The sequence below is a fragment of the Pseudomonas imrae genome (assembly GCF_046352735.2).
GTDB lineage: Bacteria > Pseudomonadota > Gammaproteobacteria > Pseudomonadales > Pseudomonadaceae > Aquipseudomonas > Aquipseudomonas imrae.
In genome coordinates this window covers 3,727,849-3,783,899 of sequence record NZ_CP110853.2, presented here as the reverse complement: position 1 = coordinate 3,783,899, position 56,051 = coordinate 3,727,849, and the positions used below count along the sequence as shown (strand labels likewise).

The following is a 56,051-nucleotide window of genomic DNA, read 5'->3' as shown; positions in this document are numbered from 1 at the left end:
AGCCACGCACTGCAACGGATTGACGAAACCCGCGAGGCCTTGATCGGCGCGCTGGCTGAGCGCAACTGGGACGCTATCGGCGAATTGGACCTGGGTTGTCGCGAGGTGATCGACCAGGTGCTGAACGAAGCGCCGGTTGACGAGGGCGCATTGCGCGAGAAGCTGGAAAGCCTGCTGGTGGTCTACCAGCAGCTGCTTGAAGTGACGACCGGCGAGCGCCAGGCGATATTCGAAGAGATGTCGCAGATCAACCAAGCTAAAAATGCGTCAAAGGTTTACCATCTGTTCGGTTGATCTGGCTCAGTTAATCCGAACAAAGCGCGTCATAAATTTGACTGTGCAGTCTTTTTTGACTTAACTAGTGCTATTTTCAGACATCAGAAAGCGTAGTGCAGAAAATGCCTACCGCTATCTAGATAGCCTCGACTCGAGGGCATTTGAGTTTTACTAGGGAAGTTGCTATTGCATGTGGCGTGAAACCAAAATTCTGCTGATCGATGACGATAGCGTTCGCCGCCGCGACCTGGCGGTAATTTTGAATTTTCTTGGCGAAGAAAATTTGCCCTGCGGCAGCCACGATTGGCAGCAGGCTGTCAGCTCGTTGTCGTCGAGCCGTGAAGTCATTTGTGTGCTGATCGGGACGGTAAACGCTCTCGGCGCAGTTCCTGGCCTGCTTAAGACACTCTCGACCTGGGATGAGTTCCTTCCCGTGTTGCTGATGGGCGATATTTCTTCCGGGGACCTTCCCGAAGACCAGCGCCGCCGAGTGCTTTCCACCCTGGAAATGCCCCCCAGCTACAGCAAATTGCTCGACTCCCTGCACCGTGCCCAGGTCTATCGCGAGATGTACGACCAGGCCCGCGAGCGTGGCCGTCACCGCGAACCCAACCTGTTCCGCAGCCTGGTCGGCACCAGTCGTGCCATCCAGCACGTGCGCCAGATGATGCAGCAAGTGGCCGATACCGACGCCAGCGTGCTGATCCTCGGCGAGTCCGGTACCGGCAAGGAAGTGGTCGCGCGCAACCTGCATTACCATTCCAAGCGTCGCGACGGGCCATTTGTGCCGGTCAACTGTGGGGCAATTCCTGCCGAGCTGCTGGAAAGCGAACTGTTCGGTCACGAGAAGGGTGCCTTCACCGGGGCGATCACCAGCCGTGCCGGGCGCTTTGAACTGGCCAACGGCGGCACCCTGTTTCTTGACGAAATCGGTGACATGCCGCTGCCGATGCAGGTAAAGCTGCTGCGCGTGTTGCAAGAGCGCACCTTCGAGCGCGTGGGCAGCAACAAGACCCAGAGCGTCGACGTGCGCATCATTGCTGCGACCCACAAGAACCTCGAAAGCATGATCGAGGTCGGCAGCTTTCGCGAAGATTTGTACTATCGCCTCAACGTGTTCCCGATCGAGATGGCGCCCCTGCGTGAGCGTGTGGAAGACATTCCGCTTTTGATGAACGAGTTGATCTCGCGCATGGAGCACGAAAAACGCGGCTCGATTCGTTTCAACTCGGCGGCGATCATGTCCCTGTGCCGCCATGGCTGGCCGGGCAACGTCCGCGAACTGGCCAACCTGGTGGAGCGCATGGCGATCATGCACCCGTACGGGGTGATTGGCGTGGTCGAGCTGCCGAAGAAATTCCGCTATGTCGATGACGAAGACGAGCAACTGGTAGACAGCCTGCGCTGCGACCTGGAAGAGCGGGTGGCCATCAACGGTCACACCCCGAACTTCGCTGCCGGCGCCTTGTTGCCGCCCGAAGGGCTGGACTTGAAGGATTATCTTGGCAGCCTGGAGCAAGGCTTGATCCAGCAGGCCCTCGACGACGCCAACGGCATCGTCGCCCGTGCCGCCGAGCGCCTGCGTATCCGTCGTACCACGCTGGTCGAGAAGATGCGCAAGTACGGCATGAGCCGTCGTGATGGTGATGAACAGGCGGATGATTGACGCCTGTTTTTCAACTACTTGAAAAGTAATGATATTTTTTTAGGCACGGGTATTGCTATAGCACTCGCAACGTTCCGTTTAACTGACGGTCAGCCAAGCGAGAGAGCACAATGCCCCACGCCGCCCAACTATCTTCGGTCCCTGACACTCAGGGACTCGTCCCGTCCGTAGAGCAGATGAGCCGGCAAGGGCTTGAGCAGGCGTTTTCGCTGTTCAACCAGATGTCCAGCCAATTGACTGATTCCTACAGCCTGCTGGAAGCCCGGGTCTCGGAGCTCAAGGGTGAGTTAGAGGTCGTCAGTGCCCAGCGCATGCAGGAGTTGGCCGAGAAAGAACGCCTGGCCAACCGTCTGCAAAACCTCCTCGACCTGTTGCCCGGTGGCGTCATTGTTATCGACGATCAGGGCCGGGTACGCGAAGCCAACCCTGCTGCCTGTGATCTGCTGGGCTTGCCGCTCGAGGGCGAGCTGTGGCGCCATGTCATCACCCGCTGCTTCGCGCCCCGTGAAGACGATGGTCATGAAATATCCCTCAAGGACGGTCGCCGCCTGTCCATCTCCACCCGTTCGCTGGATGCGGAGCCCGGCCAGTTGGTGCTGCTCAACGACCTGACCGAAACCCGTCATTTGCAGGACCAGTTGGCGCGCCATGAGCGCTTGTCGTCCCTGGGGCGGATGGTCGCTTCTTTGGCGCATCAGATTCGTACGCCGCTGTCTGCCGCGCTGATTTACGCCAGTCATTTGACTGACGAGCAGCTGCCGACCGCAACTCACCAGCGTTTTGCCGGCAGGCTCAAGGAACGCCTGCATGAGCTGGAGCACCAGGTGCGTGACATGTTGGTGTTCGCCCGGGGCGAACTGCCGCTGACTGATCGGGTCACGCCCGCGGCGCTGATGCAGTCCTTGCAAGCGGCTGCCGCGACCCATATTCAAGAAGCGTCAGTCCGTTGGCAGTGCGATAGCCATGCCGGAGAGTTGTTGTGCAACCGCGACACGTTGGTGGGCGCGCTGCTCAATCTGCTCGAAAACGCCACCCAGGCCAGCGGCCCGGGTGCGCGGCTCAAGGTTCATCTGTATACCCGCGCCGACACCCTACGCCTGTGCATCAGCGACAGCGGCAGCGGGATTGATCCGGTGGTGCTGCAGCGCCTGGGCGAACCCTTCTTTACCACCAAGACCAACGGCACCGGCCTCGGGCTGACCGTGGTCAAGGCAGTGGCCCGTGCGCATCAGGGACAATTGCAGTTGCATTCCCGATTGGGGCGCGGCACCTGCGCATTGATGACGCTGCCGTTGTTTTCTGGCGCGGCAAGCGCGGAGTAACGATATATGGCTATCAAGGTTTTATTGGTTGAAGACGATCGCGCCTTGCGTGAGGCACTGGCTGACACGCTGCTGCTGGCGGGGCATGACTATCGAGCAGTCGGCTCGGCCGAGGAGGCTTTGCTGGCGGTGGAGCAGGAGTCTTTCAGCCTGGTGGTCAGTGACGTGAATATGCCCGGCATGGACGGTCACCAGTTGCTCGGCTTGTTGCGCGCACGCCAGCCGCAACTGCCGGTGTTGCTGATGACGGCGCATGGCGCCGTGGAGCGTGCGGTCGACGCCATGCGCCAGGGGGCGGCAGATTATCTGGTCAAGCCGTTTGAGCCCAAGGCCTTGATCGAGCTGGTTGCGCGGCACGCCCTCGGTGCCGTGGACGCGGTAGAGGGCGAGGGGCCGATTGCCGTGGAACCTGCCAGTTTGCAATTGCTGGAGCTGGCGGCACGGGTGGCGCGCAGCGATTCCACGGTGCTGATCTCTGGTGAGTCAGGGACCGGCAAGGAAGTGTTGGCACGTTATATCCACCAGCAATCCCACCGTGCCAACCAGCCATTTATCGCGATCAACTGCGCGGCGATCCCCGACAACATGCTTGAGGCCACTCTGTTCGGTCACGAAAAAGGTTCGTTCACCGGTGCCATCGCAGCCCAGGCCGGCAAGTTTGAGCAGGCCGACGGCGGTACCATCCTGCTTGATGAAATTTCCGAAATGCCCTTGGGCCTGCAGGCCAAATTGCTGCGCGTGCTGCAAGAGCGCGAAGTGGAGCGGGTGGGGGCGCGCAAGCCGATCCAGCTGGACATCCGTGTGGTCGCCACCACCAACCGCGACCTGGCGGGTGATGTAGCGGCGGGGCGCTTTCGTGAGGATCTGTTCTACCGTCTTTCGGTGTTCCCACTGGCCTGGCGCCCGCTGCGCGAACGTGCGGCCGACATCGTGCCGCTGGCCGAGCGCTTGTTGAACAAGCACGTCAAAAAAATGAAGCATGCGCAGGCGCGGTTGTCGGCCGAGGCCCGGGCATGCCTGATCAGCTACCCCTGGCCCGGTAATGTGCGCGAGCTGGACAACGCGATTCAACGCGCGTTGATCCTGCAGCAGGGCGGCTTGATCCAGCCTCAGGACTTCTGTCTGGCAATGGGCTCCGGCGGTGTGCCGATGCCGAGCCTGGCCACGGCGCAGGCAGTTGCCGAAAGCGCACCGGCAGAGGCGGTCGGTGGCCTGGGAGACGATCTGCGTCGCCGCGAATTCCAGATGATCATCGACACCTTGCGCGCCGAGCGTGGCCGTCGCAAAGAAGCGGCCGAGCGCCTGGGCATCAGCCCGCGGACCTTGCGCTACAAGCTGGCGCAAATGCGGGATGCCGGGATGGATGTTGAGGCCTACCTTTTCGCCAGTTGAAATACACGATTGCTGACAAGCTTTGTCGTCTTTTCTTACTAGTTGCCGTGGAGCTGGCACCCTTGTTGCTAACTTCCCTACCAACCGCTGCGTAGTGTCAAAAAATTGCGGGTCGTCGGAGAGAGAAGGTTATGAGCCAAGGTGTTGAGTTCAATCGGTTGATGTTGGATATGCGATCCATGCAAATGGAAGCGATGGCTCAGCCAAAATCCGTCGCCCAGGCCCCGCAACTGGGTCAAAGCAGCTTCTCCGACATGCTCGGTCAGGCCATCAACAAAGTCAGCGATACCCAGCAGGCCTCCAGCCAACTGTCCACCGCCTTCGAAATCGGCAAGAGCGGCGTTGATCTCACCGACGTGATGATTGCCTCGCAGAAGGCCAGTGTTTCCTTCCAGGCCTTGACCCAAGTGCGTAACAAGCTGGTTCAGGCCTATCAAGACATCATGCAGATGCCGGTTTAAGGACGAGATTTGAGTCATGGCAGAAGCAGTCGTGGATAACGTACCCGCCAAGACAGACGGCAAGCCGCCGCCGTTTGGCCTGTCGTTCCTGGAAAACCTTTCGCAGATGACCATGTTGCGCCAGGTAGGCCTGATGGTCGGCCTGGCTGCCAGCGTGGCGATTGGTTTTGCCGTGGTGTTGTGGTCCCAGCAGCCCGATTACCGGCCGCTCTATGGCAGCCTGGCCGGCATGGATGCCAAGCAGGTTGTGGAAACCCTGGCCGCTTCCGATATCGCCTACACCATCGAACCCAACTCCGGAGCCTTGCTGGTCAAGGCTGAAGACGTTGCCCGCGCTCGCCTGAAGCTGGCCGGGGCGGGGGTAGCGCCGACTGACGGCAACATCGGTTTTGAAATCCTCGACAAGGATCAGGGCCTGGGCACCAGCCAGTTCATGGAAGCCACGCGCTACCGGCGCGGCCTGGAAGGTGAACTGGCGCGGACCATCGCCAGCCTGAACAACGTCAAGGGTGCGCGCGTACACCTGGCAATTCCGAAAAGCTCGGTATTTGTGCGCGACGAGCGCAAACCCAGCGCTTCGGTACTGGTTGAGCTGTTTGCCGGGCGTTCCCTGGAGCCCGGCCAGGTGCTGGCTATCGTCAACCTGGTTGCCACCAGCGTTCCCGAGTTGAGCAAGTCGCAAATCACCGTGGTCGACCAGAAGGGCAACCTGCTCTCCGACCAGGCAGAAAACTCTGCACTGACCATGGCCGGCAAGCAGTTCGACTACAGCAGGCGCATGGAAAGCATGCTGACCCAGCGGGTGCATAACATTCTGCAGCCGGTGTTGGGCAACGACCGCTACAAGGCCGAAGTATCCGCTGACGTAGACTTCAGCGCCGTCGAGTCGACCTCCGAGCAGTTCAACCCGGACCAACCGGCGCTGCGCAGCGAGCAATCGACCAGCGAGCAACGTACCGCCGCCAATGGTCCGCAGGGCGTGCCCGGAGCCCTGAGCAACCAGCCGCCGACACCGGCCACCGCGCCGCAAGTCGCCGGTGGCGCGGCAGCCGTCGCCGGCGCGATCCAGCCCGGCCAACCGCTGCTGGACGCCAACGGCCAACAAATCATGGACCCGGCCACCGGCCAGCCGATGCTCGCGCCGTATCCTGCGGACAAGCGCCAGCAGTCCACCAAGAATTTCGAGTTGGACCGCTCCATCAGCCACACGAGGCAGCAACAAGGGCGCTTGAATCGCTTGTCGGTGTCGGTGGTGGTGGATGACCAGGTCAAGATCAACGCCGCCAATGGTGAAACCACCCGCGCACCCTGGAGCGCCGATGAATTGGCGCGCTTCACCCGTCTGGTGCAGGACGCCGTGGGCTTCGACGCCAGCCGTGGCGACAGCGTCAGCGTGATCAACATGCCGTTCTCCCTGGAGCGCGCAGAGGTGATCGCCGAAATTCCGTTCTATTCTCAGCCGTGGTTCTGGGACGTCGTCAAGCAAGTGCTGGGTGTACTGTTCATCCTGGTGCTGGTGTTTGGCGTACTGCGTCCGGTGCTCAACAACATTACCGGCCACGGCAAGAAGCAACTGGCACCGTACGGTGGCAGCGACGTCGAGTTGGGCGGTATGGGCGGCCTGGATGGCGAACTGGCCAACGACCGGGTCAGCCTCGGCGGGCCGCAAAGCATCCTGCTGCCAAGCCCGAGCGAAGGGTATGACGCACAGTTGAACGCAATCAAAAGTCTGGTGGCAGAAGATCCGGGTCGTGTGGCCCAGGTCGTGAAAGAGTGGATCAACGCCGATGAGTGATAACCGAGCTTCTGTGGCCAAGCTGACCCGGGTCGACAAAGCTGCCGTTCTGCTGCTGTCCCTGGGCGAGACCGACGCGGCCCAGGTGCTGCGGCACATGGGGCCCAAGGAAGTGCAGCGGGTCGGCGTAGCCATGGCGCAAATGCGCAATGTCCACCGTGAACAAGTCGAGCAGGTGATGAGTGAGTTCGTCGAGATCGTCGGCGACCAGACCAGCCTGGGCGTCGGCTCCGACAGCTATATCCGCAAAATGCTCACCTCGGCGCTGGGCGAAGACAAGGCCAACGGCCTGATCGATCGCATCCTGCTGGGTGGCAATACCAGCGGTCTCGACAGCCTGAAGTGGATGGAGCCGCGTGCGGTGGCGGATGTGATCCGTTATGAACACCCGCAGATCCAGGCGATTGTCGTGGCCTACCTGGACCCGGACCAGGCCGGCGAAGTGCTTGGCCATTTTGACCACAAGGTGCGCCTGGATATCATCCTGCGCGTCTCGTCGCTGAACACCGTGCAGCCAGCGGCCCTGAAAGAATTGAACACCATTTTGGAGAAACAGTTCTCCGGCAACTCCAACGCGGCGCGCACCACCCTGGGCGGCATCAAGCGCGCGGCGGATATCATGAACTTCCTCGACAGCTCGGTAGAAGGCCAGTTGATGGACTCGATCCGCGAAATCGACGACACCCTGTCGGTACAGATCGAAGACCTGATGTTCGTCTTCAACAACCTGTCCGATGTCGACGACCGTGGTATCCAGGCATTGCTGCGCGAAGTGTCCTCCGATGTGCTGGTGCTGGCCCTCAAGGGTTCGGACGAAGGCGTCAAGGAAAAGATCTTCAAGAACATGTCCAAGCGCGCCTCGGAACTGTTGCGCGACGACCTGGAAGCCAAAGGCCCGGTGCGCGTCAGCGATGTGGAAACCGCACAGAAGGAAATCCTCACCATTGCCCGCCGTATGGCCGAAGCCGGAGAAATCGTTCTCGGCGGCAAGGGCGGCGAAGAAATGATCTAAGGGCCTGCGCATGTCGAACAATGATGAGGCGCCCAGCGACCTGATTCGCGCCCGGGACGTCGGCGGGTTCGATGTCTGGTCGCTGCCCAGCTTCGACCCGTACCAGCCTGAGCCTGCGCCCGCGCCTGTCGAAGAGCCTCCAGTGGAAATGGAAGAAGTGCCGCTGGATGAAGTCCAGCCACTGACGTTGGAAGAGCTGGAGAGCATCCGCCAGGAGGCCTACAACGAAGGCTTTGCCGTCGGTGAAAAGGAAGGTTTCCACAGCACCGCCCTCAAGGTCCGCCAGGAAGCTGACGCAGCCCTCAGTGTGAAGGTGGCGAGCCTGGAACGACTGATGGGCAATCTGTTTGCGCCGATTGCCGAGCAGGATGCGCAGCTTGAGAAAGCCATGGTCGGCCTGGTGGAGCACATCACCCGCCAGGTGATCCAGCGCGAGTTGGTGCTGGACTCGAGCCACATCGAAAGCGTCATGCGCGAGGCCCTCAAACTGCTGCCCCTGGGTGTCGGCAATGTGCGGCTGTACATCAATCCGCAGGATTTCGAGCAGGTCAAAGCCCTGCGCGAACGCCACGAGGAAACCTGGCGCATCGTCGAAGACGCGGCGCTGCAGCCCGGTGGTTGCCGGGTCGAGACCGAGCACAGTCGTATCGATGCTACGGTCGAGACGCGTATCACGCAGATCATGGCCAAGCTTTTCGACCAGTTGCACGAGCAGGTGCTGCACCCGGCACCGGCCGATCTCAGTGTTGACCTGGACGCGCCTGATGCGCCTTGATCGCACCAGTTTCGCCAAGCGCCTGGGCGGTTATATCGACGCCACCGAGTTGCCCGGGCAGCCGATCCTCGAAGGGCGGCTGCTGCGCATGGTGGGCCTGACACTGGAAGCCGAGGGCCTGCGCGCCGCCATGGGCAGCCGCTGCCTGGTGATCAACGACGACAGTTATCACCCGATGCAGGTCGAAGCCGAAGTCATGGGGTTCTCCGGCAGCAAGATCTTCCTGATGCCCGTCGGCAGCCTCGCCGGCATTGCTCCCGGTGCGCGCGTCGTACCCCTGGCCGACACCGGCCGCCTGCCCATGGGCATGAGCATGCTTGGGCGTGTGCTCGATGGCGCGGGTCGTGCGCTGGACGGCAAGGGCGGGATGAAGGCCGAAGACTGGGTGCCGATGGATGGCCCGACCATCAACCCACTCAAGCGCAACCCGATCAGCCAGCCGCTGGACGTAGGCATTCGTTGCATCAACGGTTTATTGACGGTCGGTCGTGGCCAGCGCCTGGGCCTGTTCGCCGGTACCGGCGTGGGCAAGAGTGTGCTGCTGGGTATGATGACGCGCTTTACCGAGGCCGACATCATCGTGGTCGGGTTGATTGGCGAGCGGGGTCGAGAGGTCAAGGAGTTCATCGAACACATCCTTGGCGAGGAAGGCCTCAAGCGCTCCGTGGTAGTGGCTTCGCCAGCGGACGATGCGCCACTGATGCGCTTGCGTGCAGCGATGTATTGCACGCGGATCGCCGAGTATTTTCGCGACAAGGGCAAGAATGTCCTGTTGTTGATGGACTCCCTCACGCGTTTCGCCCAGGCCCAGCGGGAAATCGCCCTGGCCATCGGCGAGCCGCCGGCGACCAAGGGTTATCCTCCATCGGTATTTGCCAAGTTGCCGAAGCTGGTGGAGCGCGCCGGCAATGCCGAAGCCGGTGGCGGCTCGATCACTGCGTTCTACACCGTATTGTCCGAGGGCGACGACCAGCAGGACCCGATTGCCGACTCGGCCCGTGGCGTGCTCGACGGCCACATTGTGCTGTCCCGACGCCTGGCGGAAGAGGGGCATTACCCGGCCATCGATATCGAGGCCTCCATCAGCCGGGTCATGCCGTCGGTGGTCAGCCCCGAACACATGGCCCGTGCCCAGCAGTTCAAGCAGTTGTGGTCGCGTTACCAGCAGAGTCGCGACCTGATCAGCGTTGGAGCCTATGTGGCCGGCGGCGATCGAGAGACCGACCTGGCCATTGCCCTGCAACCGCAGTTGGTGACATACCTGCGCCAGGGCCTGAACGACAACATCAGCCTGGCCGAAAGCGAAGGGCACCTGGCGTCGGTGTTTGCGCCCGCGCCCGGCGGTTGACGCAGCATGGCAAGCAGTCGCGCCGCACGCCTGGCGCCCGTGGTGGAAATGGCCGAAAGCGCCGAACGTACTGCCGCCCAGCGCCTGGGGTATTTCCAGGGCCAGGTGCGTCTGGCTGAAAGTAAACTGGGAGACCTGGAACGCTTTCGCAGCGACTACCAGCAGCAGTGGATTGCACGCGGCAGCCAGGGGGTTTCCGGGCAGTGGCTGATGAACTACCAGCACTTTCTCAATCAGTTGGAAACCGCCGTCGGCCAGCAACGCCAAAGCCTGGCCTGGCACCAGAACAACCTCGACAAGGCCCGCGAGGGTTGGCAGCAGGCTTACGCGCGGGTCGAAGGCCTGCGCAAGCTGGTACAGCGCTACCTCGAGGAAGCGCGGGCGCTGGAGGACAAGCGTGAGCAAAAGCTGCTGGACGAGTTGTCCCAGCGGTTGCCGCGCCAGGATGCGTACTGATCGGGTCTGCCGCGCGCGCAAGATTCTCCCCATCGGCAATTTCGACAAGTTTTTTGATCATCAGTTGGGCGTCATGGGGGGCGCAGCGTCCACGTGGAGTTTTGCTGGGCGATTCAGGCATAATCCGCTGATTCTTGATCAAGGAGAGAGCAAGTGACTGAGATTCATCTGGACCTCGATGTATTGTCAGGTTTGCAGGACGTCATGGAGGACGAGTACCCCACGTTGCTCGACACCTTCCTCGATGATTCGCAAGGGCGTATCGAAGCCTTGCGTCAGGCACGCGATGATGCCAAGACGCTGGGGTGCATTGCCCATAGTTTCAAGGGCAGCAGCGGCAACCTAGGTGCGGTGCGCCTTGCACAGTTGTGTCAACGGCTGGAGACAGCATCGGCCGAGCCTGCGGTGACCGGCCTGGGAGAACTGGTGGATGAGATCGATCATGAGTTCGCCCTGGTGAAGCCGCTGTACGAGTCGGAGCGGCAACGTTTCCCGATTTGATCGGGCCTGCTGGAAAAGCTGGCCCGACTCTTGCTCTATCTCTCCCATTGCGCCCTTGACCCTGCGCAGCGGAGATCCCATTTATGCCTCTCGCCTCAAACCCGCTCCTTCAGGCTGCCCCCGCGACCAAGCCTCAAGCTTCGTCTGCCACTGCCCCGGCAATGGCCGCGAACACACGGGCCAAAGCGCCAGGCTTCGCTCAGCTGTTCGCCCGGCAGGCGCATGGTGGACCTGGCGAGATGGTATTGAAGCCTGGTCGCGACAGGTCGGCCGATGTCGGTGTCAGGAAGGATATGGGCAACGACAAGCCTGCCGCCGGCGTTCAAGCCGTTGCCGATAGCGGCAAGACCTTGCCTGCCAAACCCGCAGGCAAGGCGGGTGGGGTTTCCAGCAAAAATGACGAGAGAGCCGGCGAATCGACAGCAGTCGAGCAATCGGTGGCCGATCCGCTGGCTGATCCAGCCCAGGTGGCTGCGGTGGCGCCCGTGCCGGTTGCGGATGAAGCGGCCCAGCCGGTTGCGGTCGCTGCGCCAGCGATTGCCTCTGAGCAAGCCCAGGCTTTCGATCCCGAAGCCGATCCGCTGGATGCATTGCCGGCTGTTCGCTTGGCGATGGAGCAGGGCGGTCATGTTTCCGCCAGTAGCCAGGCTGCGCAAAAAGGCGCCCCGCTGCCGACTCAGGCTGAACCGACGGCCGCCCAGAGTTTCGCCAGCGGCCTTGCGGCCATGGTTGACCAGCAGGCGTCCAAGGACAGTACTGACCAAGGTGCGGACAACGCCTTCAGCGGCCTGATCGCCGACGGTCTCAAGGATCTTAAAAATGCCGGCAGCGATACCCGTGTCGACGACTTTGCCAATCGGCTGGCGGCGCTGACTCAGGCAGCGACCCCCAAGACCGCCAATGCCCTGCCTCTGACCAATCAGCCGCTGGCCATGCACCAGGGCGGCTGGACCGAGGAGGTGGTAAACCGGGTCATGTACCTGTCCAGCGCCAACCTCAAGTCAGCCGAGATCCAACTGCAGCCGGCCGAGCTGGGGCGCCTGGACATCCGCGTGAGCATGACCGCAGACCAGCAGGCCCAAGTGAGTTTCATGAGTGGCCACGCGCTGGTGCGTGAAGCGCTGGAAAGCCAGTCGGGCCGCCTGCGGGAAATGTTCGCCCAGCAGGGCATGGGGCAAGTGGACGTCAACGTCTCCGATCAATCCCGGGGCTCTCAGGGGCAGGAACATCAGCAGCACCAGGCGCGTGGCGTGGGCTCCAGCGGCGGACGCGGCGATAGCATGGAGGCGGGCATTGCGGGTGACGTATCCGAGGCGCCAGCGCCGATTGCCAGCAGCGTGATCGGGTCCAGTGTGGTGGATTACTACGCCTGATCTTGAGGTGCTGCTATCCCCCAGCCCTCGCCCCTTTGGGGAGAGGGCTGGGGTGAGGGGGCGCTCTCAAATCATCCCGGCCTCCCAGACAACTCTGGCATAACACTTGCTCTTGCCTTCCCGTGGATCTATGAAACCCGAATAGTGACGGATTATTGGCATGGCGAAGACTGACGACGCAGCAACAGCACCCGCACCCGCCGGCAACGGCAAGCTCAAGCTTATCCTGCTGATTGTCCTGGCCTTGTTTCTGGCCATCGGCTTGTCGGTGGGTGCTACCTGGTACTTCATGCACAGCGCCCAAAGCAAGCCCGAGGCTGCGACGCAGGCGGCCACTGACGCCAAGCCCCCGGCGATCTTCGAGCAATTGCTTCCGGCCTTTGTCGCCAACTTCAATCAGAACGGTCGCCAGCGCTATTTGCAGGTGGGGATCACCCTGATGGCGCGTAACCAGGCAGATCTGGATGCCCTCAAGGTGCATATGCCGGTTATCCGCAACAACCTGGTGATGCTGTTTGCGTCCCAGAGCTTCGATAACTTGGCCACACCGGTGGGCCAGGAAATGCTGCGCCAGAAAGCCACTGCCAGTGTGCAGGAAGTGGCCCAGAAGGAAGTCGGCAAAGTCGTGATCGAGCAGTTGCTCTTCACTAATTTTGTATTGCAGTAGGATCACGACATGGCCGTGCAGGACCTGCTGTCCCAGGATGAGATCGATGCGCTGTTGCATGGTGTCGACGACGGTCTGGTACAGACCGAAATGGCTGCCGAGCCTGGCAGCGTCAAAAGTTACGACCTGACCAGTCAGGATCGCATCGTCCGCGGACGTATGCCGACCCTGGAGATGATCAACGAGCGTTTTGCCCGTTACACCCGCATCAGTATGTTCAACATGTTGCGCCGCTCGGCGGACGTGGCTGTGGGCGGTGTGCAGGTCATGAAGTTTGGCGAGTACGTGCATTCGCTGTACGTGCCCACCAGCCTCAACCTGGTAAAGATCAAGCCGCTGCGCGGTACCGCGCTGTTCATCCTTGACGCCAAGCTGGTGTTCAAGCTGGTGGATAACTTCTTTGGTGGCGACGGCCGTCACGCCAAGATCGAAGGCCGCGAGTTCACGCCCACCGAGCTGCGTGTAGTGCGCATGGTGCTGGAGCAGGCATTCATCGACCTGAAGGAAGCCTGGCAGGCGATCATGGAAGTCAATTTCGAGTACATCAACTCGGAAGTGAACCCGGCCATGGCCAACATCGTCGGCCCCAGTGAAGCCATCGTGGTTTCCACCTTCCACATCGAGCTCGATGGCGGCGGTGGCGACCTGCACGTGACCATGCCGTACTCGATGATCGAGCCGGTGCGGGAAATGCTCGATGCCGGCTTCCAGTCCGACCTGGACGATCAGGATGAGCGTTGGGTCAAGGCCCTGCGTGAAGACCTGCTGGACGTTGACGTGCCGTTGAGCGCCACCGTCGCTCGCCGCCAGCTACGCCTGCGGGACATCCTGCACATGCAGCCGGGGGATGTGATTCCCGTGGATTTGCCGGATGAATTGATCATGCGTGCCAATGGCGTGCCGTCGTTCAAGGTCAAGCTCGGCTCCCACAAAGGCAACCTGGCGTTGCAAGTGGTCGAACCGATCAACCGTCGCTGATCCACCCTAATTCATCAAAGTTTGCTTCGCCGAGGATATGTAATGGCTACCGAACACGAAAACACTTCTGCCGAAGACCAGGCCCTGGCTGATGAGTGGGCGGCGGCCCTGGAAGAAACCGGCGATGCTGGCCAGGATGATATCGATGCCTTGCTCGCCGCTGACGCCGCCACCGCGCCGGCCGGCAAGCGCCTGCCCATGGAAGAGTTCGGCAGTGTGCCGAAGAACCATGAACCGGTATCGCTGGACGGTCCCAACCTGGATGTGATTCTCGATATTCCGGTGTCGATCTCCATGGAAGTGGGCAGCACCGAAATCAATATCCGCAACCTGTTGCAGCTCAATCAGGGCTCGGTCATCGAGCTCGACCGCCTGGCCGGCGAGCCGCTGGACGTACTGGTCAATGGCACGCTGATCGCTCATGGCGAAGTGGTGGTGGTCAACGAGAAGTTCGGCATTCGCCTGACTGACGTGATCAGCCCTAGCGAACGCATCAAGAAGCTGCGCTGATATGCAGCGTCGCATAGTGGGACTGTTGGCGGCGTTGCCGCTGAGCGCGCTGGCCGCTGAAGCGGTGGCGCCTGTTGCGGCGCCGGTGGCCAGTAGCGGCGTAGCCGGGCAGTTGACCCAGTTGGTGCTCGGCTTGTTGCTGGTGGTGGGGCTGATTTTCGCCCTGGCCTGGCTATTGCGCCGGGTGCAGCGCATCGGCCCGGGCAATGCCCAGGTCATCGAGCTGATTGGCTCGCGGGCGTTGGGGCCGCGTGATCGGCTGGTGCTGGTGCAGGTGGGCGAGGAGCAGATCCTGCTCGGCCTCACCGCAGGTCGCATCACCCCGTTGCACGTGCTCAAGCAGCCGGTTGAAGTCACCCAGGCCCAAGCGCCCACGCCAGAATTCGCCCAGCGCCTGATGGAACTGATGGGCAAGGACCAGAAGGATAAGAAGTAATGCGCGTTCTATTGGCGCTCATGCTGTTATTGGCTACGCCGCTGGCATTTGGTGCCGACCCGCTGTCGATTCCGGCGATTACCCTGGGCACTAACGCCGACGGCGCGCAGGAATACTCAGTCAGCCTGCAGATCCTGCTGATCATGACCGCGCTGAGTTTTATCCCGGCGTTTGTCATGCTGATGACCAGTTTCACCCGCATCATTATTGTCTTCTCGATCTTGCGCCAGGCCCTGGGCCTGCAGCAGACGCCATCGAACCAGATCCTCACCGGCATGGCGCTGTTCCTGACACTGTTCATCATGGCGCCGGTGTTCGACAAGGTGAACCAACAGGCCCTGCAACCCTACCTGGCAGAGACGCTCTCGGCCCAGGACGCGGTAGACAAGGCGCAAGGGCCGATCAAGGACTTCATGTTGTCCCAGACCCGCTCCAGTGACCTGGAACTATTTGTGCGGTTGTCCAAGCGTACCGACATCGCGACCCCGGATCAGGCGCCGCTGACTATCCTGGTGCCGGCGTTTGTCACCTCTGAACTGAAGACCGCGTTCCAGATCGGTTTCATGATTTTCATCCCATTCCTGATCATCGACCTGGTGGTAGCCAGTGTGCTGATGGCCATGGGGATGATGATGCTGTCTCCGCTGATCATCTCCTTGCCGTTCAAGATCATGCTGTTTGTTCTGGTGGATGGTTGGGCGTTGATTATTGGCACGCTCGCGGGCAGTTTCGGTGGGGTTTAGCGTATGACGCCAGAAGTCGCAGTCGATCTGTTTCGTGAAGCCCTCTGGCTGACCACCGTGATGGTCGCCGTGCTGGTGGTGCCCAGCCTGCTGGTGGGCCTGCTGGTGGCAATGTTCCAGGCCGCGACCCAGATCAACGAACAGACCTTGAGCTTTCTCCCGCGCTTGCTGGTAATGCTGGTCACCCTGATCGTTGCGGGTCCTTGGCTGGTGCAAAGTTTCATGGAATACATCCTGCAGCTGTACGGCAGTATTCCGCAGTTGATCGGCTGACCGATGCAGTCCTTGCTGGCGTTGACCGACACCCAGATCAGCACGTGGGTGGCCTCGTTCATCCTGCCGCTGTTTCGCGTGGCGGCGCTGCTGATGACGATGCCGGTGTTTGGTACAACGTTGGTGCCACAGCGGGTGCGCCTGTATTTTGCGGTGGCGATCACTGTCGTCATCGTTCCCGCCTTGCCAGCGATGCCTGCGGTCAACGCGCTGGACCTCAGTGCGCTGTTGCTGATCGCCGAGCAAATCCTCATCGGTGCCTTGATGGGCTTTTCGCTGACGCTGTTTTTCCAGTCGTTTGTGATTGCCGGGCAAATCGTCTCGATCCAGATGGGCATGGGTTTCGCCTCCATGGTCGACCCCACCAATGGCGTCTCGGTGGCGGTGATCGGGCAGTTCCTGACCATGTTGGTGACCTTGCTGTTTCTGGCGATGAATGGCCACTTGGTGGCGTTCGAGGTGCTGATCGAGAGTTTCACCACGTTGCCGGTGGGCGAGGGGTTGGTGGTCAATCAGTTCTGGGAGCTGGTCGGTCGGCTGTCGTGGGTGTTGGGCGCCTCATTGTTGCTGGTGCTGCCGGCGATCACCGCATTGCTGGTGGTCAACATTGCCTTTGGCGTGATGACCCGGGCGGCGCCGCAACTGAATATCTTCGCCATCGGCTTCCCCTTGACCCTGGTATTGGGCATGGGGATTTTCTGGATCGGCCTGGCCGACATTCTTAATCAGTATCAACCGCTGGCCAGTGATGCCTTGCAGTTTTTACGTGATCTGGCACGGGCGCGCTGAGCCATGGCCGAGAGCGAAAGTGGTCAGGACAAGACAGAAGACCCCACGGAGAAACGCAAGAAAGACTCCAGGGAAAAAGGCGAGATTGCCCGTTCCAAAGAGCTCAATACCCTGGCCGTGATGCTCGCCGGTGCCGGTGGGTTGCTGATCTACGGTGGTGGCCTGGCGCATGACTTGATGGAATTGATGAAGCACAACTTCTCCCTGCCTCGGGAAGTCTTGCTGGATCCGCGCGCCATGGGTGTGTACCTGCTGCATTCGGGAAAGATCGCGATCCTGGCTTCCCAGCCGGTGTTGATCACCTTGCTCCTGGCCGCGCTGATCGGACCGATTTCCCTCGGCGGGTGGTTGTTCGCCGCCGGCAGCATGGCGCCCAAGTTCAGTCGGATGAACCCGGCGGCCGGGATCAAGCGGATGTTTTCGGCCAAAGCCCTGGTGGAGTTGCTCAAGGCCCTGGCGAAGTTTTTCATCATCTTGTTTGTCGCCTTGGTGGTACTGCGTTCCGATATCGACGATTTATTGCGCATAGCCCACGAACCGCTGGAACTGGCGATCATCCACAGTGTGCAACTGGTGGGTTGGAGCGCGCTGTGGATGGCCTGCGGGTTGATCCTGATTGCGGCGGTGGATGCACCGATCCAGTTGTGGGAAAGCCATAAAAAATTGTTGATGACCAAGCAGGAAGTGCGCGACGAGCACAAGGACCAGGAAGGGCGGCCCGAGGTCAAGCAGCGGATTCGCCAGCTACAACGCGAGATGTCCCAGCGCAAGATGATGGCGTCGGTCCCGGATGCCGATGTGGTCATCACCAACCCGACCCACTACGCCGTAGCGCTCAAGTACGACCCGGAAAAGGGCGGGGCGCCGATGCTGCTGGCCAAGGGCAGCGATTTTACCGCGCTGAAAATCCGCGAAATTGCCCAGGCCAATGACATTCTGCTGCTGGAGTCGCCCGCGTTGGCGCGCTCGATTTTCTATTCCACCGATCTTGATCATGAAATCCCGGCCGGCCTGTACCTGGCGGTGGCACAGGTGCTGGCCTACGTCTATCAGATTCGCCAGTACCGTGCGGGCAAGGGCAAGCGCCCGGATCCTTTGAAAGACCTGCCTATCCCGCCAGATTTGCGCCGCGATTCTTGATCTTTGCCCAATACGCCCGCTCAATCTGTTAATACGTTATTTTTAGATAACTAAGTATATTGGATATAACTGCTCTGCATGTGTTAAGCGCTAGTCGGCTTGCGCATCGTATTCCCGAATGTGTATTTTTTGATTTTTTAGTTGTTAAAACATTGCCTGCGGATTTGTCAGGTTTTATTGCTTTGGCGCAATGTTTTGAAGTGTGTGTGGCGGGAACTTGTGGGACTTTTTCTCCACTTACTCAGGGCAAGCCTATGGGGGATTTCATTTTCAGGAAGTGCCCGACTATTAATTGCCTAGGGGATATGAAGTAATGTCAAATGTCACTCCGCATGCACCTGCAGCTTATAACTACTTTGAACGCAGGTGTGACGAGCAGCTAGAAACAAAAAACCGGTCAGGGAATAGTTCGAGGGGCGAGTCTAATTCAACTGGTATGGCGCGCGCCGGCGATGCGTGGCGCCAGCCATATTCATTGTTTGACAGAGATCGTCCAGAGCGCGATGGGCAGATCGGTAACTTGATAGATGTCCAGCGGCAAAACAATCGATTGAACCAGTCACTCGTCACTGTTTTGGGCCAGCTCAGTACTGTATTGACCTCGATGCTCAAAAATTTCAAGCCCGACAACGCCAATTCCGTAGTGACCGACAAAACCAAAGTTGACGCTGAGAAGAGCGAGTTTGGCAAACTTTTGTCGAATGCCCTAAATACGATTACACCGACGGAGAATAAACTGTTCCAACGGCTCGAAGGTCAAATGAACAGGAGGCGTGATGGACGTAATCCACTTACTCAGGAGGAGCGCGTCGCTGTGGAAAAATTTGAAGTGATTGAGCGTGAGTTGAAAAAGAGACTGGACAAGAATCATCACGAAATTATACGGGACGTGCTACCCTATGATACTACTGACCTGGAAGCAATATTAACCCGTGGCGGTGGCGGTACTCGCCGTGAAGGTGAAGTAGTCCATAAAATGTATGAAGGAACGCCGATGACGCTGGAGGAACAGATGATTGCTTTGAAACTGCACCTCCTGGGTTTCTGATAGACGTTACGGTTGAAAGATGACTGTAGAGTAGCTGCTGCTTTATAAGAGGTTAAATGAAGGGGCGTATTTGTTTGTTAAATAAAACGCCCCTTTTTCACAGCCCTGAAAAAGTGTCACCTATCGCCGCTTGTCGAAAATATCGCACTACCTGTCAATATTCACAGTAGCCAGCGTCATTTCCTTACGGTTTGATAACGCCGAAACTTTTCCAGACCGGCAGGTAGTCGGAGGTACGGTGAATGGAGACGGGCAAGGTAAAATGGTTCAGCGCACAAGTCGGTTGCGGATTCATCACCGCGGATAACGGCGGGACCGTTCTGTTTGTTCAGCGCAAGTCTATCCAGACCGGCGCGGCGCTGAAAAAGCATCAGAAAGTCGTGTTTCAAGCCACCGAAGGTCCATCGGGCCTGCAAGCCGACAAGGTGCGTCCGCTCTAAACGTTGATTGCCTATGAAAACCGCACACCGATAACTCTTGAGCAAAAGTTGGAAGGCTTCTTGCAGTAGCGCTTTCAAGTCGCCGCCTGGCGTCAAAAGTTTTGCTTCAAGGCAACGAGGAATATCGGTGGACCGCTCTCAAATGCTCAACAATGCCCGTGGCACCGTGGCCGACCTTTCGCGAGGGAACCTGGGTGTGCCGTTGTTGTTGCTGGTCATGCTGGCAATGATGATGTTGCCGATGCCGCCGTTTCTGCTGGACGTGTTTTTTACCTTCAATATTGCCTTGTCCATTGTTGTGCTGCTGGTGTGTGTCTACGCCCTGCGGCCTTTGGATTTTGCGGTGTTCCCGACTATTTTGCTGGTTGCCACGCTGTTGCGTCTGGCCCTTAACGTGGCCTCCACGCGGGTGGTGATGCTGCATGGCCAGGACGGTCACGACGCCGCTGGCAAGGTGATCCAGGCCTTCGGCGAAGTGGTGATCGGCGGGAACTACGTGGTCGGTATCGTGGTGTTCGCGATCCTGATGATCATCAACTTTGTGGTGGTGACCAAGGGCGCCGGGCGGATTTCCGAGGTGAGCGCGCGGTTCACCCTCGATGCCATGCCCGGCAAGCAAATGGCGATTGATGCCGACCTGAACGCGGGCCTGATCGACCAGAACCAGGCCAAGGCGCGCCGCTCGGAGGTGGCCCAGGAGGCGGAGTTCTACGGTTCCATGGACGGTGCCAGCAAGTTCGTGCGGGGCGATGCCATCGCCGGCTTGCTGATTTTGTTCATCAATCTGATCGGTGGGATAGCGGTGGGTATTTTCCAGCACGGCATGACCTTCGGCGATGCCGGCAAGGTTTACGCCTTGCTGACCATCGGTGACGGTTTGGTGGCGCAGTTGCCGTCACTGCTGCTGTCTACCGCTGCAGCGATCATGGTGACCCGTGCATCCGGCTCCGAGGACATGGGCAAGCAGATCAACCGCCAGATGTTTTCCTCGCCCAAGGCTCTGGCTGTAGCCGCTGGCATCATGGCAATCATGGGGATCGTGCCAGGTATGCCGCACGTGTCGTTCCTGTCCATGGCTGCCATGGCCGCAGGTGGGGCGTATCTGTTCTGGAAAAAACAGAACGCGGTCAAGGTCAAGGCCTTGCAAGAAGTGGAGCGCCAGCAAGAGCTGCTGCCGTCGCCGGCCCGCGCGCAAGAAACCAAGGAGCTTGGGTGGGACGACGTCACGCCTATCGACATGATTGGCCTGGAAGTGGGTTACCGGCTGATTCCCCTTGTAGACCGTAACCAGGGCGGCCAGCTGCTGGCGCGGATCAAGGGCGTGCGCAAGAAACTGTCCCAGGACCTGGGTTTCCTGATGCCGACTGTCCATATTCGAGACAACCTCGATCTGGCTCCCAGCGCCTACCGCCTGACCTTGATGGGCGTGACCCTGGCCGAAGCCGAGATCTACCCGGACCGCGAACTGGCGATCAACCCCGGCCAAGTGTTCGGCAACCTCAGCGGCATTACCGCCAAAGATCCGGCTTTTGGCCTGGACGCGGTATGGATCGAAGTCAGCCAGCGCAGTCAGGCGCAGTCCCTGGGTTACACCGTGGTGGACGCCAGCACCGTGGTCGCGACACACCTCAACCAGATTCTTTACAAGCACTCACACGAGCTGATTGGCCACGAAGAAGTCCAGCAACTCATGCAATTGCTGGCCAAGGCCTCGCCAAAACTGGCCGAAGAGTTGGTGCCGGGCGTGCTGTCGCTGTCGCAGTTGCTCAAAGTCCTGCAAGCGCTGTTGGCCGAGCAGGTACCGGTAAGAGACATTCGAAGCATTGCCGAGGCTATCGCCAATAACGCCGCCAAGAGTCAAGATACTGCCGCTCTGGTGGCTGCGGTGCGCGTCGGGTTGTCTCGCGCCATCGTCCAAAGCATTGTAGGGCTTGACTCCGAGCTGCCTGTGATCACCCTGGAGCCCAGGTTGGAACAAATATTGCTCAACAGTATCCAGAAGGCAGGGCAGGGCCAGGAAGAGGGGGTCCTGCTGGAGCCGAGCATGGCAGAAAAGCTGCAGCGTTCGTTGATTGACGCCGCACAGCGCCAGGAAATGCAGGGCCAACCAGTGATCTTGCTGGTGGCAGGCCCGGTCCGGGCGATGTTGTCGCGGTTCGGGCGCCTGGCAGTACCGAATTTGCACGTTTTGGCTTATCAGGAAATCCCTGACAATAAGCAAGTGACTATCGTCGCGACAGTAGGGCCCAACGGCTGAGGTAGTGGGTTATGCAAGTGAAGCGTTTTTTCGCCGCCGATATGCGTCAGGCCATGAAGCTGGTTCGTGATGAGCTGGGCGCCGATGCTGCGATTATCGGTAACCGGCGTATTGCCGGCGGTGTCGAGCTGACGGCTGCCCTGGATTACACACCTTCGGCGCTGGCGCCGCGCGTGCCGAACATGGAACTGGAAGACGAGCTACGCAAGACGGCGTCGCGGATTGTCTCGGCCCAGGCTGAATTGAGCATGCGTGGCGACAGCGACTCGAGCACCAATCGCCAGCTGTTCGCCGGTTTGCCGTTGACCGCCGCCGAGCCGCTGGTAGAGCCGACTTTTGTCGAACCGCCGCGTCCTGCGGCGCCAGCACCGGCAGCCGCGGTCGACCAACGGGTCTTCGACTCGATGCGCTTTGAGCTCAACGGCCTGCGCGAACTGCTGGAAGTCCAGCTGGGTTCCCTGGCCTGGAATCAGTTGCAGGGCAGCAAGCCGCAACAGGCCAATCTCTGGCGTCGCCTGCAACGCATCGGCCTGTCCGGCCCGTTGTCCCGCGACCTGCTGGAGCTGACCGCCACAATCGAAGAACCTCGCCAAGCCTGGCGCATGCTCCTGGCGCACCTGGCACGCATGATCGCCACCCCGCAGATCGAGCCCCTGGAAGAGGGCGGGGTCATTGCCATGGTCGGCCCTGCCGGCATGGGCAAGACCACCACCCTGGCCAAGCTGGCGGCGCGTTATGTGCTCAAGTACGGCGCGAACAACATCGCGCTGGTGAGTATGGACAGCTACCGGATTGGCGCCCAGGAGCAACTCAAGACCCTGGGGCGTATCCTCAATGTGCCCGTGACCCATGTCGATCCAGGCCAGTCGCTGGCCAACGCCCTCGATCCGCTGCTGCGCAAGCGCGTGGTACTGATCGACACGGCTGGCCTGCAGGCCAGCGATCCGGCCTTGCGCATGCAGTTGGAAAGCCTGGCCGGGCGCGGGATCAAATCAAGAAATTACCTGGTACTTGCAACTACCAGCCAGAAACAGGTTCTGAGCGCTGCCTACCATAGCTACAAGCGTTGTGGGCTGGCGGGTTGTATTCTGACAAAACTCGATGAGACGGCAAGCCTGGGCGAAGTGTTGAGCCTGGCCATCAGTCATGAATTGCCGGTTGCCTACCTGACCGACGGGCCGCGGATCCCGGATGATTTGCATCTGCCGCGCCGACATCAGCTGGTCAGCCGGGCCGTCAGCGTGCAAATGCAGGAAGAACCCAGTGAGGAAGCGATGGCCGACATGTTCGCAGACCTCTACCACAGCCCGGCCCGACGGGTCGGCTGAGGGCTAAATGAATACAGTGAAGTGTACCTACATTGATGGTCAGCAAGCTTTGCGCGCGACCACCCTATGTAGCCTGCGTCTAAGCAAGACAAGGTGAAAGAAAGCACATGGGCAGCATGCATCCCGTACAGGTGATCGCGGTGACCGGCGGCAAAGGTGGCGTCGGGAAAACTAACGTGTCAGTGAATTTGTCCCTGGCCCTGGCAGAGCTTGGCCGACGTGTCATGCTGATGGATGCCGACCTGGGACTGGCGAACGTTGACGTTCTGCTGGGACTGACGCCCAAACATACTCTGGCTGATGTCATTGAGGGCCGCTGTGAGCTGCGCGACGTGCTGTTGCAGGGGCCGGGCGGGATTCGCATCGTTCCGGCGGCGTCGGGTACCCAGAGCATGGTCCATCTGAGTCCGGCGCAGCACGCAGGCCTGATCCAGGCCTTCAGTGATATCGGCGACAACCTCGACGTGCTGGTGATCGACACCGCCGCTGGGATCGGTGAATCGGTAGTCAGCTTCGTGCGCGCAGCCCAGGAAGTATTGCTGGTGGTGTGCGACGAGCCTACCTCGATCACCGACGCCTATGCGCTGATCAAATTGCTTAACCGCGACTACGGCATGAATCGTTTCCGGGTGTTGGCGAACATGGCCCAGAGCCCGCAGGAAGGGCGCAACCTGTTCGCCAAGTTGACCAAGGTCACTGATCGCTTCCTCGATGTCGCCTTACAATATGTCGGTGCAGTGCCCTACGACGAGTGTGTACGCAAGGCTGTGCAAAAGCAGCGTGCGGTCTACGAAGCGTTCCCTCGTTCCAAATGCGCGTTGGCGTTCAAGGCCATTGCCCAGAAGGTCGATACCTGGCCGCTGCCCGCCAATCCCCGTGGGCATCTGGAATTTTTCGTCGAGCGATTGGTGCATCAGACGAGTGCAGGACCGGTGCTATGACAGCCAGCGGCTACAACCTTTACAAGAAGTCGGCACGTGACAGTCAAGGCGAGTTGATCGAGCGCTATGCGCCTCTGGTCAAGCGCATTGCCTATCACTTGCTGGCGCGCTTGCCCGCCAGCGTCCAGGTCGAAGACCTGATCCAGGCGGGCATGATCGGCCTGCTCGAAGTGTCGACCAAGTACGACGCGAGCAAAGGCGCGAGTTTCGAGACGTACGCGGGAATTCGTATCCGCGGGGCGATGCTCGATGAAGTGCGTAAAGGTGATTGGGCGCCGCGTTCGGTACACCGCAATACCCGGATGGTCAGTGATGCCATTCGCTCAATTGAAGCAAAAACCGGTCGCGACGCTAAAGATCATGAAGTTGCGGCCGAACTCCAATTGAGTCTCGATGATTACTACGGGATTTTGAACGATACCTTGGGCAGCCGCTTGTTCAGTTTCGACGACCTGTTGCAGGACGGCGAACACGAAGGGTTGCACGAGGACGGCGCGAGTGCCCATCTCGAACCGTCGCGCGATCTGGAGGACGAACGTTTCCAGAGTGCGTTGGCGGACGCGATTGCCAATCTGCCAGAGCGTGAGCGGCTGGTGTTGGCGCTGTACTACGACGAAGAGCTGAACCTCAAGGAAATCGGTGAGGTCCTGGGTGTCAGCGAGTCGCGGGTCAGCCAGTTGCACAGCCAATGCGCGGCCCGTTTGCGCGGGCGTTTGGGAGAATGGCGCGCGCGCTGACAGGCAGTGTGGGGACACTGTGAACGACACCGTCCGGGCGCTAGGCCTGGACGGGGTTGGCCTGTGGTGCGACCCCCTGCAGTCCTTTTTGTGGAATACCTGTTGAATGAAATGGCGCGCCCAGGTGCTGGACGCGTTTAAGACTGCTTGGAGGTCGAATTGGACAAGAACATGAAAATCCTCATCGTTGATGACTTCTCAACGATGCGGCGGATCATAAAAAACCTGTTGCGTGACCTTGGGTTCACTAACACGGTCGAGGCGGATGACGGTACGACGGCGATTCCGATCCTCAACAGCGGCAGCATCGACTTTCTGGTAACCGACTGGAACATGCCGGGCATGACCGGCATCGATTTGCTGCGCCATGTGCGCGCTGATGAAAAGCTGCGCAGCCTGCCGGTGTTGATGGTGACCGCCGAAGCCAAGCGTGAACAGATCATCGAAGCCGCCCAGGCCGGGGTCAACGGTTACGTGGTCAAGCCATTCACTGCAGTGGCCTTGAAAGAGAAGATCGAGAAGATCTTTGAACGCATCAACGGTTGATGCCGCCACGGGGGAGCTATGGAGCATAAAGAAATCTCGCAGGGCGATTTTGAATCGACCCTGAAAAAACACGCTCACCAGTTGGTCGACAGCCTGGAAAAAGGCCAGTTCGGCGACGCGGTGCAGTTGATCCATGAGCTCAATCAGACCCGCGACCGCGGCCTGTACCAGGAAGTGGGCAAGCTCACGCGTGAGTTGCACAGTGCGATCGTCAATTTCCAGATCGACCCGCGCATGCCCCAGGCCGAAGAAATCTCGCAGATCACCGACGCCACCGAGCGCCTGTCCTATGTGGTCCGGCTGACTGAAGCTGCGGCCAACCGCACCATGGACCTGGTGGAAAACGCCACGCCTTTGGTCAACGGCATGGCCGCCGAGGCCAAGCTGCTGAGCGCGGACTGGGGCCGCTTCATGCGCCGGGAAGTGGGGGCCGAGGAGTTTCGTGAACTGGCTCGCCGGGTCGACGGTTTTCTGTCGCGCAGCGAGCAGGAAAACCGCACGGTTTCCAGCAACCTCAACGATATTCTACTTGCCCAGGATTACCAGGACCTCACCGGCCAGGTGATCAAGCGGGTGACCCAGTTGGTCACCGAAGTGGAGAGCAACCTGCTCAAGTTGGTGCTGATGGCCGGCCAGGTCGATCGTTTTGCCGGCATCGAACATGACCGCGCAGCGATCCTCTCGGAAAAAGATCCACAAAAACATCTCGCCAAGGGTGAAGGTCCGCAGATTCATGCCGATAAACGTGAAGACGTTATGTCAGGTCAGGATGACGTAGATGACTTGTTATCCAGTTTAGGCTTCTAAGGAGCACACCATGAGCTTCGGCGCCGATGAAGAAATCCTTCAGGATTTCCTTGTAGAGGCCGGCGAAATTCTAGAGCAACTGTCCGAACAACTGGTCGAGCTGGAAAGCCGGCCAGATGATGCGAACCTGCTCAATGCAATTTTTCGCGGTTTTCACACTGTAAAAGGGGGCGCCGGCTTCCTCCAGCTGCATGAGTTGGTGGAGTGCTGTCACATTGCCGAGAACGTGTTCGACATCCTGCGCAAGGGTGAACGGCACGTCGACTCTGAATTGATGGACGTGATCCTGGAAGCGCTGGACGCGGTCAACGGCATGTTCACCGAGGTGCGTGAACGCGCACCCGTCACCGCCGCGACCCCGGAACTGTTGGCTGCCCTGGCGCGTCTGGCGGAGCCTGCCGATGTCAGCGCAACCGCGGTGGTCGAAACAGCGCCCGAGCCGGTCGCCGAACCTGAGGCGGATGTCACTGACAGCGAGTTCGAGCAACTGCTGAACTCCCTCAACGCAGTCAAGGCCGAGGCCCAAGCGCCCAAGGCGGCCGCGCCGGCGATGGTGCCCACGACCGAAGACATTACCGACGCCGAGTTCGAGTCGTTGCTCGACCAACTGCACGGTAAAGGCCAGTTTGCTCCTGAAGCCGTGACTGCTGCGCCTGCGCCAGTCGAACCTGCTGCCCCCGTCAGCACTGACATCACCGACGACGAATTCGAAGCGTTGCTGGATCAGTTGCATGGCAAAGGCTCGTTTGCCGTCGACGCTTTGCCGGCGGTCGCTGCCGCTGTTGTTGCACCTGCTGCGCCGACGCCCGCCGTGGCATCGGCTGCTGACGGCCTGATCACCGACCACGAATTCGAGTCGTTGCTGGACGAGTTGCACGGCAAGGGCAAGTTTTCCGAAGTGCCCCCGGTCACGGCCACCTCGGCCGCTGTCGCCACGCCGCCACCGGTTGCCGCCAAGGCTGCGGCACCCGCCCGGCCGGCGCCTGCTCCTGCACGCACTCCGGCTCCGGTAACGGACAAAGCTCCCGCCAGCGAAGCCGAAACCACCGTGCGCGTTGATACCGCGCGGCTGGACGACATCATGAATATGGTCGGTGAGCTGGTGCTGGTGCGTAATCGTCTGGTGCGCCTGGGTCTTAACAGCGGCGATGAAGCCATGCAAAAGGCGGTGTCGAACCTCGACGTGGTGACCGCCGACCTGCAAACCGCCGTGATGAAAACGCGAATGCAGCCGATCAAGAAGGTCTTCGGCCGCTTCCCGCGCCTGGTTCGCGACCTCGCCCGGCAGTTGAAGAAAGAAATCAATCTGGAACTGGTAGGCGAAGAAACCGATCTCGACAAGAACCTTGTCGAGGCCCTGGCCGATCCGTTGGTCCACTTGGTGCGCAACGCTGTCGACCACGGCGTGGAAACCCCGCAAGAACGCGAAGCCGCAGGCAAGAGCCGTGGTGGCAAGGTGATCCTGGCGGCCGAGCAGGAAGGCGACCATATCCTGCTGTCCATCACCGATGACGGCAAAGGTATGGACCCCAATATTCTGCGCGGTATAGCGGTCAAGCGTGGCGTGATGGACAAGGACGCCGCCGAGCGCCTTAGCGACACCGAATGCTACAACCTGATCTTTGCGCCGGGCTTCTCGACCAAGACCGAGATTTCCGATGTTTCGGGCCGTGGCGTTGGCATGGACGTGGTGAAAACCAAGATCAGCCAGCTCAATGGCTCGATCAATATTTATTCGACCAAGGGCCAGGGTTCGAAGATCGTCATCAAGGTGCCGTTGACCCTGGCGATCATGCCGACCCTGATGGTGATGCTGGGCAACCAGGCGTTTGCCTTCCCACTGGTCAACGTCAACGAGATTTTCCACCTCGACCTGTCGCGTACCAATGTGGTGGACGGCCAGGAAGTGGTGATTGTGCGCGACAAGGCGTTGCCACTGTTCTACCTCAAGCGCTGGCTGGTGGCTTCGGCCAAGCATGAAGAGCAGCTTGAAGGCCATGTGGTGATCCTTTCCGTGGGTACCCAGCGTATCGGCTTCGTGGTCGATCAACTGGTGGGCCAGGAAGAAGTGGTGATCAAGCCTTTGGGCAAGATGCTGCAGGGCACGCCAGGCATGTCGGGCGCGACCATTACCGGCGATGGCCGGATCGCGCTGATTCTCGATGTGCCGAGCATGCTCAAGCGTTACGCCGCACGGCGTATTTGATTCTGGTGGGGCAGGGCGACAGTCCCTTGCCCGGCCTAACGGAGTGGTTATGGTAGTCAAGGTTCTGGTGGTGGACGATTCGGGTTTCTTCCGCCGCCGCGTCTCGGAAATTCTTTCAGCCGATGCCAATATCCAGGTGGTCGGTACGGCTACCAACGGCAAAGAGGCGATCGATCAGGCCCTGGCGTTGAAGCCGGACGTGATTACCATGGACTACGAGATGCCGATGATGGATGGCATCACCGCCGTTCGGCACATCATGCAACGCTGCCCGACCCCGGTGTTGATGTTCTCGTCGCTGACGCACGAAGGCGCCCGAGTGACCCTCGATGCGCTGGACGCGGGCGCCGTGGACTTCCTGCCGAAGAATTTCGAAGACATCTCGCGCAACCCGGAGAAGGTCAAGCAGATGCTCTGCGAGAAGGTGCATAGCATCTCGCGCAGTAATCGCGGCAGCTTCAGGGCGCCGGCGCCAGCACAGGTGGCAGCACCTGCGCCGGTCAGCAGTTTCGCTCGCCCGATTCCTGCATCGACACCTGTATCGGAGCCGGCTGCCCGCTCCGCCGTAGCTCCGGTGCGTGCATCGGCCACCAGTAGCAACTCGCCCGCGCCCAAGCGCAAGGCTTACAAGTTGGTGGCCATCGGTACGTCCACCGGTGGCCCGGTGGCCTTGCAGCGGGTGTTGACGCAACTGCCGGCCAACTTCCCGGCGCCGATCGTGTTGGTCCAGCACATGCCTGCTGCGTTCACCAAGGCATTTGCCGAGCGCCTGGACAAGCTGTGCCGCATCAGCGTCAAGGAGGCCGAGGACGGTGACATCCTGCGCCCGGGCCTGGCGTTGTTGGCCCCCGGCGGCAAGCAAATGATGGTCGATGGACGCGGTGCGGTGAGAATCCTCCCGGGTGACGAGCGCCTTAATTACAAGCCTTGTGTCGATATCACCTTCGGCTCTGCAGCCAAGTCTTACGGCGACAAAGTTCTGGCGGTGGTGCTCACCGGTATGGGCGCCGACGGCCGTGAAGGCGCACGCCTGCTCAAGCAGGGCGGTAGCGCGATCTGGGCGCAGGACGAGGCGAGTTGCGTGATCTATGGCATGCCCATGGCCATCGTCAAGGCCGACCTGGCCGATGCGGTCTACAGCCTGGATGACATTGGCAGGCACTTGGTGGAGGCCTGTCTCTGATGGATGTGTTGAGCCTGATCGGCATCATCATGGCGTTCGTCGCGATTATCGGGGGCAACTACCTCGAAGGCGGGCATCTTGGTGCCCTCGCCAACGGTCCGGCAGCGTTGATCGTGATTGGCGGGACGGTGGGAGCTGCGTTGCTGCAGTCGCCCTTGAGTTCGTTCAAGCGCGCCATGCAGATTCTGATCTGGATTATTTTCCCGCCTCGTGTGGATTTGGCAGGCGGCATCGACCGGGTGGTCAACTGGAGTCTCACGGCACGCAAGGAGGGCTTGCTTGGTCTGGAAGGCGTGGCCGATGCCGAGCCCGACAGCTACGCGCGCAAAGGCCTGCAGTTGCTGGTCGACGGCGCCGAGCCGGAAGCCATTCGCAGCATTCTGGAGGTGGATTTCTACACCCAGGAAAGCCGCGACATCAATGCCGCCAAGGTCTTTGAAAGCATGGGCGGCTATGCGCCGACCATCGGCATCATCGGCGCGGTCATGGGGTTGATCCATGTGATGGGCAACCTGGCCGACCCTTCGCAATTGGGCAGTGGTATTGCCGTAGCGTTTGTCGCCACGATCTACGGCGTGGCCAGTGCCAACCTGTTGCTGCTCCCGGTCGCCAGCAAGCTCAAATCCATTGCCCTGCGCCAGTCCCGTTATCGTGAAATGCTGCTGGAGGGCATTCTGTCGATTGCCGAGGGCGAGAACCCGCGCTCCATCGAATTGAAGCTCCAGGGCTTTATGGATTGATGGGGGGTATTGCCTGTGAGCCGTCGCCGTCGCGAGCCTGAAGAGCACGTCAACCATGAACGCTGGCTGGTGTCGTACGCCGACTTCATCACCTTGCTGTTCGCTTTTTTCGTGGTGATGTACTCCATTTCGTCGATCAATGAAGGCAAGTACAAGGTCATCTCCGAGGCGCTGGTGGGCGTGTTTACCGACCCGGACCGTGCCCTCAAGCCGATCCCCATTGGTGAGGAACGCCCCAGGACCGTGACTCCGGCCAAACCGCTGGTCAAGGACAGCGAAGAAACCGACGCCGGCATCAGTGGCGGCGGCGACCCGCTCAAAAGCATCGCCGACGACATCAGCGCCGCGTTTGGCGACTTGATCAGTTCCAACCAGATGACGGTACGCGGCAACGAGTTGTGGGTGGAGATCGAACTCAACTCCAGCCTGCTGTTTGCCAGTGCCGATGCGATCCCCAGCGATATAGCCTTCAGCATCATCGACAAGGTTGCGGCGATCCTGAAACCCTTTGACAACCCGATCCATGTCGAGGGCTTTACCGATACCCAGCCGATCCACACGGCGCAGTACCCCACCAACTGGGAGCTGTCGTCGGCACGTTCGGCCAGCATTGTGCGCATGTTGGCAATGCAGGGCGTCAACCCCGGGCGCCTGGCATCCGTGGGCTACGGCGAGTTCCAGCCCGTGGCCAACAATGCGACGGCCGAAGGTCGGGCGCGTAACCGCCGGGTGGTGCTGGTGGTCTCGCGCAATCTGGACGTGCGCCGTAGCCTGACCGGTACTGGCGCAGCCAATGCGCGACCGGATGCCGCAATGAAGCGCGCTGGCACACAAACTGCACCGACGCCCATAACGCCGCCGGAACGTGAGAGTGCCGTCAATTCTCCGTCACCGGCTCTATAACCTCGTGCTATTTCTCGGTCGAGCCAGTGCCCACCGGGAGGAACAATCCGAATGAGAGTCTGGGCAGTTGCCAATCAAAAGGGTGGGGTCGGCAAGACCACCACTTCCATCGCCTTAGCCGGCTTGCTGGCCGAGGCGGGCAAGCGTGTGGTCATCGTCGACCTCGATCCCCACGGTTCGATGACCAGTTATTTCGGCTACGACCCGGATGCGCTGGAACACAGCTGCTACGACCTGTTCCTGCACAAGGGCAGCGTGCCCACCGGTTTACCCGGGCAATTGCTGCTGCCCACCAGTAACGACAACATTCGCCTGTTGCCGTCCAGCACGGCGCTGGCCACCCTTGAGCGCCAGTCGCCGGGCCAGAGCGGCCTGGGCCTGGTCATCGCCAAGACCCTGGCGCAACTTTGGCAGGATTTCGACTACGCCATCATCGACAGCCCGCCATTGCTCGGTGTGCTGATGGTCAACGCCCTGGCTGCCAGTCAGCAACTGGTGATCCCGGTACAGACCGAGCACCTGGCGGTCAAAGGCCTGGAGCGCATGGTCAGCACCCTCGCGATGATCAACCGTTCGCGCAAGCAGGTGCTGCCCTATAGCATCGTCCCGACGTTGTTCGACCGCCGTACCCAGGCTTCGCTGGGCACGTTGCGAGTATTGCGCGATGCCTACCCGGACACCATCTGGCAAGGCTACATCCCGGTAGACACGCGCCTGCGTGATGCCAGCCGCGCGGGGTTGGCGCCATCGCAATTCGATGGCAAGAGCCGTGGTGTGCTGGCTTACCGGGCATTGCTCAAACATCTGCTGGCCCAGCAGCTCGTGGCGCAGGTGGCGTGAGATGAGGGTTTATTCAAGTCAGTGGGTCGTCGGGCCGATAACCACTCAAGGCAGGACTGAAAGAACTTGCGCGTGGGCATACAGATGAATCGTCCTGTGGATATCAAGATCCGACCGCAACTGGCGCTGCAGTCCTACCTGGATGCGCTGCTGCAAGACGCAACCGAGGAAGAGCTGCCCGAACCGATCCTGGTGCTGGACGAAGTGGTCGTATCGCCAAGCGTCGAACCTGAGGCCAGCCTGGATGAGTTTCAACTGGCGGTATTGGAAGAGCAGGCCCGTGACGCCTTGGCTGAGCCGGTTCCGATAGTTGCAGTGCCTCTGGCGTTGGTGCCGCCGGTGGCGCAGGTTCATCTTGCGCCGAGCAGCACACCGCCGCCCGCGCAGACAGATGGGCGACCGTCGTGGGCCGCCGAAGCGTTCGAATGCCTGTTGTTCGACGTTGCGGGGCTGACCCTGGCGGTGCCGCTGGTGTGCCTCGGCTCGATTTACTCCCTGGAAGGCCAGGAGCTGACGCCGTTGTTTGGCCAGCCGGACTGGTTCCTCGGAATCCTGCCGAGCCAGGCGGGTAATCTGAAGGTGCTGGATACGGCGCGCTGGGTCATGCCCGACCGCTACCGCGATGATTTTCGCCAGGGCCTGCAGTATGTGATTTCGGTCCAGGGTTACGAGTGGGGGCTGGCGGTGCATCAGGTCAGCCGTTCGCTGCGCCTGGATCCCAACGAAATCAAATGGCGTAGCCACCGTGGCCAGCGGCCTTGGCTGGCGGGCACGGTGATCGAACACATGTGCGCGTTGCTGGACGTCGCCGAGTTGGCCCAACTGATTGCCAGCGGCGCGGTAAAAGATATGCCAGGCAACAAACGTACTTGATAAGCGATGCAGCACCGTGGTGCTGCCTAAAAAGAACACACGCGGTTATCCGCAGTATTTGAAGGGGTCAGGGTATGAACAAGTCAGCGTCCGCACAGGGTTTGGATGATCCGATCCTGCAATGGGTTACCTTCAGGTTGGACAATGAGTCCTACGGCATCAACGTGATGCGCGTGCAGGAAGTGCTGCGCTACACCGAAATCGCCCCGGTGCCGGGGGCGCCAAGCTACGTGCTGGGCATCATCAACCTGCGCGGCAACGTCGTCACCGTCATCGACACCCGCCAGCGTTTCGGCCTGGCCCCTACCGAAGTCAACGACAATACCCGTATCGTCATCATCGAAGCCGACAAGCAAGTGGTCGGGATCATGGTCGACAGCGTGGCCGAAGTGGTTTATCTGCGTCAGTCGGAAGTCGAGACTGCGCCGAATGTCGGCAACGAAGAATCGGCCAAGTTCATCCAGGGCGTGTGCAACAAGAATGGCGAACTGCTGATTCTGGTTGAGCTGGACAAGATGATGAGCGAAGAAGAGTGGTCGGACTTGGAGAACATCTGATTGATCCTCGAGGTAGTGGTGATTGTCCTGGCTCTGTCGTGGGTCGGGACCCTGGGCTTTTTGCTGCGCTATATGCGCCAGCAACGCGAGTTGGCGATGCGCCAGGCCGAGCGCGATGCAGCGCGCGACCAGCGCATCAAGGAACTTGTGCGGCGGGTGGATAACTACCAGCAGAGCGCGGTACGAGTGGGCGATGACGTGCATGAGTTGCGCGCAATCCTCGCACCCTTGCCTGACAAGTTGGCCACGCTAGAGCAGCGTGATCCTTCAAGCCTGTCTTTCGCCCAGGCGGCGAAACTGGTAGGCATGGGGGCCACGGTGGATGAGCTGACCCAGTCCTGTGGCTTGACCCAGGCTGAGGCGCAGTTGATGAGTAAATTGCACAAAACTGAACAGCAGACGTAGAAACCCTGCTGCGTTGGTTATTGCGCCGCATGTGGGTTGATCGGTACTTTGAGTAATATTTCCTACTTTCCGGTAAGTCATTTCCTGCATGCGGTTTAAGCTTCCACGCACTAGGTTGCAACCTTGATCAATCAAGAGGTTGCATATGCTTAATGGTTTGGGGAATTCATCGGCATCTCATCCCACTGCTCAATTGCTTGCTGGCAGCGAACGCGGTGTCGCCCCTGATACAGGCTGGGCACACGTCAACAGAGACAACGCTCGTGCAGTATTGAGTGATTTGCAGCGACTCGCACCCAGTAAAAATACCTATCAGGCGCGGCTGGCTTGCCTTCAGGCCGATCCGAGCATTGCAACCTGGGAAGCACTTACACGCGATCCCGAGGAGCTCAAGACGCTGCAAAAAAACGACTGGAACGGCTTTGTCACTCGCTTGACAGAACCCGGCGTCTGGCTGCCCGAGGCTGATAGCCACAATGCCAATATTCTGAAAAACCTGACGGCTGCCCTCGGCGGTCAATATGCCGGGAGCTTCCAGTCTTTGCTGCTGGGCTCGGATCCTGTCGAGAAAAAAGAGATTGCTCTGGTGCGGGGCGCGCCCTCGGCGGGTAAAACTTCGTTTCTGAAGGGGCGTTTTGCCTTGGGCGCCGATGATGTGAAGAACATGCTGCAAAACCGCCTGCCCAGCGTGACGATGTCACAGGTTCACTTTCAGGGTGTCGCTGTTTTGCAGACCTTTATGAGTTCGATGGAACGCAAGCTGGATCAAGCGTTGACCCGAGATGCGCTTTATCTGTGGCCAAAAGACTTTGACAGCAAGCTGAACCTGGCGGCATCGAAGAGCGAGCAGAAGGTTGCGGTTCACGATATTCAGGTCGACTTGACCACCTTGTGCTGTCGCATCCTCAAGCGCTCCACGGCAGAAGCGTTGATGAACTTCGATACCTTGAGTACGTTTTTCAAGGCGTCCCTGGAAAGTCGCAAAGACACGCTCGCGTCGGTGGAAAAAAACCAGGAGGCGGTCAGTGAATACTCGCTGGCGGCCTGGGATGGCAGCAAGCTGGTCACCGTTGCCGAACGTTCGCCCGGCACGGGCGCTATCGAGATCAAGGATGCTGCGCTGTTCGCCGAACATGTTGCCCGCGATCCCGCCGCGATATCCGCAGAAATACAGCGCGTGCGCGATACCGTGATTGATCCGGCGTTTATCGACCAGTTCGTTCGTGAGCTTGATCCGGCAGTGGCTAAAGTGTTCACGCAGGCGCTCAGTCGTTATGAAGGCCTGACGATGAGCCAGGCGTTGGAGCTGCATGCCAACCGGGCACATGTACCGATGTCGACTGCCGCCCGGGTATTGCAGCAAGTTCAGCCGGGGTTGACTGCGCAGGTTTAGTAGTCCTCTCCCTGCGCAGTCACATCCCGCTCCACCGGCTCCGCATCCGGGTCATATCCCACGGGGAACTTACCCTTCAGCGTCCAGGCAAAGGCGATGATCTCGGCGATGGTCCGGTACAACTCCTCGGGAATGCTGTCACCCAGTTCCATGCGCGCGAGCAACTTGACCAGCTCGGCATTTTCATAGATCGGCACCTGATTTTCCCGCGCTAACTTGAGGATGGCTTCGGCCAGGGCATCGTCGCCTTTGGCGCTCAAGGTAGGGGCGAGCTTGCCGTTGTACTTGAGGGCGATGGCCTGGCGGGGCGACTGGGGAGGTTTCATGCGGTTTCGTCCACCCAGCGTTGTTCAAGCCCGGTTTTCGGCCCGCGTGGCGGGGTGCCGAGGTGGCAGTCCAGGTCGCCAACGTCAATTCCTGAGGACACCAGGCGCTCACGCAGGCTGCCCAGGTGGCTTTCGATCAGGCTGGCGGTGTAGGGGCGGGTGGCCCACAGCTGGCTGGACAGTTTGCCCTGGCTCAGTTGCGCCTGGACTTGCAAGGGCCCCAACGGCTCCATATCGAAGGCCAGTTCCACGCGCCAGAGCATCTTATTTGCGTCGCGGTCGATCTTGCGTTCAGGCGCATCCTTGTCGGGTGCCGGCTCCTCACGCTGGAACTTGACCTGCAGCGGCACAATGTCCTGCAAGGTGCGCATGGGGATTTCCAGTTGCCAGGTGGTCAGCAACTTGCCATCGGCCGTGGTGCCGGTTTGCTCCAGGCTCGACAGTTGATGGCTTTGCAGGCGCGAGATGGCGCCGGCGGCCAGGCGCAGCAGGTTTTCCAGGCTGCTTTCACCTTCCAGGCGCATCAGCCGTTCCGGTAACGGGAAGCTGCTGGCTGCGGTACGAGCGCCGAACTGGCCCAAGGTGCCCAGCGGGCTGCGCACGAAGCCGGGGAGCATTTGCGCCAGGGTGTTGGCGGCCAGGATGGCATTGAGGTTGGTGGTGGCGGGCAGGGCGGGCGCCAGTTCGGCGACCAGGCGCAGCAGGCTGCCCTTCATGTCGAGGGGCGGCACTTGCGGATTTTGTCCGGCCAGCAGCCTGGCTTCGAGAAATATGCCGCTGTTGTGCAGCAACTGCGCCAATACCTTGGGATTGCTGACTTGGGCGAGATCTGGCAAACCGGCCAGCAGACGTTCCATCGCGGCACTTGAGGCGCTGTGGGGCATGTTTTGCAAAGCCTTGAGCAGGCTGTCCAGGGAGCCTTGTCGGCTGTGCTGGGTGGCCAGTTGCTGGCTGATCGCCAGTTGCTCCTGGCGCCCGCTCAGTGGCACGAAGTCCAATGCCTGGGCGCCTTGGACCACGGCGCTGAGCAAACTGCCGACGCGCAAGGGTTGCGGGCTTTCGAGGCTCAAGGTAGTGCCGATCAGGGCGTTATTGAGCACTGAGACCAGCGAGCGATAAAGCGCCGGCTGCCCTGCGCCTTGTGGCAGTGCCTGGGACGTCAGGACCTTGGCTTGCAGCAGCGTGCCTATTGGCAGTTGGGACGTGTCGATCCGGGACAGCGCACCACCGCTGGCGCTCAGGGCTTGCTGCAAGCTGATGGCGAGGTCACCTGCGGACGTCTGGCTCACCGCGACGTGGCTGCCCAACGGCAGCGGCTGGCTGCTGGCGGCCTGTACCAGGGTTTGTCGACCGCCTGCCAGCGTCAGCTTGAGCAGCAGTTGAAAGGCTTCACCGCCTTGCTTGAGGGCCAGCACCTCGGCATCTACGGTTTTTCCGGCATCGATCAACCCTGCCTGGGGCTCCAGCAGTTTCAACAGCTCACCCGCCGCAGGTGCGGGACGAGACCCGGTGGCCGGCGCTGGCGGAAGGGGCACAAGGTTGATGTCACCGGTCATCGTGGCTGCCGTCTCCAGGAAATTGCCCTCTTTAGAGTAGGGCATCACATGTATAATGCCGCCCGTCTTCAAAGAGCGTGTCAAAAACATCACAACTGATTGATCCAGCTCTCTAAAACAGACTGCCAATGCGTTTATTGTGCATCTCTTTAACGGCCGTTGCGCCGCCGACTTGAACTGTAAAGGCCCACGATCTTGTGACCAGTCCACTACTTGAAGCTGTTGCGCTCGCGTGTGAGCGGGACCTGCGGATGCTGTTCGAACATCTCGAACTGCGTCTGTCGGGTGGCGACATGGTGCAGGTCAGTGGACCTAACGGCAGCGGCAAGACCAGCCTGCTGCGCCTGTTGGCCGGTTTGATGCAGCCGACGGCGGGGCAGGTGCGGCTCAATGGCAGGCCGTTGAACGAACAACGCACGCAGCTGGCGCGCAACCTGGTGTGGATCGGCCACGCGGCCGGGATCAAGGATGTGCTGACCCCTGAAGAGAATCTCAGTTGGCTCAGTGCCCTGCATCACCCGGCCAGCCGCGAGTGCATTTGGCAGGCATTGGCCGCCGTGGGCCTGAAGGGTTTTGAAGATGTGCCCTGTCATACCCTGTCCGCCGGTCAACAGCGCCGGGTGGCCCTGGCCCGCCTGTATCTGCAGGGCCCGCCATTGTGGATTCTCGACGAACCCTTCACCGCCCTCGACAAACAGGGCGTCGCGCAGTTGGAAGAGCACCTGGCGCGGCACTGTGAGCAGGGCGGCATGGTGCTCCTCACCACTCATCACACCCTGGCGCGCATGCCTGCCGGTTACCGCGAGCTGGATCTGGGAAGGTGGTCGGCATGAGGGTCTTTGCCCTGTTGGTGGCCCGCGAGGCGCGCCTGTTATGTCGGCGCCCGGCTGAATTGGCCAACCCGCTCGTATTCTTTGCCATCGTCATCGCGTTGTTCCCGCTGGCGGTCGGACCCGAGACTAAACTGTTGCAAACCTTGTCTCCGGGACTGGTCTGGGTGGCAGCCCTTTTGTCGGTCCTGCTCTCGCTGGACGGGCTGTTTCGCAGTGATTTCGAAGATGGTTCCCTTGAACAGTGGGTCCTTTCGTCGCACCCTCTGCCTCTTCTGGTTCTGGCCAAGGTACTGGCACACTGGGCCTTTTCCGGCCTGGCACTGGTTCTGCTCGCGCCGCTGCTGGCGATGATGCTGGGATTGCCCTCCGGATGCCTGCCAGTGTTGCTTGCCTCGTTATTGCTCGGCACCCCGGTGTTGAGCCTGCTGGGAGCGGTGGGCGCGGCATTGACCGTCGGTTTGAAGCGTGGGGGGCTGTTGCTGGCCTTGTTGATTTTGCCTTTGTATATCCCGGTGTTGATCCTGGGCAGCGGTGCCTTGCAGGCTGCGCTCATGGGGATGCCGGCGACCGGTTACCTCTTGTGGCTTGGCAGCCTGACCGCCCTGGCGGTAACCCTGACACCCTTTGCTATAGCGGCCGGCCTGAAGATCAGCGTCGGCGAATAATGAGGTCTGACCCAGTGTTTTCGCTGAGTCAGTAAAGACCCTAAGCTTCTTGCCACGACAAGAAGCAACCGTGATGGAAACAGCAATGAACTGGACCTGGTTTCACAAGCTCGGATCGCCCAAGTGGTTCTATGGCATCAGCGGCAGGCTGCTGACGTGGTTGAGCATCGCCGCCGTGTTGCTGATCGGCACCGGCCTGGTCTGGGGCCTGGCCTTCGCGCCGCCGGACTACCAGCAAGGCAACAGCTTTCGCATCATTTATATCCATGTGCCCAGCGCACTGCTGGCCCAGTCCTGCTACGTGATGCTGGCGGTGTGCGGCATCGTGGGCCTGGTGTGGAAGATGAAACTGGCCGACGTCGCCCTGCAATGCGCAGCACCCATCGGTGCCTGGATGACCGCCGTGGCGCTGATCACCGGGGCGATCTGGGGCAAGCCGACCTGGGGCTCGTGGTGGGTCTGGGATGCGCGACTAACGTCGATGTTGATTCTGCTGTTCCTGTACTTCGGTCTTATTGCCCTGGGCAACGCGATCAGCAATCGTGACAGCGCCGCCAAGGCCTGCGCGGTGCTGGCCATCGTTGGCGTGATCAACATCCCGATCATCAAGTACTCGGTGGAATGGTGGAACACCCTGCACCAGGGCGCGACCTTTACCCTCACCGAAAAACCGGCAATGCCCGTGGAAATGTGGGCGCCGCTGCTGTTGATGGTGCTGGGTTTCTACTGCTTCTTCGGTGCCGTGCTGCTGATGCGCATGCGCCTCGAAGTGCTCAAGCGTGAAGCCCGCGCCAGTTGGGTCAAGGTTGAAGTGCAAAACTGCCTGGGAGCCCGTGGATGAGTTTCGCCTCTTTCAGTGATTTTCTCGCCATGGGCCATCACGGCCTGTATGTCTGGACGGCCTATGGCATTTGCCTGGCGGTGCTGGCCCTCAACGTCGCCGCGCCGATCCTGGCCCGCAAGCGTTACCTGCAACAAGAGGCGCGTCGTCTGCGCCGGGAGACCGATAAGTGAATCCGCTGCGTAGAAAGCGTCTGTTGATCATCCTCGCCATTCTGGTGGGCGTCGGCATCGCCGTGGGCCTGGCCTTGAGTGCCTTGCAACAGAATATCAACCTGTTCTACACCCCGACCCAGATCGCCAACGGCGAAGCGCCGCAAGATACGCGAATCCGCGCCGGCGGCATGGTCGAGGCCGGTTCCCTGAAGCGCTCCGGCGACTCGCTGGACGTGACCTTCGTGGTCACCGACTTCAGCAAGTCGGTGACCATCACCTATCGTGGGATCCTTCCGGATCTGTTTCGCGAGGGGCAGGGTATCGTCGCCCTCGGCAAGCTCAACGCCCAGGGTGTAGTGGTGGCCGACGAAGTGCTAGCCAAGCACGATGAAAAATACATGCCGCCGGAAGTGACCAAGGCCCTCAAAGACAGCGGCCAGTCAGCCCCTACACCTGCCAGGGAGGGCTAAATGATGGCCTCTGCACTGTTTATTCCCGAGTTGGGCCAGTTGGCGATGATCCTCGCCCTGTGCTTTGCCATCGTCCAGGCCATCGTCCCGTTGTTGGGCGCGTGGCGTGGTGATCGCTTGTGGATGAGCCTGGCTCAGCCGGCCGCCTGGGGGCAGTTCGCTTTTCTCGCGTTCTCTTTTGGCTGCCTGACCTACGCCTTCATGACCGACGACTTTTCCGTCGCATACGTCGCCAGCAACTCCAACAGCGCCTTGCCCTGGTATTACAAGTTCAGTGCGGTATGGGGTGCCCACGAAGGTTCCCTGCTGTTGTGGGCATTGATCCTCGGGGCCTGGACCTTCGCGGTGTCGGTATTCTCGCGCCAGTTGCCCCAGGTGATGCTGGCTCGCGTGCTGGCCGTGATGGGCATGATCAGCATTGGTTTTTTGTTGTTCCTGATCATGACGTCCAACCCGTTTGAGCGGATCCTGCCGCAAATCCCCACCGACGGCCGAGACCTTAACCCGCTGCTGCAAGACATCGGCCTGATCGTTCATCCGCCAATGCTCTATATGGGCTACGTTGGTTTCTCGGTGGCTTTTGCCTTCGCTATCGCAGCCTTGCTCGGCGGGCGTCTCGATGCTGCCTGGGCGCGCTGGTCGCGGCCCTGGACGATCGTGGCCTGGGCGTTTCTGGGCATCGGCATCACCCTGGGCTCGTGGTGGGCTTATTACGAGCTTGGCTGGGGCGGCTGGTGGTTCTGGGACCCGGTGGAAAACGCTTCCTTCATGCCATGGCTGGTGGGCACGGCGCTGATTCATTCATTGGCGGTTACTGAAAAACGCGGCGTGTTCAAGAGCTGGACCGTGTTGCTGGCCATTGCTGCATTTTCGTTGAGCCTGTTGGGGACCTTCCTGGTGCGTTCCGGCGTGCTGACCTCGGTGCATGCGTTCGCGTCCGACCCGGAGCGTGGGGTGTTCATCCTGATCTTCCTGCTGCTGGTGGTCGGCAGCTCCCTGGTGCTGTTCGCCCTGCGGGCCCCGGTGGTCAAGAGTCACGTCGGCTTCAACCTCTGGTCGCGGGAAACCCTGTTGCTGGGCAACAACCTGGTACTGGTGGTGGCCGCCTCGATGATCCTGCTGGGCACCTTGTATCCGCTGATACTCGATGCACTGTCCGGCGCCAAGCTCTCCGTCGGGCCGCCGTACTTCAATGCCTTGTTCATTCCGTTGATGGGCCTGCTGATGGTGGTGATGGCCGTTGGCGTGCTGGTGCGCTGGAAAGACACACCGGTCAAATGGCTGATGGGCATGTTGACCCCGGTACTGCTGGGCAGCGCGGCGTTATCGGTCGTCGCCGGGATTGCCTATGGTGATTTCAATTGGGCGGTGCTCGCGACCTTCATGCTCGCCGCCTGGGTGTTGCTGGCCGGCGTGCGGGACATCCTTGACAAGACGCGGCACAAAGGCCTGGTCAAAGGCCTGCCCGGCCTGACTCGCAGCTATTGGGGCATGCAGATCGCGCATATCGGTATCGCCGTCTGCGCGCTGGGTGTGGTGTTGTCCAGCCAGAACAGCGCCGAGCGCGACCTGCGCCTGGCACCTGGCGAGTCCATGGACCTGGCTGGCTACCAGTTTGTCTTTGAAGGCGCCAAGCACTTTGAAGGACCGAACTTCACCTCGGACAAAGGCACCGTGCGTGTGGTGCGCAACGGTAAGGAAATCGCCGTGCTGCACCCGGAAAAACGCCTGTACACCGTGCAGAATTCGATGATGACCGAAGCCGGGATCGATGCCGGTTTCACCCGTGACTTGTATGTCGCCCTGGGCGAGCCGCTGGGTGATGGCGCCTGGGCCGTGCGGGTCCACGTCAAGCCGTTCGTGCGCTGGATCTGGTTCGGCGGCCTGCTGACCGGTTTTGGTGGTTTGCTGGCGGCGATGGACCGGCGTTATCGGGTCAAGGTCAAGAGCCGGGTGCGTGAAGCCCTCGGTATACAAGGAGCGGCGGTATGAAGCGTTGGTTGATGGTATTACCGTTGGCGTTGTTCCTGCTGGTGGCGGTGTTTTTGTACCGCGGCCTATACCTGGACCCGGCCGAGTTGCCCTCGGCGATGATCGGCAAACCGTTCCCGGCGTTTTCGCTGCCGACGGTGCAGGGCGACAGGACCTTGACCCAGGCCGACTTGCAAGGCAAACCGGCACTGGTCAACGTCTGGGCCACCTGGTGCATTTCCTGTCGTGTCGAGCACCCGGTGCTCAACAAGCTGGCCGAGAAGGGCGTGGTGATCTACGGCATCAACTACAAGGACGACAACGCTGCAGCCTTGAAGTGGCTGGCGGAGTTCCACAACCCCTATCAGTTGGATATTCGTGACGAAGACGGCAACCTCGGTCTGAACCTGGGCGTTTACGGGGCGCCGGAAACCTTCTTCATAGATGCCAAAGGTGTGATTCGCGACAAGTTCGTCGGCGTGATCGACGAAGTGGTCTGGCGCGAACAACTGGCCGCCAAGTACCAGGCGTTGGTGGACGAGGCCAAGCCATGAAGCGTTGGTTGACCGCTGCCGTACTGGCGCTCGGATTGGTGGGCGCGGCCCAGGCCGCCATCGACACCTATGAATTCGCCAAAGATGGCGACCGTGAGCGCTTCCGTGAATTGACCAAGGAACTGCGCTGCCCCAAATGCCAGAACCAAGACATTGCCGACTCCAATGCGCCCATTGCCGCCGACCTGCGCAAAGAGATTTTCCGCATGTTGGGGGAGGGCAAGGACAATCAGCAGATCATCGACTTCATGGTCGACCGCTACGGTGATTTCGTGCGCTACAAACCTGCGCTGACCTCCAAGACCGCGCTGCTGTGGTTTGGCCCGGCCGGTCTGCTGCTGGCTGGCCTGGTAGTCATGGCCGTCATCGTCCGACGTCGCCGCGCGACACCGACCGATGGGTCGGACGCGCTCTCCGCCTCCGAGCGTCAACGCCTCGACCAACTGCTGGACAAAAAAACCGATGATTGATTTCTGGCTTGCTGCAGGTCTGCTGCTTCTGGTTGCCTTGAGTTTTCTGCTGATACCGGTGTTGCGTGGCCGCCGTGCCCAACGCGAGGAGGATCGCACCGCGCTGAATGTGGCGCTGTATCAGGAGCGTGTGGCCGAACTGCAGACCCAACAGAGCGAAGGTGTGCTCGACGCCACGCAATTGGACGCAGGTCGCGCAGAGGCCGCTCGTGAGTTGCTGGCCGATACCGAAGGGGTGGAAAAACCCCGTGAGTCACGCCTGGGTAAACCGTTGCCATTGCTCGCGGCGGTGCTGGTGCCGGTACTGGGCCTGGGGCTGTACATGCACTTCGGCGCCAGCGACAAGGTTGAGCTGACCCGCGAATTCTCCCAGCCGCCGGTGTCCATGCAAGACATGACCCAGCGTCTGGAGCGTGCGGCGGCTGCGCAGCCGGATTCGGCCGAAGGCCTGTATTTCCTTGGTCGCGCCTACATGGCCCAGGATCGTTCGGCGGACGCTGCGAAAGTCTTCGAGCGCACCGTGGCCCTGGCGGGGCGCCAGCCTGAGCTGCTCGGGCAATGGGCGCAGGCGCAGTATTTTGCGGACAACAAGCAGTGGTCGCCAAAGATCCAGGCGCTGACCGACGAAGCACTGAAACTTGACCCCAAGGAAGTCACCAGCCTTGGCCTGTTGGGTATCGCTGCCTTTGAACGCGAACGCTACCAGGAAGCCATTGACTACTGGAATCGCCTGTTGGCCCAGTTACCTGAGCAAGACAACTCCCGCACGGCGCTGCAAGGTGGGATCGACCGGGCGGCGGAGAAACTCAAGGAAGGCGGCGGCGCAGTCGCTCCGACCCAGGTTGGCGCGCTGCTTAAAGTGAGCGTCGACCTGTCGGCCGAGGTCAAGGCCAAGACGCTGCCCACCGACAGCGTGTTTATCTTCGCCCGCGCTGTCGGCGGCCCGCCGGCGCCGTTGGCCGCCAAGCGCGTGACCGTGGCCGACCTGCCGCTGAGTGTCGAGTTGGGCGATGCCGACGCAATGATGCCGCAGTTGAAACTGTCCAACTTTCCCGAAGTCCAACTCGTTGCGCGCATCTCCAGGGCCGGGCAACCGACTGCCGGCGAGTGGATCGGCCGCAGCCAACCCCTGGCCAGCAGCACCGTTGCGCTGCAGCAACTGACTATCGACAGTCCGGATAAGTAATTTCGAGGAAACGCCCATGACCGCCATTGCACGTATCACTTTGCTCAGCCTGGTATTGGGATTGAGCGCTTGTGCGGTTCATCGGCCACCTGCGCCGACCGGCCCGACCATTCCACCGTCGGGTCCGTCAACGCAGCCGAGTACCAAGCCCAGCACCAGGCCCTCCGGCCCGGTGACCGCTCCACCCAAGGCGCCGCCGAGCAAGTCCCCCACCTTCGCTCCGCCTCCGGGCGCCGCAAGCCATTGGGACAGCAAGATGCAGGTCTATGTGCTTGATGAGCAGCCTGACACTTTTTATCGTCAGCGTACGTATTACCGCTGGAGCAACGGCTGGAGCCGCTCCATCAGCCCGAACGGGCCGTGGGAAGAAACCAATGTCCAGGGTGTTCCGCCGGGGTTGAGCAAACAGTACGCGCAGTGAACACAGGCTGCCCACGAGGTTAATGGCGACGCGTTCAAAGGGTGTCTTGATGGCGGGCAGGTTGATTTATCTCATCGGACCCTCTGGGTCGGGCAAGGACAGCCTGCTGGATGCCGCACGCCCACGTTTGGCCGAGCGCGGCTGCCGCATTGCACGGCGGGTGATCACCCGTTCTGCAGAGGCGGTGGGCGAGGCTGCCCTGGGAGTGAGCCCGGAACGCTTTGCCGTGTTGCAGGCTGAAGGCGCCTTTGCCCTCGCTTGGCAGGCCAACGGCTTGTCTTATGGTATTCCACGGGAAATTGACGATTGGCTGGCGGCCGGCCACGATGTGCTGGTCAACGGCTCTCGCGGCCACTTGGCGCAAACCCGTGGGCGTTACCCCACCCTGCGGGTGTTGTTGCTGACAGTCGATCAGGCCGTGTTGCGCCAACGCTTGTTGGCACGGGGGCGCGAGTCCGAGGACGACATCGATGAACGCCTGGCGCGCAATGCGCAGTTCACCGAAAGCCTGACGACGGCAGCTGATGTGGCGTTGCTGGATAACTCCGGCGTGTTGGCACGCACCGTCGAACGCCTCCTGGACTATCTGGACGCCGGAAAGTCAGTGCGCACCTGACTTTCGATAGTTGCTTTATGTGTACTTCATTGTGCTGTTGGTTTTTATGCATTGTTCATGTTTTGTTTTAAATGGCGTTTTATGCGTTTTTTTTATTCGATGAATCAATAAGATATTTTTTTGTCAGGATTTGTTTTATTCAATATTCAAATTGAATACATATATTGTTTTGTCGGGAATATTTTTCTTGGAGGAAACTGTTTCGCTTGTAACTAAATGGCTGTTGGTGGGGTTTTTATTATATGCAAAATTAATTGGTGGCTGGTTTTGTGTCGTGCGCTGATACCGAAACCAGTCAATACAATTAATTATAAAACCGGAGAGCATATATATGAGCGAAATAATCGAACGCCCCATTCGACGCCCCTCGGAATACCCAACTGACAACCCTCAGGCTCACTCAGGATCTTCGTCAGGCTCGTCGCAAGGTTATGGTAAACGCTCGTTCACCACGGAGCAGGTTGCCAACCATCTTGTGCGCAATAACTCCCGGTTCCACGATCGCAATGGCGACCAGAAAATCGATGTTTCATTCAAGCTCGATGGGTTCACCGAGCGCCAGCGGCAATGCGCCCGCCAAGCTTTGCAGTCCTGGCAGGACGTGGCCAATATCAAGTTTCATGAAAGTGCCGGTAAAACCGACGGTTCCATCCAGATTTCCGGGGACCGGAGAATGGCGTCTGGCGTGGCGACCGGTCCCAGTCGCTCCCATCCCAACGCCTGGGCCAAGATCGGCACCCAGCAAGCGCCGGATGCGCCCAAGCTGGGCAGTTACTTTTCGACGATCATGATCCATGAAATAGGGCATGCCTTGGGGCTGGCACACCCCGGTAACTACAACGGCAGTGGCACTTACGAACGGGATGCCCAATATGCGCAAGATACCAAGGCGCGTACTGTCATGAGCTATTGGTCCGAGAAGAAACAGTCGGGCCACGATTTCAGGTCGTTGTCGCCTTCTGCGCCGATGATGGATGACATTGCCGCAATGCAGAAACTGTATGGAGCGAACCATCAAACCCGCAATACCGATACCACTTATGGCTTCAATTCAAATACCAATAGAGAGTGCTTGAGCCTCAAGGGGGCAGGGGACTCTGCGTTGTTTTGTGTATGGGATGGCGGCGGCAACGATACCCTGGACTTTTCCGGGTTTTCGCAGAACCAGACGATCAACCTCAATGCTGAGTCGTTTTCCAGCGTAGGAGGCTTGCGAGGCAACGTTTCGGTGGCCAAGGGCGTCACTCTGGAAAACGCGGTGGGTGGCGCAGGCGCTGATACCCTGCTCGGCAACGAGGTGGACAACCGACTCCAGGGCGGCGCAGGTGCTGACAGGCTGAGAGGCGGCGGTGGCGCGGACACTTTTGTCTATACCAAGGCCTCTGACTCGACTGCGCGGGAGCCGGATGTGATCGAGGACTTTACCAGCGGCGTGGATAAGATCGATATCAGTGACATGTTGAAAAAGTCAGGCATCAGCGCGCTCAACTTCACAGAGAGGTTCACTGGACGCGTCGGTGAAGCGGTGCTCAGCCATAATTCGAGTACCGGTATAGGCAGCCTGGAGGTTGATTTGACCGGGGACGGCAAGTCGGATCTGTTGGTCACCGCCAAAGGAGAAATCAAACAAGGGGATGTCGTTGTGAATGCCCAGCGGCCACAACCACAGCCTCAACCTGTTCCAACTCCTCAACCCGCACCTACACCTGCCCCAACTCCAACCCCAACCCCTGAGCCTACACCCGCACCTTCGCTGAAAGTCGTAATGGCAACTCTTCTTCGCGAAGCGCTTGCGTTTTTCCAGCAGATGTTTCAGCTCATAAGCGGCCTGCGCCCGTAGTAACCATTGATGCCGACGCACCAAGGATGGTGTTTCGTTCATTGCATTGGTAGCTGCCCCTAAAGCAGCCCCCCATCCAGTCTTATACAGTCGCGGTGGCCTCGTGCCTCGACACCATCAGAAACCGCAGCAACGCCAACAGCGGGAAGGCGCTGCCAACCAGGACCACCCCCAGCCAGCCACCCTGTTCGTACACGCTGCTGGCAATCGCCGAGCCGAGGGCGCCGCCGATGAAGATACTCGTCATGTACAACGCGTTCAGGCGGCTGCGACTGTTGGCATCGAGGGTGTAGATGGCGCGTTGGCCGAGGACCATGTTCATTTGCACGCAAAAGTCCAGGACCACGCCGGTCACCGCCAGGCCAACCACACTGTAGATGGGGTGGACGAACGCCGGCAAAAAGCTCACTGCAGCGAACACAATGGCCAGTAATGAGGCGCGGTGGGTATGGCCCGCATCGGCCAGGCGCCCGGCAATCGGTGCGGCAATGGCACCAATCGCCCCGACCAGGGCAAAGATCGCGATCTGGGTTTGGCTCAGGCCATGGTTGCGCACCAGCTCCAGCGGCGCAGCGCTCCAGAACAGGCTGAAGGCGGCGAACAGGCAGCCCTGGTAAAACGCGCGTTGACGCAATACCGGTTGCTGGCGCAGCAAGGTGCCGAGCGAGTGCAGCAGTTGCCCGTAACTGGCGCGGTGATCCGGTTGGTGCTTGGGAATCGTCAACAGCAGCACGACGCTGATCACCGCCATCAACCCAGCCGCCGCGATGAACATCACGCGCCAGCCGAAGTGATCGGCCACTACGCTCGACACCGGACGCGCAAGCAGAATGCCCAGCAACAGGCCGCCCATGATGCTGCCCACCACTCGACCACGAGATTCGGCGGGGGCCAGGTGCGCGGCCAGCGGAATCAGGATTTGCACCGAAACAGAGCTGAAACCGATCAGCAGCGACACCATCAGGAACAGATTCGGCTGTTCAATAAAAGCGGCGCCCAACAGACTGGCGATGGACACCACCGTGGTGCTGATCATCAGCTTGCGGTTTTCCAGCAAGTCGCCCAGAGGTACGAGGAAGAACAGGCCCAAGGCATAGCCGATTTGGGTCAAGGACACGATAAGGCTGGCCATGGCTGGCGTCAGGCCGATGTCCGGAGCGATCATTTCGATGATCGGCTGCGTGTAATAGAGGTTGGCGACGATAGCGCCACAACAGAACGCGAACAGCATCACCATGCCTCGGGTCATGGTGCCGGGGTGTGGGGCCTTGGAAGTCGCAGTCATGGTGTGCTCTTTAACGCGGAGGAGATGGCGTGAAAGAGTAAAGGGTTGGCGAGTGTGGGAACAGGCTGCGTGTGCTGATTTCACTCATGCCGGGGATTGATGGCTGCGCCGGTGAGGGATCATCCCCACGGGCGTGGGGACGATCAAGGTTCTATTGGCCGTTGTAGATCTGGTCGAATACTCCGCCATCGTTGAAGTGGGTCTTCTGCACGGTACGCCAGTCGCCGAAGGTCTTCTCCACCGAAAGGAAGTCGACTTTCGGGAAGCGGTCGGTGAACTTGGCCAGCACAGCCGGGTCGCGTGGACGCAGGTAGTTATTGGCGGCGATTTCCTGGCCTTCTGGCGACCACAGGTATTTGAGGTAGTCTTCGGCTACGTTGCGCGAGCCTTTCTTCTCGACCACTTTGTCGACCACCGACACCGGCGGTTCGGCTTCGGCGGAAACGGTCGGGTAAACCACTTCAAACTGATCACGGCCGAACTCACGGGCAATCATTTCCGCTTCGTTTTCAAAAGTCACCAGCACGTCGCCGATCTGGTTGGTCATGAAGGTAGTGGTCGCTGCACGGCCACCGGTATCGAGCACGGGCGCTTGCTTGAACAGTTTGCCGACAAATGCCTTGGCCTTGTTCTCGTCACCGCCGTTTTTCAGCACATAACCCCAGGCTGACAGGTAGGTGTAACGCCCGTTACCGGACGTCTTCGGGTTCGGCACGATGACTTCCACGCCATCTTTGAGCAGGTCAGGCCAGTCTTTGAGCGCCTTTGGGTTGCCCTTGCGCACGATGAATACGGTGGCGGAGGTGAACGGTGCGCTGTTGTTCGGCAGGCGTGTGACCCAATTGTCCGGCACCAGTTTGCCGTTGTCCGCCAGGGCGTTGATGTCGGTAGCCATGTTCATCGTGATGACGTCGGCGCGCAGGCCGTCGATGACCGAGCGCGCCTGTTTGCTGGAGCCGCCGAAGGACATCTGCAGGGTGAGCTTGTCGTCCGGGTGTTCTGCTTGCCAGTGCTTCTGGAAAGCGGCGTTGTAGTCCTTGTAGAAATCACGCATCACGTCGTAGGAGACGTTGAGCAGGGTGGTCGATTCGGCCTGGGCGCCGCCAGACAGTGCCAGGCTTGCGGCCAGCAAAGAGGCGCTAACGAATTTTTTCACTGCTCATTCCTTTGTTGTTCGATTGTCAATCAGGTAGTGGCTTATAGCCCGTGACTATAGCCGGGCTGGCATAGACGCTTAAAGATTAAAAAGAACTTTGCTTATTCCACTTTGCTGTACAGCCCATTTCCACAGCGTGAGCAAAAAGCGGCGTTGGGCTCATGGCTGCTTTTTTTGCACACCGGGCAGTCGTGTTGCAACTGATCGCCGCGCATGGCGTTGGCCAGTTCGGCGGTAAAAATCCCGGTGGGTACGGCGATGATCGAGTAGCCGGTGATCATTACCAATGACGATATCACCTGGCCCAGCGGGGTCTTGGGCACGATGTCGCCAAAACCCACGGTGGTCAGGGTCACGATGGCCCAGTAGATACCCTTGGGAATACTGGTGAACCCATGTTCCGGGCCCTCTATCACGTACATCAAGGTGCCGAATACCGTCACCAGGGTACAGACGCTGACCAGGAACACGACGATTTTCTGCTTGCTGCCCCGCAGCGCCGACATCAGGTAATTGGCTTGCTTGAGGTAGGGGCTGAGCTTGAGCACGCGGAAGATCCGCAACATGCGGATGATGCGGATGATTAGCAGGTATTGGGCGTCGCTGTAATACAAGGCGAGGATGCCGGGCACAATCGCCAGCAAGTCAACCAGCCCGTAGAAACTGAAGGCATAGCGCAACGGCTTGGGCGAGCAGTACAGCCGCAGCCCGTACTCGATGGCGAAGATAAGGGTAAAGCCCCACTCGATGTAGGCCAGCACCTTGGCGTAGTTCTGATGGACCTCGTCGATGCTGTCGAGGATCACGATCACCAGGCTGGCGAGGATGATCAACAGCAACAGCCTGTCGAATCGACGTCCGGCGACAGTGTCGGTCTGGAAAATCATGACGTACAGGCGCTGGCGCCAGTCGTTGTTGCTGTCCATTGGGTTCGCCTGAATCGAATATCGGCCAAGCCTAGGGGGATTCGAACGGGCTGTCCATGTTGCTCCTTTGCAGTATTCGCAGCGTGGCGCGCACCAACCAGCAGGCGAGGATAAACGGTGCGGTGAGAGGTGCCAGGTGCAATGCGGCGAAACCCGGGGTGAGGATGATTGCCAGCACGATGCCCGCTAACGGCAACCAGGGTTGGCGCCGCAACTGGCAGAGCGCCAGCGCCGCGAGCGCCGGGTTATAGCTGTGCAGGCCAAGCAGTGCGCCGGGTTCGTCCAGCAGTAAGGCAAACAGCACGCCGGAGCTGGCACCGATCAGTGCCCATAGCGCCGCGCTGCGGTTGGCCAGCAGCAGGCCAAGGGCGATGAGCAGGCCGGCCAGAGGCTGGTCCAGCAGGATGATCTGGCCGAGGCCAAGCAAGGGCGCGTCAACCAATGACAGGGTGTCGGGCGGCATCATCTCAGGCCTGCTCGCCGTGCTGGCACTGAGCAGCAGCCAACCCAGGCCGACAAAGGGCGCGGTGTAGGCGGGCAGGTCATCGTGATGGTTGGCCCGTTTGAGCCACTGACGGGTGACGATTGCGCTCAAGCCACCGCAAGCCAGAACCAGAGGCGGTAACAGCGCCGACCAGGCGACGTGCTGGCTGATCAGCAACCCCAGCAACACGCCGTTGTAGCTGTAGAGCCCGGCCTGGCGCTCGGCCTTGGGATAACCTCGGCGCTGGGCCGTGAGCAAACCGGCGACACCGCCTAGCAGCGCGCCTCCGAGTAACTGTGGAGCGCAGAGTAATATCGCCAGCAAACACAGCAAGCCACACAAAGGGTGGCGTTGCAGGAAGATCTGGCTGAAGCCGTTGAGCAGGGCTTCGGCCCAGTCGGGGCAGGATGGGTTGGGCATGGTGGGTGAGTCAGTAGGATCGAGTCGCCCCCATCGCGAGCAAGCCCGCGCCCACATTTGACCCTGCTCGCGGATCAATATGTGGGGGCGGGCTTGCTCGCGATGGGGCCCTTTCAGGCGCTAAATCAACGTTTCGATACGCAGCGAGTTGGTTGACCCCGGTTGGCCGAACGGCACGCCCGCAGTGATCACCAGCGTATCCCCGCGCTGTACCATGCCCTGGGCCTGGGCAATCTCCAGTGCCGTGGAACACACCTCATCGACCTGTCGCAGCCGGTCATTGACCACCGAGTGCACGCCCCAGGCCACGCTCAAGCGGCGGGCGGAGGTGAGGTTTGGTGTGAGGTTGAGAATCGGCACTGCAGGGCGCTCCCGCGCTGCACGCAGGGTGGAGGCGCCGGACTCGCTGTAGTTCACCAACACGGCCACCGGCAGGATGCTGCTGATACGGCGGATCGCACAGCTGATGGCGTCCGACACCGTGGCATCGGCCTTGGGTCGGCTGACATCGAGTTGGGTTTGGTAATCCGGGCCGTTTTCCACCTGGCGGATGATCTTGCTCATCATCTGCACGGCTTCCAGCGGGTATTCACCGGACGCGGTTTCTGCCGAAAGCATTACTGCGTCGGCACCTTCGGCCACGGCATTGGCCACGTCGGTGACTTCGGCGCGGGTCGGTGCCGGCGAGAAGCGCATGGACTCGAGCATCTGCGTGGCGACCACCACCGGTTTGCCCAACTGGCGGCAGACGCTGATGATGTCTTTCTGAATCTGCGGCACGCTTTCGGCCGGGACTTCGACGCCCAGGTCACCTCTGGCAACCATGATGGCATCGCTCAGTTCGGCGATTTCCTGCAAGCGCTGTACAGCCGAGGGTTTCTCGATCTTGGCCATCAGGAACGCCTTGTCACCGATCAACTCGCGGGCCTCACGCATGTCTTCAGGGCGTTGCACAAACGACAGTGCGACCCAGTCCACACCCAATTCCAGGCCGAAGCTCAAGTCACGTCGATCCTTGGCGGTTAATGGGCTCAACTCCAATAAGGCTTGCGGGACATTGACGCCTTTACGGTCGGACAGTTCGCCGCCGTTGAGTACGGTAGTGTCGATGGCGTCGCTGTATTTGGCGGTGACCCGCAGTCGGAGCTTGCCGTCGTCCAGCAGCAGATCCATGCCGGGCTCGAGGGCCGCGATGATTTCCGGGTGGGGCAGGTTGACTCGCCGCTGATCGCCGGGCGTGGCATCTAGGTCCAGACGCAAGGCCTGGCCACGCACCAGTTGCACTTTGCCCCCGGCAAACCCCCCGACCCGCAGTTTCGGCCCTTGCAAGTCCATGAGAATGCCCAGGGGATAGTTCAACTGCCGCTCTACCTGGCGAATCCATTGATAGCGCTGGGCGTGATCGGCATGGTCGCCATGGCTGAAGTTCAGGCGAAAGATATTGACTCCAGCTTCGACCAACTCGCGGATGTCATCAATGCCGTTGGTGGCTGGCCCCAGAGTGGCGAGGATTTTGACTTTTTTGTCAGGCGTCATGTTTATTGCTCTCGAGGACCAGAATGGCGCGGAAGTCGTTGACGTTGGTGCGGGTGGGCTCGGTGATAATCAACCCGTCGAGCGCTGCGAAGTAGCCGTAGCCATTGTTGTTGTCCAGCTCATCGCTGGCCGACAGGCCGAGGGCTTCGGCCCGGGTGTAGCTGTGGGGCGTCATGATTGCCCCGGCATTGTCTTCGGAGCCATCGATGCCGTCGGTGTCACCGGCCAGGGCGTAGACACCGGGAAGGCCTTTGAGGCTGTCGGTCAGGCTCAGGAGGAATTCGGCATTGCGCCCGCCACGGCCATTGCCGCGCACGGTGACGGTGGTTTCACCGCCGGACAGGATCACGCAAGGCGCCGCCAGCGGCTGGCCGTGCAGCACGATCTGTCGGGCGATGCCGGCGTGGACTTTGGCCACGTCACGCGCTTCGCCTTCCAGATCGCCGAGGATCAACGGGCTGAAACCGGCCTGGCGGACTTTTACTGCCACCGCTTCCAGGGATTGTTGTGGGCGTGCGATCAACTGGAAATGGCTGCGAGAAAGGCATGCATCGCCGGGTTTGACGGTTTCCGATTCCGGGCTCTGCAACCAACTGCGCACAGAGGCCGGGACCTCGATCTGGTAACGCTTGAGGATCGCCAGCGCCTGTTGCGAGGTGCTCGGGTCGCCGACGGTCGGGCCGGAAGCAATGACGGTGGCCTGGTCGCCCGGCACATCGGAAATCGCATAGGTGTAGACCGTTGCGGGCCAACTGGCCTTGGCCAGCCGGCCCCCCTTGATGGCCGAGAGGTGCTTGCGCACGCAATTCATCTCGCCAATGGTCGCGCCGGACTTGAGCAAGGCTTTGTTGATGCTCTGTTTGTCGGCCAGGCTGATACCCGACGCGGGCAGCGCCAGCAGGGCCGAGCCGCCGCCGGACAAGAGGAAGATCACGCGATCGTCCTCACTCAGGTTGCCGATCAATTCCAGCACGCGCCTGGACACCGCTTGGCCGGCGGCGTCCGGCACCGGGTGCGCGGCTTCAACCACTTCGATTTTCTTGCACGGTGCGCCATGGCCGTAGCGTGTGACGACCAGGCCTGAGACTTCGCCTTGCCAGCAGTTTTCTACGACCTGTGCCATGGCGGCTGCGGCTTTGCCTGCACCGATGACGATGACACGACCGCTACGGTCGGCGGGCAGATAGGGTTCGAGGACTTGCCGGGGATGGGCAGCGTCGATGGCTGCGGCAAACAGCTCGCGAAGCAGGTGTTGCGGATCGACCGACATAAGCGGGCTCCCGGGGATCTTGTTATTAGAGGTGCTGCGACTACCGATGCGACACGGACAGTTGTGGGAGCAGGCTTGCTCGCGAAAGCGGTGTGTCAGACGACATCCCTGTGATTGTCCGACCTTAATCGCGAACAAGCCCGCTCCCACAACTGTCCGTGTTCCACTGCGGGTTACTTATCGCGAATCGAGAAATTCGCCATATGTTCCAGACCCTTGATCAGCGCCGAGTGGTCCCAGTTGCCGCCGCCGAGCGCGGTGCAGGTGCTGAACACTTGCTGGGTGCCCGCGGTGTTGGGCAGGTTGATCCCCAGCTCCTTGGCGCCGGCCAGGGCCAGGTTCAGGTCCTTCTGGTGCAGGTTGATACGAAAGCCCGGATCGAAAGTGCCCTTGATCATCCGCTCGCCATGCACTTCCAGAATCTTCGACGACGCAAAGCCACCCATCAGGGCTTCACGCACCTTGGCGGGGTCAGCACCGTTTTTCGAGGCGAACAACAGCGCTTCGGCTACGGCCTGGATGTTCAGGGCAACGATGATCTGGTTGGCCACCTTGGCGGTCTGGCCGTCGCCGTTGCCGCCCACCAGCGTGATGTTCTTGCCCATGCTCTGGAACAGCGGCAGGGCACGTTCGAAGGTGTTCGGCTCGCCACCGACCATGATGCTCAAGGTCCCGGCCTTGGCGCCCACTTCACCACCGGACACCGGCGCATCGAGATACTGCGCGCCGGCCTGGTTGATTTTGGCGGCGAAGGCTTTGGTGGCGGTCGGTGAGATCGAACTCATGTCGATCACCACTTTGTTGGGTGACAGGCCTGCAGCGACGCCGTCTTCACGGAACAGCACATCATCGACCTGCGGGGTATCGGGCACCATGACGATGATGAACTCGGCTTCCTGTGCCACTTGTTGCGGGGTGGCAAGGGCCACTGCGCCTGCGGCGATCAGTTCTTCCGGGGCCTTGATGTGATGTTCGGAAAGAAACAGTTGGTGGCCTGCTTTCTGCAGATTGGCGGCCATGGGTTGGCCCATGATGCCAGTGCCGATAAATCCGATTTTAGCCATGGAAAAATCCTCTTCTTATTAGTTGTGCAGGTCTGGCTGCCAGCTCCCACAGGTTTTTATGGCGTGGCTTAGATAGCGTTGTGGCTTTTCAGCCAGCCAAGACCGGCTTCGGTAGAGGTCAAAGGCTTGTACTCACAGCCGACCCAACCCTGGTAACCGATGCGGTCCAGGTGTTCGAACAGGAAGCGGTAGTTGATCTCCCCCGTTCCCGGCTCGTTGCGTCCCGGGTTGTCTGCCAGCTGGATATGGTTGATCCGGGGCAGGTGTTCGGCCATGGTCCGGGCCAGGTCACCCTCCATGATTTGCATGTGATAGATGTCGTATTGCAGGAACAGATTGGCGCTGCCCACCTGTTCGCGAATCGCCAGGGCCTGCGCGGTGTTGTTGAGGTAGAAACCTGGGATGTCACGGGTATTGATGGCCTCCATCACCAGCTTGATGCCAACCGCTTGCAGTTTGTCGGCAGCATATTTGAGGTTGTCGACGAAGGTCTTTTGCACGGTCGCTTCATCGACACCCTGTGGACGGATGCCTGCCAGGCAGTTGACCTGGGTATTGCCCAGCACCTGGGCATAGGCGATCGCCAGGTCGACCCCGGCACGGAACTCTTCGATCCGATCCGGGTGGCAGGCCAGGCCTCGTTCGCCCTTGGCCCAATCACCGGCCGGCAGGTTGAACAGCACTTGGGTCAGGCCGTGGGTATCCAGTTGTGCCTTGATTTCGGCGGAGCTGAAATCGTAGGGGAACAGGTATTCCACGCCGGCAAAACCTGCGTCGGCTGCAGCTTTGAAGCGAGCAAGGAAGTCCTGTTCGGTGAACAGCATGGACAGGTTGGCGGCAAAGCGCGGCATAGGGCTCTCCTTAATCGAGCAGTGAAATGGCAGTCGGC

At 60.3% G+C, this 56,051-nt stretch carries 60 protein-coding genes (2 of these 60 only partly in view); 49 read left to right on the top strand and 11 right to left on the bottom strand.

All coding sequences use genetic code 11. The annotated features are described in order from the left end of the window. The 37 genes from OQ460_RS17100 to OQ460_RS16920 form a co-directional block, all read left to right on the top strand. A protein-coding gene (locus OQ460_RS17100) for a flagellar protein FliT (protein ID WP_410018579.1) crosses the window boundary here: on the top strand, window positions 1–294 show its 3' portion. Its footprint begins 3 nt before the window's first position; 294 of the gene's 297 nt are visible here — the last part of the coding sequence; the start codon falls outside the window, past its left edge; the stop codon is at window positions 292–294. A gap of 172 nt (window positions 295–466) precedes the next feature. Then, window positions 467–1,942 carry a sigma-54 dependent transcriptional regulator gene (locus OQ460_RS17095; protein ID WP_410018578.1) on the top strand — a complete coding sequence of 492 codons (1,476 nt, stop codon included), beginning with the start codon at window positions 467–469 and terminating at the stop codon, window positions 1,940–1,942. A 110-nt stretch (window positions 1,943–2,052) separates the two neighbouring features. Continuing rightward, window positions 2,053–3,264 carry a sensor histidine kinase gene (locus tag OQ460_RS17090; protein ID WP_410018577.1) on the top strand — a complete coding sequence of 404 codons (1,212 nt, stop codon included), beginning with the start codon at window positions 2,053–2,055 and terminating at the stop codon, window positions 3,262–3,264. Window positions 3,265–3,270: 6 nt separating this feature from the next. Further along, on the top strand, window positions 3,271–4,656 hold the full coding sequence (locus OQ460_RS17085; RefSeq protein ID WP_410018576.1) for a sigma-54-dependent transcriptional regulator: 1,386 nt from the start codon (window positions 3,271–3,273) through the stop codon (window positions 4,654–4,656). A 131-nt stretch (window positions 4,657–4,787) separates the two neighbouring features. Beyond that, window positions 4,788–5,117, top strand: a complete 330-nt coding sequence (fliE, locus tag OQ460_RS17080) for a flagellar hook-basal body complex protein FliE (RefSeq protein ID WP_410018575.1) — start codon at window positions 4,788–4,790, stop codon at window positions 5,115–5,117. 16 nt (window positions 5,118–5,133) lie between these two features. Continuing rightward, a complete protein-coding gene (gene fliF, locus OQ460_RS17075) occupies window positions 5,134–6,912 on the top strand; it encodes a flagellar basal-body MS-ring/collar protein FliF (protein WP_410018574.1) in 1,779 nt (592 codons plus the stop codon). Continuing rightward, a complete protein-coding gene (gene fliG / locus OQ460_RS17070; RefSeq protein WP_029292514.1) occupies window positions 6,905–7,924 on the top strand; it encodes a flagellar motor switch protein FliG in 1,020 nt (339 codons plus the stop codon). The genes fliF and fliG overlap by 8 nt, the downstream gene beginning before the upstream one ends. 10 nt (window positions 7,925–7,934) lie before the next feature. Beyond that, the gene (gene fliH / locus OQ460_RS17065) at window positions 7,935–8,699 is read left to right on the top strand and encodes a flagellar assembly protein FliH (protein WP_410018573.1); all 765 of its coding nucleotides are present in this window, start codon (window positions 7,935–7,937) and stop codon (window positions 8,697–8,699) included. Then, window positions 8,689–10,047 (top strand): flagellar protein export ATPase FliI, encoded by a 1,359-nt coding sequence (fliI, locus tag OQ460_RS17060; protein ID WP_410018572.1) that lies wholly within the window; start codon window positions 8,689–8,691, stop codon window positions 10,045–10,047. Before fliH ends, fliI begins: the two co-directional genes overlap by 11 nt. A 6-nt stretch (window positions 10,048–10,053) precedes the next feature. After that, window positions 10,054–10,503, top strand: coding sequence for a flagellar export protein FliJ (gene fliJ / locus OQ460_RS17055; RefSeq protein WP_410018571.1), 450 nt, complete (start codon window positions 10,054–10,056; stop codon window positions 10,501–10,503). A gap of 153 nt (window positions 10,504–10,656) precedes the next feature. Beyond that, a complete protein-coding gene (locus tag OQ460_RS17050) occupies window positions 10,657–11,004 on the top strand; it encodes an Hpt domain-containing protein (protein ID WP_410018570.1) in 348 nt (115 codons plus the stop codon). Between the two features lie 83 nt (window positions 11,005–11,087). Beyond that, window positions 11,088–12,377, top strand: coding sequence for a flagellar hook-length control protein FliK (locus OQ460_RS17045; RefSeq protein WP_410018569.1), 1,290 nt, complete (start codon window positions 11,088–11,090; stop codon window positions 12,375–12,377). A 160-nt stretch (window positions 12,378–12,537) separates the two neighbouring features. Continuing rightward, on the top strand, window positions 12,538–13,044 hold the full coding sequence (gene fliL, locus OQ460_RS17040) for a flagellar basal body-associated protein FliL (RefSeq protein ID WP_410018568.1): 507 nt from the start codon (window positions 12,538–12,540) through the stop codon (window positions 13,042–13,044). Between the two features lie 9 nt (window positions 13,045–13,053). Beyond that, window positions 13,054–14,022, top strand: a complete 969-nt coding sequence (gene fliM / locus OQ460_RS17035; RefSeq protein WP_410018567.1) for a flagellar motor switch protein FliM — start codon at window positions 13,054–13,056, stop codon at window positions 14,020–14,022. Window positions 14,023–14,064: 42 nt separating this feature from the next. Next, window positions 14,065–14,532: a flagellar motor switch protein FliN gene (fliN, locus tag OQ460_RS17030; RefSeq protein WP_410018566.1), complete on the top strand. Its 468-nt coding sequence runs from the start codon at window positions 14,065–14,067 to the stop codon at window positions 14,530–14,532. A gap of 1 nt (window position 14,533) precedes the next feature. Beyond that, window positions 14,534–14,968, top strand: a complete 435-nt coding sequence (gene fliO, locus OQ460_RS17025) for a flagellar biosynthetic protein FliO (protein WP_410018565.1) — start codon at window positions 14,534–14,536, stop codon at window positions 14,966–14,968. Then, window positions 14,968–15,711, top strand: a complete 744-nt coding sequence (gene fliP / locus OQ460_RS17020; protein ID WP_410018564.1) for a flagellar type III secretion system pore protein FliP — start codon at window positions 14,968–14,970, stop codon at window positions 15,709–15,711. The genes fliO and fliP overlap by 1 nt, the downstream gene beginning before the upstream one ends. A gap of 3 nt (window positions 15,712–15,714) precedes the next feature. Next, on the top strand, window positions 15,715–15,984 hold the full coding sequence (fliQ, locus tag OQ460_RS17015) for a flagellar biosynthesis protein FliQ (protein ID WP_034099472.1): 270 nt from the start codon (window positions 15,715–15,717) through the stop codon (window positions 15,982–15,984). A 3-nt stretch (window positions 15,985–15,987) separates the two neighbouring features. Next, complete coding sequence (gene fliR, locus OQ460_RS17010; RefSeq protein WP_410018563.1) at window positions 15,988–16,773, top strand: flagellar biosynthetic protein FliR; 786 nt, start codon at window positions 15,988–15,990, stop codon at window positions 16,771–16,773. Window positions 16,774–16,776: 3 nt separating this feature from the next. Further along, entirely contained in the window at window positions 16,777–17,913 is a 1,137-nt protein-coding gene (flhB, locus tag OQ460_RS17005) for a flagellar biosynthesis protein FlhB (protein ID WP_410018562.1), read from the top strand. A gap of 313 nt (window positions 17,914–18,226) precedes the next feature. After that, complete coding sequence (locus OQ460_RS17000) at window positions 18,227–18,961, top strand: hypothetical protein (protein WP_410018561.1); 735 nt, start codon at window positions 18,227–18,229, stop codon at window positions 18,959–18,961. 242 nt (window positions 18,962–19,203) lie between these two features. Then, window positions 19,204–19,401, top strand: a complete 198-nt coding sequence (locus tag OQ460_RS16995) for a cold-shock protein (protein ID WP_410018560.1) — start codon at window positions 19,204–19,206, stop codon at window positions 19,399–19,401. A gap of 142 nt (window positions 19,402–19,543) precedes the next feature. Next, window positions 19,544–21,658, top strand: a complete 2,115-nt coding sequence (gene flhA, locus OQ460_RS16990; RefSeq protein ID WP_410022038.1) for a flagellar biosynthesis protein FlhA — start codon at window positions 19,544–19,546, stop codon at window positions 21,656–21,658. Between the two features lie 11 nt (window positions 21,659–21,669). Beyond that, window positions 21,670–22,986, top strand: a complete 1,317-nt coding sequence (gene flhF, locus OQ460_RS16985; RefSeq protein WP_410018559.1) for a flagellar biosynthesis protein FlhF — start codon at window positions 21,670–21,672, stop codon at window positions 22,984–22,986. Window positions 22,987–23,093: 107 nt separating this feature from the next. Further along, complete coding sequence (fleN, locus tag OQ460_RS16980; protein WP_410018558.1) at window positions 23,094–23,927, top strand: flagellar synthesis regulator FleN; 834 nt, start codon at window positions 23,094–23,096, stop codon at window positions 23,925–23,927. After that, window positions 23,924–24,664 carry an RNA polymerase sigma factor FliA gene (gene fliA, locus OQ460_RS16975; RefSeq protein WP_410018557.1) on the top strand — a complete coding sequence of 247 codons (741 nt, stop codon included), beginning with the start codon at window positions 23,924–23,926 and terminating at the stop codon, window positions 24,662–24,664. Before fleN ends, fliA begins: the two co-directional genes overlap by 4 nt. 171 nt (window positions 24,665–24,835) lie before the next feature. Next, entirely contained in the window at window positions 24,836–25,210 is a 375-nt protein-coding gene (locus OQ460_RS16970; RefSeq protein ID WP_410018556.1) for a chemotaxis response regulator CheY, read from the top strand. 18 nt (window positions 25,211–25,228) lie between these two features. Next, the gene (locus tag OQ460_RS16965) at window positions 25,229–26,017 is read left to right on the top strand and encodes a protein phosphatase CheZ (protein WP_410018555.1); all 789 of its coding nucleotides are present in this window, start codon (window positions 25,229–25,231) and stop codon (window positions 26,015–26,017) included. 10 nt (window positions 26,018–26,027) lie between these two features. Continuing rightward, complete coding sequence (locus OQ460_RS16960) at window positions 26,028–28,223, top strand: chemotaxis protein CheA (protein WP_410018554.1); 2,196 nt, start codon at window positions 26,028–26,030, stop codon at window positions 28,221–28,223. A gap of 49 nt (window positions 28,224–28,272) precedes the next feature. Continuing rightward, window positions 28,273–29,406: a protein-glutamate methylesterase/protein-glutamine glutaminase gene (locus OQ460_RS16955; RefSeq protein ID WP_410018553.1), complete on the top strand. Its 1,134-nt coding sequence runs from the start codon at window positions 28,273–28,275 to the stop codon at window positions 29,404–29,406. After that, window positions 29,406–30,146 (top strand): flagellar motor protein, encoded by a 741-nt coding sequence (locus tag OQ460_RS16950; RefSeq protein ID WP_410018552.1) that lies wholly within the window; start codon window positions 29,406–29,408, stop codon window positions 30,144–30,146. The genes OQ460_RS16955 and OQ460_RS16950 overlap by 1 nt, the downstream gene beginning before the upstream one ends. Window positions 30,147–30,161: 15 nt before the next feature. Then, entirely contained in the window at window positions 30,162–31,049 is an 888-nt protein-coding gene (gene motD / locus OQ460_RS16945) for a flagellar motor protein MotD (RefSeq protein ID WP_410018551.1), read from the top strand. 51 nt (window positions 31,050–31,100) lie between these two features. Beyond that, window positions 31,101–31,889, top strand: a complete 789-nt coding sequence (locus OQ460_RS16940) for a ParA family protein (protein ID WP_410018550.1) — start codon at window positions 31,101–31,103, stop codon at window positions 31,887–31,889. 84 nt (window positions 31,890–31,973) lie between these two features. Further along, window positions 31,974–32,762 carry a CheW domain-containing protein gene (locus OQ460_RS16935; RefSeq protein WP_410018549.1) on the top strand — a complete coding sequence of 263 codons (789 nt, stop codon included), beginning with the start codon at window positions 31,974–31,976 and terminating at the stop codon, window positions 32,760–32,762. Window positions 32,763–32,836: 74 nt separating this feature from the next. Next, window positions 32,837–33,319, top strand: a complete 483-nt coding sequence (locus OQ460_RS16930) for a chemotaxis protein CheW (protein ID WP_410018548.1) — start codon at window positions 32,837–32,839, stop codon at window positions 33,317–33,319. After that, a complete protein-coding gene (locus tag OQ460_RS16925; RefSeq protein WP_410018547.1) occupies window positions 33,320–33,724 on the top strand; it encodes a DUF2802 domain-containing protein in 405 nt (134 codons plus the stop codon). A gap of 271 nt (window positions 33,725–33,995) precedes the next feature. Then, window positions 33,996–35,117, top strand: coding sequence for a hypothetical protein (locus OQ460_RS16920; protein ID WP_410018546.1), 1,122 nt, complete (start codon window positions 33,996–33,998; stop codon window positions 35,115–35,117). Here the strand turns inward: OQ460_RS16920 and OQ460_RS16915 are convergent. Then, window positions 35,114–35,443 (bottom strand): EscU/YscU/HrcU family type III secretion system export apparatus switch protein, encoded by a 330-nt coding sequence (locus OQ460_RS16915; RefSeq protein WP_410018545.1) that lies wholly within the window; start codon window positions 35,441–35,443, stop codon window positions 35,114–35,116. The two genes, OQ460_RS16920 and OQ460_RS16915, sit on opposite strands and share 4 nt — an antisense overlap. Next, complete coding sequence (locus OQ460_RS16910) at window positions 35,440–36,999, bottom strand: flagellar hook-length control protein FliK (protein WP_410022037.1); 1,560 nt, start codon at window positions 36,997–36,999, stop codon at window positions 35,440–35,442. Before OQ460_RS16910 ends, OQ460_RS16915 begins: the two co-directional genes overlap by 4 nt. 197 nt (window positions 37,000–37,196) lie before the next feature. On the opposite strand from OQ460_RS16910, the gene ccmA reads away from it, so the two are divergent. The 12 genes from ccmA to OQ460_RS16850 all read left to right on the top strand — a co-directional run bounded on the left by ccmA (window position 37,197) and on the right by OQ460_RS16850 (window position 47,021). Then, entirely contained in the window at window positions 37,197–37,832 is a 636-nt protein-coding gene (gene ccmA / locus OQ460_RS16905; protein ID WP_410018544.1) for a cytochrome c biogenesis heme-transporting ATPase CcmA, read from the top strand. Continuing rightward, window positions 37,829–38,497 carry a heme exporter protein CcmB gene (gene ccmB, locus OQ460_RS16900; RefSeq protein ID WP_410018543.1) on the top strand — a complete coding sequence of 223 codons (669 nt, stop codon included), beginning with the start codon at window positions 37,829–37,831 and terminating at the stop codon, window positions 38,495–38,497. Before ccmA ends, ccmB begins: the two co-directional genes overlap by 4 nt. 85 nt (window positions 38,498–38,582) lie before the next feature. Further along, entirely contained in the window at window positions 38,583–39,338 is a 756-nt protein-coding gene (locus OQ460_RS16895) for a heme ABC transporter permease (protein WP_410018542.1), read from the top strand. Continuing rightward, window positions 39,335–39,511, top strand: a complete 177-nt coding sequence (ccmD, locus tag OQ460_RS16890) for a heme exporter protein CcmD (RefSeq protein WP_071487711.1) — start codon at window positions 39,335–39,337, stop codon at window positions 39,509–39,511. The genes OQ460_RS16895 and ccmD overlap by 4 nt, the downstream gene beginning before the upstream one ends. Next, window positions 39,508–39,963 (top strand): cytochrome c maturation protein CcmE, encoded by a 456-nt coding sequence (gene ccmE / locus OQ460_RS16885; protein WP_410018541.1) that lies wholly within the window; start codon window positions 39,508–39,510, stop codon window positions 39,961–39,963. The genes ccmD and ccmE overlap by 4 nt, the downstream gene beginning before the upstream one ends. A gap of 3 nt (window positions 39,964–39,966) precedes the next feature. Further along, a complete protein-coding gene (locus OQ460_RS16880) occupies window positions 39,967–41,955 on the top strand; it encodes a heme lyase CcmF/NrfE family subunit (protein WP_410022036.1) in 1,989 nt (662 codons plus the stop codon). Next, entirely contained in the window at window positions 41,952–42,488 is a 537-nt protein-coding gene (locus OQ460_RS16875; RefSeq protein WP_410018540.1) for a DsbE family thiol:disulfide interchange protein, read from the top strand. Before OQ460_RS16880 ends, OQ460_RS16875 begins: the two co-directional genes overlap by 4 nt. Further along, window positions 42,485–42,958 (top strand): cytochrome c-type biogenesis protein, encoded by a 474-nt coding sequence (locus tag OQ460_RS16870; protein WP_410018539.1) that lies wholly within the window; start codon window positions 42,485–42,487, stop codon window positions 42,956–42,958. Before OQ460_RS16875 ends, OQ460_RS16870 begins: the two co-directional genes overlap by 4 nt. Then, complete coding sequence (ccmI, locus tag OQ460_RS16865) at window positions 42,951–44,144, top strand: c-type cytochrome biogenesis protein CcmI (protein ID WP_410018538.1); 1,194 nt, start codon at window positions 42,951–42,953, stop codon at window positions 44,142–44,144. Before OQ460_RS16870 ends, ccmI begins: the two co-directional genes overlap by 8 nt. A 16-nt stretch (window positions 44,145–44,160) precedes the next feature. After that, window positions 44,161–44,565, top strand: a complete 405-nt coding sequence (locus OQ460_RS16860; protein WP_410018537.1) for a hypothetical protein — start codon at window positions 44,161–44,163, stop codon at window positions 44,563–44,565. A 49-nt stretch (window positions 44,566–44,614) separates the two neighbouring features. After that, window positions 44,615–45,181, top strand: a complete 567-nt coding sequence (gene phnN, locus OQ460_RS16855) for a phosphonate metabolism protein/1,5-bisphosphokinase (PRPP-forming) PhnN (RefSeq protein ID WP_410022035.1) — start codon at window positions 44,615–44,617, stop codon at window positions 45,179–45,181. 331 nt (window positions 45,182–45,512) lie between these two features. Next, a complete protein-coding gene (locus OQ460_RS16850) occupies window positions 45,513–47,021 on the top strand; it encodes a M10 family metallopeptidase C-terminal domain-containing protein (RefSeq protein ID WP_410018536.1) in 1,509 nt (502 codons plus the stop codon). Between the two features lie 82 nt (window positions 47,022–47,103). Here OQ460_RS16850 and OQ460_RS16845 read toward each other — a convergent pair whose 3' ends face one another. The 9 genes from OQ460_RS16845 to gcl all read right to left on the bottom strand — a co-directional run. Then, window positions 47,104–48,258: an MFS transporter gene (locus OQ460_RS16845; protein WP_410022034.1), complete on the bottom strand. Its 1,155-nt coding sequence runs from the start codon at window positions 48,256–48,258 to the stop codon at window positions 47,104–47,106. Between the two features lie 199 nt (window positions 48,259–48,457). Continuing rightward, complete coding sequence (locus tag OQ460_RS16840; protein ID WP_410018535.1) at window positions 48,458–49,462, bottom strand: sulfate ABC transporter substrate-binding protein; 1,005 nt, start codon at window positions 49,460–49,462, stop codon at window positions 48,458–48,460. A gap of 101 nt (window positions 49,463–49,563) precedes the next feature. Then, a complete protein-coding gene (locus OQ460_RS16835; protein ID WP_410018534.1) occupies window positions 49,564–50,388 on the bottom strand; it encodes an ion transporter in 825 nt (274 codons plus the stop codon). Window positions 50,389–50,419: 31 nt separating this feature from the next. Continuing rightward, a complete protein-coding gene (locus tag OQ460_RS16830) occupies window positions 50,420–51,292 on the bottom strand; it encodes an urea transporter (protein ID WP_410018533.1) in 873 nt (290 codons plus the stop codon). A 120-nt stretch (window positions 51,293–51,412) separates the two neighbouring features. Beyond that, the gene (gene pyk, locus OQ460_RS16825) at window positions 51,413–52,828 is read right to left on the bottom strand and encodes a pyruvate kinase (RefSeq protein ID WP_410018532.1); all 1,416 of its coding nucleotides are present in this window, start codon (window positions 52,826–52,828) and stop codon (window positions 51,413–51,415) included. Continuing rightward, window positions 52,818–54,098 carry a glycerate kinase type-2 family protein gene (locus OQ460_RS16820; protein ID WP_410018531.1) on the bottom strand — a complete coding sequence of 427 codons (1,281 nt, stop codon included), beginning with the start codon at window positions 54,096–54,098 and terminating at the stop codon, window positions 52,818–52,820. Before OQ460_RS16820 ends, pyk begins: the two co-directional genes overlap by 11 nt. Before the next feature lie 173 nt (window positions 54,099–54,271). Further along, window positions 54,272–55,162: a 2-hydroxy-3-oxopropionate reductase gene (locus tag OQ460_RS16815; protein ID WP_410018530.1), complete on the bottom strand. Its 891-nt coding sequence runs from the start codon at window positions 55,160–55,162 to the stop codon at window positions 54,272–54,274. A gap of 68 nt (window positions 55,163–55,230) precedes the next feature. Continuing rightward, window positions 55,231–56,013 carry a hydroxypyruvate isomerase gene (gene hyi / locus OQ460_RS16810; protein ID WP_410018529.1) on the bottom strand — a complete coding sequence of 261 codons (783 nt, stop codon included), beginning with the start codon at window positions 56,011–56,013 and terminating at the stop codon, window positions 55,231–55,233. A 10-nt stretch (window positions 56,014–56,023) separates the two neighbouring features. Then, window positions 56,024–56,051 carry the 3' portion of a glyoxylate carboligase gene (gene gcl / locus OQ460_RS16805; protein WP_410018528.1) on the bottom strand. It continues 1,748 nt past the right edge of the window, so only the last 28 of its 1,776 coding nucleotides appear in the window; its start codon lies beyond the right edge, outside the window; its stop codon occupies window positions 56,024–56,026.

Coding starts and splice junctions, on each gene's coding strand:
- OQ460_RS17095 (WP_410018578.1), top strand. CDS start 467: ATGTGGCGTGAAACCAAAATTCTGCTGATCGATGACGATAGCGTTCGC.
- OQ460_RS17090 (WP_410018577.1), top strand. CDS start 2,053: ATGCCCCACGCCGCCCAACTATCTTCGGTCCCTGACACTCAGGGACTC.
- OQ460_RS17085 (WP_410018576.1), top strand. CDS start 3,271: ATGGCTATCAAGGTTTTATTGGTTGAAGACGATCGCGCCTTGCGTGAG.
- fliE (WP_410018575.1), top strand. CDS start 4,788: ATGAGCCAAGGTGTTGAGTTCAATCGGTTGATGTTGGATATGCGATCC.
- fliF (WP_410018574.1), top strand. CDS start 5,134: ATGGCAGAAGCAGTCGTGGATAACGTACCCGCCAAGACAGACGGCAAG.
- fliG (WP_029292514.1), top strand. CDS start 6,905: ATGAGTGATAACCGAGCTTCTGTGGCCAAGCTGACCCGGGTCGACAAA.
- fliH (WP_410018573.1), top strand. CDS start 7,935: ATGTCGAACAATGATGAGGCGCCCAGCGACCTGATTCGCGCCCGGGAC.
- fliI (WP_410018572.1), top strand. CDS start 8,689: ATGCGCCTTGATCGCACCAGTTTCGCCAAGCGCCTGGGCGGTTATATC.
- fliJ (WP_410018571.1), top strand. CDS start 10,054: ATGGCAAGCAGTCGCGCCGCACGCCTGGCGCCCGTGGTGGAAATGGCC.
- OQ460_RS17045 (WP_410018569.1), top strand. CDS start 11,088: ATGCCTCTCGCCTCAAACCCGCTCCTTCAGGCTGCCCCCGCGACCAAG.
- fliL (WP_410018568.1), top strand. CDS start 12,538: ATGGCGAAGACTGACGACGCAGCAACAGCACCCGCACCCGCCGGCAAC.
- fliM (WP_410018567.1), top strand. CDS start 13,054: ATGGCCGTGCAGGACCTGCTGTCCCAGGATGAGATCGATGCGCTGTTG.
- fliN (WP_410018566.1), top strand. CDS start 14,065: ATGGCTACCGAACACGAAAACACTTCTGCCGAAGACCAGGCCCTGGCT.
- fliO (WP_410018565.1), top strand. CDS start 14,534: ATGCAGCGTCGCATAGTGGGACTGTTGGCGGCGTTGCCGCTGAGCGCG.
- fliP (WP_410018564.1), top strand. CDS start 14,968: ATGCGCGTTCTATTGGCGCTCATGCTGTTATTGGCTACGCCGCTGGCA.
- fliQ (WP_034099472.1), top strand. CDS start 15,715: ATGACGCCAGAAGTCGCAGTCGATCTGTTTCGTGAAGCCCTCTGGCTG.
- fliR (WP_410018563.1), top strand. CDS start 15,988: ATGCAGTCCTTGCTGGCGTTGACCGACACCCAGATCAGCACGTGGGTG.
- flhB (WP_410018562.1), top strand. CDS start 16,777: ATGGCCGAGAGCGAAAGTGGTCAGGACAAGACAGAAGACCCCACGGAG.
- OQ460_RS17000 (WP_410018561.1), top strand. CDS start 18,227: ATGTCAAATGTCACTCCGCATGCACCTGCAGCTTATAACTACTTTGAA.
- OQ460_RS16995 (WP_410018560.1), top strand. CDS start 19,204: ATGGAGACGGGCAAGGTAAAATGGTTCAGCGCACAAGTCGGTTGCGGA.
- flhA (WP_410022038.1), top strand. CDS start 19,544: ATGCTCAACAATGCCCGTGGCACCGTGGCCGACCTTTCGCGAGGGAAC.
- flhF (WP_410018559.1), top strand. CDS start 21,670: ATGCAAGTGAAGCGTTTTTTCGCCGCCGATATGCGTCAGGCCATGAAG.
- fleN (WP_410018558.1), top strand. CDS start 23,094: ATGGGCAGCATGCATCCCGTACAGGTGATCGCGGTGACCGGCGGCAAA.
- fliA (WP_410018557.1), top strand. CDS start 23,924: ATGACAGCCAGCGGCTACAACCTTTACAAGAAGTCGGCACGTGACAGT.
- OQ460_RS16970 (WP_410018556.1), top strand. CDS start 24,836: ATGAAAATCCTCATCGTTGATGACTTCTCAACGATGCGGCGGATCATA.
- OQ460_RS16965 (WP_410018555.1), top strand. CDS start 25,229: ATGGAGCATAAAGAAATCTCGCAGGGCGATTTTGAATCGACCCTGAAA.
- OQ460_RS16960 (WP_410018554.1), top strand. CDS start 26,028: ATGAGCTTCGGCGCCGATGAAGAAATCCTTCAGGATTTCCTTGTAGAG.
- OQ460_RS16955 (WP_410018553.1), top strand. CDS start 28,273: ATGGTAGTCAAGGTTCTGGTGGTGGACGATTCGGGTTTCTTCCGCCGC.
- OQ460_RS16950 (WP_410018552.1), top strand. CDS start 29,406: ATGGATGTGTTGAGCCTGATCGGCATCATCATGGCGTTCGTCGCGATT.
- OQ460_RS16940 (WP_410018550.1), top strand. CDS start 31,101: ATGAGAGTCTGGGCAGTTGCCAATCAAAAGGGTGGGGTCGGCAAGACC.
- OQ460_RS16935 (WP_410018549.1), top strand. CDS start 31,974: ATGAATCGTCCTGTGGATATCAAGATCCGACCGCAACTGGCGCTGCAG.
- OQ460_RS16930 (WP_410018548.1), top strand. CDS start 32,837: ATGAACAAGTCAGCGTCCGCACAGGGTTTGGATGATCCGATCCTGCAA.
- OQ460_RS16915 (WP_410018545.1), bottom strand. CDS start 35,443: ATGAAACCTCCCCAGTCGCCCCGCCAGGCCATCGCCCTCAAGTACAAC.
- OQ460_RS16910 (WP_410022037.1), bottom strand. CDS start 36,999: ATGACCGGTGACATCAACCTTGTGCCCCTTCCGCCAGCGCCGGCCACC.
- ccmB (WP_410018543.1), top strand. CDS start 37,829: ATGAGGGTCTTTGCCCTGTTGGTGGCCCGCGAGGCGCGCCTGTTATGT.
- OQ460_RS16895 (WP_410018542.1), top strand. CDS start 38,583: ATGAACTGGACCTGGTTTCACAAGCTCGGATCGCCCAAGTGGTTCTAT.
- ccmD (WP_071487711.1), top strand. CDS start 39,335: ATGAGTTTCGCCTCTTTCAGTGATTTTCTCGCCATGGGCCATCACGGC.
- OQ460_RS16880 (WP_410022036.1), top strand. CDS start 39,967: ATGGCCTCTGCACTGTTTATTCCCGAGTTGGGCCAGTTGGCGATGATC.
- OQ460_RS16875 (WP_410018540.1), top strand. CDS start 41,952: ATGAAGCGTTGGTTGATGGTATTACCGTTGGCGTTGTTCCTGCTGGTG.
- OQ460_RS16870 (WP_410018539.1), top strand. CDS start 42,485: ATGAAGCGTTGGTTGACCGCTGCCGTACTGGCGCTCGGATTGGTGGGC.
- ccmI (WP_410018538.1), top strand. CDS start 42,951: ATGATTGATTTCTGGCTTGCTGCAGGTCTGCTGCTTCTGGTTGCCTTG.
- OQ460_RS16860 (WP_410018537.1), top strand. CDS start 44,161: ATGACCGCCATTGCACGTATCACTTTGCTCAGCCTGGTATTGGGATTG.
- phnN (WP_410022035.1), top strand. CDS start 44,615: ATGGCGGGCAGGTTGATTTATCTCATCGGACCCTCTGGGTCGGGCAAG.
- OQ460_RS16850 (WP_410018536.1), top strand. CDS start 45,513: ATGAGCGAAATAATCGAACGCCCCATTCGACGCCCCTCGGAATACCCA.
- OQ460_RS16845 (WP_410022034.1), bottom strand. CDS start 48,258: ATGGTGATGCTGTTCGCGTTCTGTTGTGGCGCTATCGTCGCCAACCTC.
- OQ460_RS16835 (WP_410018534.1), bottom strand. CDS start 50,388: ATGGACAGCAACAACGACTGGCGCCAGCGCCTGTACGTCATGATTTTC.
- OQ460_RS16830 (WP_410018533.1), bottom strand. CDS start 51,292: ATGCCCAACCCATCCTGCCCCGACTGGGCCGAAGCCCTGCTCAACGGC.
- pyk (WP_410018532.1), bottom strand. CDS start 52,828: ATGACGCCTGACAAAAAAGTCAAAATCCTCGCCACTCTGGGGCCAGCC.
- OQ460_RS16820 (WP_410018531.1), bottom strand. CDS start 54,098: ATGTCGGTCGATCCGCAACACCTGCTTCGCGAGCTGTTTGCCGCAGCC.
- OQ460_RS16815 (WP_410018530.1), bottom strand. CDS start 55,162: ATGGCTAAAATCGGATTTATCGGCACTGGCATCATGGGCCAACCCATG.
- hyi (WP_410018529.1), bottom strand. CDS start 56,013: ATGCCGCGCTTTGCCGCCAACCTGTCCATGCTGTTCACCGAACAGGAC.